Source organism: Bacillus sp. CHD6a, assembly GCF_001293645.1.
Classification (GTDB): Bacteria; Bacillota; Bacilli; order Bacillales; family Bacillaceae_I; genus Sutcliffiella_A.
The window spans coordinates 1-57,671 of sequence record NZ_LBMD01000028.1 but is presented as its reverse complement, the minus strand read 5'-3'; the positions used below and the strand labels follow the sequence as shown (position 1 = coordinate 57,671).

Genomic DNA, 57,671 nt, shown 5'->3' with positions numbered 1-57,671 from the left:
TCATCTCTCTCAAGGCGACTTTATTATCTTACCAAATCAATTGGTTTGTGTCAACAACTTTTTTCAATTCTTTTTTTAGAAGAAACGATGTCGTTTGTGACAACGAATATTAATATACCATCGCCAGACTACAAAGGCAATAGGTTTTTTAAATTATTTTCGTTAATTGATAATGTTGTAATAGTCATATTATTCAGTGCGCTATTTTCTTGTTTTTCTATATTAAAAACGCCGCACTGTTTATTCTACAGTGCGACGTTACTTGTACGAATTAACGATGTCTCATTTGTGGGAATAACAGTACATCTCTAATAGAAGGAGAGTTTGTCAATAACATAACAAGGCGGTCAATTCCAATTCCCAGTCCACCTGTTGGCGGCATACCGTACTCAAGCGCCTCAATGAAGTCGTGATCCATTTCGTGTGCTTCGTCATTACCTTGCTCTTTTTCTTTAAGTTGCGCTTCAAAACGCTCTTTTTGATCGATTGGATCGTTAAGCTCAGTGAAGGCATTAGCATGCTCGCGGCCAACAATGAACAATTCAAAACGATCAGTGAAGCGTGGATCTTCTGCATTTTTCTTGGCTAGTGGAGATATTTCCACTGGATGCCCGTAAATGAATGTAGGTTGAATAAGCGTTTCTTCTACTTTCTGCTCGAAGAATTCGTTCAAGATATGACCGAACTGCATATGTTCTGTAATTTGAATGCCGTGTTCTTTTGCAAGACCACGAGCTTCTTCGTCTGTCATCTGTTGCCAGAAGTCTACGCCTGTTGCTTCTTTGACAGCGTCAACCATGTGCAGTCGCTTCCACTCAGGTGTCAGGTCAATCTCGCTGTCGGCATACTGAACCTTCGTGCTGCCCAATACTTCCTTGGCGATGTGAGCAACAAGGTTTTCTGTAAGGCTCATGATGTCTTTATAGTCTGCGTATGCTTCATATAGTTCAATCATGGTGAATTCCGGGTTATGTCTAGTGGATACACCTTCGTTACGGAATACACGGCCAATTTCATAGACTTTCTCTAAGCCGCCGACAATCAAGCGTTTTAGGTGAAGCTCGATGGCGATACGCATGAATAGAGTCATATCCAATGTGTTGTGATGTGTAATAAACGGACGTGCTGATGCTCCGCCGGCAATAGAGTGCATCATTGGCGTTTCCACTTCCAGATAGCCATGGTCGTCCAGGTAGCGGCGCATTGCTTGGATGATCTTAGAACGTGCAATGAATGTTTCTCTGCTTTCTGGGTTTGTAATTAGGTCAAGATAGCGTTGACGGTAACGTTGTTCCACGTCTTTAAGTCCGTGATATTTCTCAGGCAGCGGGCGCAACGCTTTTGTTAGCAGTTCAAAAGAAGTCGCTTTAATAGAAAGCTCACCTACTTTTGTTTTAAAAACAAAACCTGCTACTCCGACAATGTCACCGATATCTGCTGAATTGAAGATTTCATATGCTTCTTCTCCTACTGCATCTTTACGAACATACAATTGGATTTGGCCAGTAAGGTCCTGGATATGTGCAAAACCCGCTTTTCCTTTACCGCGCTTTGTCATAATACGACCGGCAAGGGTTACAGCAATTTCCTGTTCGTCTAACTGTTCTTTTTCGATTTCGCCGTATTGGGTAATCAATTCTTTAGAATCATTTGTACGCTCAAATCTAGCTCCGAACGGATCTAACCCTTTATCTCGGTGTTTTTGTAATTTTTCTCTCCTAACCAATAATTGATCATTCAAGTTCAATTCTTCTTGACTCATTCTATTCAACTCCAACTAGTAATTTATCTACTCATTTATGTAGCAGCTTTTCTTTTATCTATCATATAGACTTTCCAACTATAAATAAAGCTAAAACTGCCAGTAGCAACTTACTGGCAGTTCGATCGTGTTTTAGGGGTACTGTCGCCTAGCGTAATTTAGATCGCTTGAGAAGTCATTGCTTCTTTTTCCTCAGACTCTTCTACAAGGTTATCAAGCAAACTTACTAGATCCATTCTCGTGTTGCACTCGTTAATAGAGTTACGGACTAATGCATTGCCACGGATGCCTTTTAGGTACCACGCTGCATGTTTACGCATTTCGCGCACTGCTGTATTTTCACCTTTAAGGTCGATGAGACGATCAAGGTGTAGCTTACATACATCCATTTTTTGACGCACAGATGGATCTTCAACAAGCTTTCCTGTTTCTAAGTACTGTACCGTACTGTAGATCATCCAAGGATTCCCGAGTGCCGCGCGTCCAATCATGACACCGTCGACCCCCGTTTCTTCAAGCATTCTTTTAGCATCCTGAGGAGTTTGAACATCTCCATTTCCGATGACGGGAATGTTGACAGACTCTTTTACCTGCTTGATGATGTCCCAGTCTGCATGTCCCTCATACATTTGGACTCTAGTACGACCATGGACCGCTACCGCTTGCCCACCTGCGCGCTCAACGGCACGGGCGTTTTCAATGGCAAAGATATGATCTTCGTCCCAGCCTGTGCGCATTTTAACCGTTACAGGCTTGTCGACTGCATCTACAACAGCTGCCACCATCTCATAAATTTTGTTCGGGTCCAGCAGCCATTTGGCACCTGCATCACATTTAACGATCTTGGGTACCGGGCATCCCATATTTATATCAATGATGTCTGCTGTTGTGTTTTTGTCCACGAATTTCGCCGCTTCGACCAGGGTATCTTTCTCGCCTCCGAAGATTTGAAGGCTCAGTGGTTTTTCACGTTCATCAATATAAAGCATGCCCATCGTTTTGGCATTTTTATAGAGAATCGCTTTATCGCTTACCATCTCGGCACAGACAAGGCCTGCTCCGAATTCCTTCACTGTCAGACGGAATGCAGCATTACATACTCCAGCCATTGGTGCTAAGACCACTTGATTTTTCATGGTGATATTGCCGATCTTTAACATCAGTTTTTGACCTCCTCCCTTGTTAGTTCTGGTGGTTCTAGTTCCTGAACCGAAATATTTAGTTCCTCGGCAATCGACTGAACTAGCTCTTGTGAAGGAACGCGGTTTCCCCGTTCAACTTCTCCTAAAACAGAGACTGATATATGAAGATTTTTTGCAAATGATTCTTGGGTATATCCCTTCAGCTTTCGGTAAGCCCGGATACGTCTTCCCCACTTCTCGGCTTCCATACATGTACCCCTTCTCTATCTTGTTGTGCAAGTAGTTCTTTTCTATCTATCTCTATGGGCAGATCTTTACTATCCGCGATCTCCATTAAAGGAACAAAAACAAAAGCTCTTTCCCACATTCTTGGGTGTGGGATAATAAGCTCTTCTGTTTCAATATTTTCTTGGTTATACAATAAAATGTCAAGGTCTAAAGTACGCGGACCCCAGCGCACTTCTCTTTTTCTACCAAAAAGATGCTCGAATCCTTGTAATACCTTTAATAAATCACCAGATGTCAATTGCGTTTTAACTTTAATTACCATATTTAAAAACTTGTCCTGTTCTGTATAGCCGACAGGATCTGTTTCGTAGATGGATGATTCCTTCTCTACTATTATCTTGTCATGTTGATGGATTTTGTCCACTGCATCTTGAAGGTACCGGGCACGGTTTCCTTGGTTGGAACCCAGGGCAATATAGGCTCTATGCATTAGGTACGTCCTCTCGTAATTTCTACTGCTACAGATTCATAATGTCCAGGGATCGGCGGATCTGGTTTAATGGCTTTGATGGTACAACTATTAATACGTTCAAAGGATGACAAGATCTCCTCTGCGATCCTCTCCGCAACGGTTTCAACTAATTTATGCGTTTCACCCTCGACTACTTTTTTGCAAGTATTATAGAGGTCCGCATAATTGACGGATTGTGTAAGGTCATCAGATTTGCCTGCATGGGATAGATCAAGTTCCACTGTCAAATCAATCATAAACCGTTGGCCTAGTTTTGTTTCTTCCGGAAATACGCCATGGTATCCGTAGAATTGCATCTGATTTACATATATCTTATCGATAGGTCAGCCCTCCTTCATAAAGCATGGCATCCATCATTTTTGCCATACGTGCTATCTCTTTTACATCATGTACACGGACAATGTGGCAGCCTTTTTGTATGCCAAGGCACACCGTGGCCCCGGTCCCTTCCATTCTTTCCTCCGCCGGAAGATCTAACACATGGCCGATAAACCTCTTTCTAGATGTGCCTAGGAGAAGTGGATAACCGAGCGTATGGAAGTGTTCGAGTTTTTGCATCACTTTGATATTATCTTCATATGTTTTAGCAAACCCTATCCCGGGGTCCAAGATAATATTTTCATCCTTTACCCCGGCACGCTTGACCAATGTAATACTCTCAAACAAGTCACTGATCATATCCGGAATCAACTGGTGATAGTCCCGCTCTTTCCGATTTTGCATAAGAATGATCGGTACTTGAAGCTCAGCTGCAACAGCAGGCATATCAGGGTCTCCCTTTGCCCCCCATACGTCATTGATAATATGGGCTCCTGCCTGAATTGCCTGCCTTGCCACTTCAGCTTTATAGGTGTCAATGGAGATGGGCACTTGCACTTCCTTGGATATCGCCTGGATAACTGGAATGACCCGCTCCAGCTCCACTTCCAGACTCACCTGCTCCGCGCCGGGCCTAGTGGATTCCCCCCCAATATCAAGGATGTCGGCCCCTTGTTCGACGAGTTCCTTTGCACGCAATACTGCGCTTTCTACTTCGTTGTATTTGCCTCCATCGGAAAAAGAATCTGGCGTGGCATTCAAGATCCCCATAATTAAAGTTCTTTCACCAAGTGGCAAGTTATATGGTCCACATATCAGCTTCGTTTGATATAAGTTTGTATTTCCCATTTTTCCAATCTACCTTCTTTACCTGTTGATAGGTCATCAATTGCTGTTCTGTACTCTGTTTATATAAATTGTTTAGACAAGTCAACCACGATGTCTTCACCGCTGGAAATACTGTGTCGTCAAGTTTAGAAATGCGGATTATTTCCTGGGTGGAGTTGGTGATGAATACCTCATCCGCTCCTAAAAGGTTTTCTAGGGGGAACTCCCCTTCTTTGACGTCCAGATTGAGAAGGGCGCATAAGTGTAGAATGAACCTTCTCGTCACTCCATCTAAAATCCCTGTCGAAATGCTCGGGGTATAGACGCTATCCCCTTTTATCCAAAAAACATTGGAAACAAGTCCTTCTGCCACAAAGCCTTCCTGTGTGAGAAAGATCCCCTCTGCATTCAGCTTAGTCCCTAATTCCCTTTTTCCTAAAAGATTATTTAAATAGTGGTGAGACTTTAACCTCGTATCACCTTCAGGGGTATTGCGTCTCCGCTTTAAAACTACAGCTTGTTTACTTGTTGCAGTGTGTTCAGGTACAGGCCTTGTAAACAACAACAGGGACGGGGCCCCGTACGTTTCTGTGGGAAGCCCCCAGTTACTGATACCGGCTGTAACATTCAGTCTGATTACACCATCCGTTAAACCGTTTTTCTCCAATGCTTCTGTTACCAATTTATATAACTGCTCATCTGAATGGTGCCACTCTATATATACCGACTCTAACCCGGCCCTTAAACGTTTCAGGTGATCGCAAAACAAGAACGGGATGCCGTTATACGTCCGGAATGTTTCAAAAAGCCCCACTCCGTAAAGAAAACCATGATCCATAACTGAAACGTTTGTCTCTTCTATCGGTTGCCAGCTTCCGTCTTTATAAACAATCATGTTATACCTTTTTGGTAGAGTAGGTTGAAATGAAGTTACGCAATAATTCTTTCCCTACAGAGGTCATGATGGATTCTGGGTGAAATTGAACTCCTTCTATTGGAAGCTCTTTGTGGCGAATGGCCATTATCTCATCCTGATCTGTCCATGCCGTTATTTCAAAGCACTCCGGAAGGGTTTCCTTTTTTACAATCAAAGAATGGTATCTTGTTGCAACAAATGGATTAGCCAAGGTACGGAAAATTGTCTTTCCATCATGATGCATTTCAGATGTCTTGCCATGCATCAATCTTTCCGCCTGTATCACATCTCCGCCAAACACTTGAGCAATCGATTGATGACCAAGGCATACTCCAAAGATTGGTTTTTTACCGGCAAAATGCTTGATTACTTCTAAGCTAATTCCTGCCTCATTGGGCGAACAAGGACCAGGAGATATCATTAAAAACTCAGGATTAAGCGCTTCTATCTCTTCAATAGTAATTTCGTCGTTTCGCTTTACCACTAATTCTTCTCCAAGCTCTCCTAAATATTGCACCAAGTTGTACGTAAATGAATCATAATTATCAATCATTAAAATCATACTCTCACCTCTGCTCGTTTTTTTAACTCTTCTTCACTCAGCTCTTTCGCTTTCCATAAGGCTGCGGCTTTCTTTAAGGATTCCTTATATTCCCGCTTCGGCACAGAATCAATGACTACTCCAGCACCCGCCTGTACATAAGCCATGCCGTCTTTTGCAATCATTGTCCGGATGGAGATATTCAATTCCATTTCTCCATCATAGCCAATCCACCCTATGGAACCAGTATATACAGAACGTCTTACTGGCTCAAGTTCTTCTATGATCTCCATCGTCCTAACCTTGGGCGCACCCGTTATCGTACCTCCTGGGAAGGTAGCCTCGATGATATCGGAAATATCCTTTCCTTCTTTCAATTCACCCTGAACATTGGAGACAATGTGCATGACATGCGAATATTTTTCGATAGCCATGAACTCATTCACTTCTACCGTGCCGTACTCACATACCCGGCCCAGGTCATTCCGCTCTAAGTCCACTAGCATGACATGTTCGGCACGCTCTTTTTCATTATCAATCAGCTCTTGTGCAAGCTTGCGATCATCTTCGTCTGTCTTACCGCGGGATCTGGTGCCTGCGATTGGCCGCGTACTAACCACATTACCTTTTTTCTTGACTAAAAGTTCCGGGGAACCGCTGACTAGCTGAAAACCAGGGAACTGCAAATACCCCATATATGGAGAAGGGTTAATCTTTCTCAAAGAGCTGTAGACTTCCATCGGATGAGTCATTAGTGGCTCTGCCTGTCTAACAGAAAGATTGACCTGAAATACATCACCTTGTGCAATATATGCTTGAACTTTTTTCACAGCTTTTTTGAAATCCTCTTCTGTAAAAGAGACTTCTCTGTTTTCTATAGGTTGTCTTTCTGGTGAATAGGAATAGCTAGCTTCTTCCACAGGCTGTTCCCATTGCTTTTTATATTGCTCGAGTCGGGTTTTGGTGGTGTGTTCTTGACCTTCATTTGAATGTCCAATTAAATAAAGCACGCTTTCTTGCTTGTCATATACGAACACATCATCAAATAACAAAAAGTAAAGATCAGGCAAGGCCAAGTCATCCACCGCTATTTCCGGTATACGCTCAATATATCTGACACAATCATAAGTCAAATACCCAATAGCTCCTCCTGTAAAGTCAGGAAATCCTTGTAGTTTCTTAATAGATCGCTCAGAAATGATAGCTTGTAATAATGATAAAGGATTGCCCATTCGCTTTTCCTTTTTTCCATCCAGATAATCAATGTGCAGCTCTTGTCCTTTCCCTTGAATGGAGGCAATTGGGTCCAATCCGATAATATGATATCTCCCCCCACGTCCACTCTCCAACAAGACATGATAAGGCTTGTCCTTTGCAAGTGCTTTATATTTTTTAAACCATTGATCTTCATTTAACGTTAGCTTAATTCCTACAGGCACCTTTTGCATTCTTGCAGTCACGCTCCTAAATTGCATACTACCCTTATATTACATGAAAATTAGACTCTGATGCACGATAAAAGAAAAGGGAAACAGCTCAACAGACTGTTCCCCTTAAGATAACCTATTCTTCAAATTGATATAATGGAGTACTCAAATATCGTTCCCCGTTACTAGGGATGATTGCCAGGACCTTTTTGCCTTTGCCTAGCTCCTTAGCCACTTGCAGTGCCGCAGAAATGGCAGCTCCAGAAGAAATACCTCCAAGCAAACCTTCACTTTTAGCAGCAAGGCGTGCATATTCAAATGCCTCTTCATTTTTGACTGTAATAATTTGATCATAGATGTTTGTATCTAAAATCGAGGGTACAAATCCTGCACCAATCCCTTGAATTTTGTGAGGCCCTGGTTTTCCACCAGAAAGCACCGGGGAATCCGCAGGCTCGACAGCTACAATCTTAATCCCTGGGAATGCCTCCTTTAAGACCTCCCCCGCACCTGTTATAGTTCCGCCTGTTCCGATACCGGAAACAAACGCATCAAGACCGCCGCTGAATTGTTTTACAATTTCTCTGCCTGTCGTGTTACGGTGAATCTCAGGGTTAGCAGGATTATTAAATTGCTGCGGCATGAATATCCCTTTTTCTTTTGCCAACTCTTCCGCTTTTCTAATCGCTCCACCCATACCTTCCGGACCAGGTGTAAGCACTAGTTCTGCTCCATATGCACGAAGGAGATTTCTTCTCTCCAAACTCATCGTCTCAGGCATGACCAAGATAGCCTTTAAGCCTTTAGCTGCCGCAATCATTGCGAGTCCGATTCCAGTGTTTCCACTTGTTGGCTCGATAATGGTGTCGCCTTCTTTTAACTTACCGTCTTCTATTGCAGCGTTAATCATGGCTAGGGCGATACGATCCTTAACACTGCTGCCAGGATTCATAAATTCAAGCTTCAAATACACATCTGCCATGTCTTCTTCTACCATTCGATTTAGCTTTACGACGGGAGTATTCCCGACTAACTCATCGATAGAATTTGCTACTCGTACCATTTATTTTTCCCCCTGTCTTTAAAACTTAGTGTTTTGGTCGGATTAATCCCATTTAACACCATTAAATCTGAATTGTCAATTTATTTAGTTCGACCTATTGTGCAGAGGGAAGGTTCCACTCCACACCAACCTCGTCCCAGAATATGGAGGCATCTACTGAACCGTCCATGTGTTCCATGGCAAGGTGTCGTCTTATCTGGTCTTTTACTTCTTTAAAGGAATATGTTACTCCGTCCATTTTTTCATGAAGGTAGATGATTGCATACTTTCCGTCAACAGAAATAGGATCGCTCCACGACTTTTCTTTTAGGGTTGCAGCTTCTGTCATATAGACCGTCGGGTAGACTTGCGATTCATGTGTTAAAAATCCAAGGTCTCCTCCTTGATTTGCCGTCAATTCATCCGTTGAGACTTCCATTGCAAGAGATGTAAAATTGGATCCATCTTTTAATTCTTTTACAACGGTGTCCGCCTCGTCCTTGGTTTCTACGAGAATATGGGAGAGATGAAAAGAATCCTCTATTGTATATAGCTGCTTGTTTTCTTGATAATAGCTTTCGAGTTCTGTTTCTGGAATCGAGACATCTTTAACAAGTAATTCTTCGAGCAATAAGCTAGAACGAATCTGTTCCTTCACAAGCTCTTCAGAAGTATTTGTATGCATAGGAGAACGGCTGTACATCGTTTTAATCATTTTCCATTCTCTGTCGACCGACTGTTCTGATACTGTCACCTTGTATTTCTTGGCAATTTGTTTTACCACTTCATTATTGACCATTTTTGTCAGCATTTCCTGGCCATACATGCCTTCTAGTTCCTCTAACATATCTTTCCTCGTAATGACGGTATCTCCAACTGTTGCAACAATATTGGCTTGACCATTTACAAACGCTCCCTCTTTTAACGAGAAGCTCTGTTTTACCACTACAGCTAGTGTGAGACAATTTATAATCACAAGACCAAAGATGATATTCCATACCCACTTTTGTTTTAATCTCCGCTTTTGATTCATATGTGCCCCCTAGCCTTTTACTTGCTCCCTCATTGCCTCTAATTCTTCTTTGCTGAAAAGATACTTCGCATTACAGAAATGACAGTGTGTTTCCGCTTGACCGTCTTCCTCGATAATTTCTGTTATCTCCTTTTCTCCCAAGGAGATAATCGCTTGTTCAAAACGCTCTTTTGAGCATGTACATTTGAATTCAATCGGCATGGTTTCGAGGAACTTAACATTTTCTTCACCAAGAATGTCTGTCAGAAGTTCTTCTGGCGTTAAGCCTCTTTCAATTAACTTAGAAACAGGAGTCATATTGTTGATTTTCTCTTCAATTAATGTAATCGTCTCTTCTGATGTTCCAGGTAAAAGCTGAATGATAAATCCTCCTGATGCAAGAATCGTGTTGTCGGGGTTAACAAGTACACCCACTCCGACTGCAGATGGGACCTGTTCAGAAGAAACAAGGTAATAAGTAAAATCCTCTCCAAGTTCTCCTGATATTAATTCTGTTTGACCAGAGAAATGTTCTCTAAGTCCGAGATCTTTAACAACAGAAAGCGTTCCATTGGTTCCGACCGCACGTGCTACATCCAGCTTACCGTGCTGATTTAAGTCAAAATGCGTTTGCGGGTTTGTAACATAGCCTCGAACTTGCCCCTTTGCATTACTGTCGACTAAAATTACCCCGATTGGACCACCGCCATCAATTTTCACGGTAAGTTTATTTTCTCCCTTTAACATTGCACCCATCATGACGGAAGCAGTCATCGCCCGTCCTAATGCAGCAGAAGCTGTTGGCCATGTCTGATGGCGTTGTTGAGCTTCTCCCACGGTTTCTGTTGTTCTAATTCCATATGCACGTACCTGGCCTTCAAAAGCCAAAGCTTTTACGAGATAGTCTGACATGTTAGTTAGCTCCTTTCGAATTTCAATCCTCTTTAGTATTTTTCATGTAAATCAAATGCAGTCCCTTCAACGTTAAAAAAGGATCTACGATATCAATAACATCTGATTCATTACCAATAAGCGCAGCAAGGCCACCAGTAGCAATAACTTTAGGCGTAACGTCACTTTGTCTCTTCATACGATTTACGATACCCTCAACTTGACCAACATAGCCAAAAAGAATACCAGCTTGCATCGCACTTACGGTGTTTTTACCAATTACTCCATCTGGTCTTGCTATTTCTATTCTAGGAAGCTTGGAAGCACGTGAATAAAGTGCTTCTGTAGAAATGCTGATTCCTGGTGCGATTGCGCCACCCATATATTGCTTGTCCTCGTTTATGTAGCAATACGTGGTTGCAGTCCCAAAGTCCACAATAATTAATGGGCTTCCGTAAAGATGGATCCCTGCGACCGCATTAACAATCCTGTCTGCTCCAACTTCTCTAGGATTTTCATACTTTATGTTTAAACCTGTTTTAATTCCTGGTCCGACAATTAAAGGTTTCAGATGAAAATATTTTTGACACATTCTCTCCAGGGAGAACATGATTGGCGGCACAACGGAAGAAATGATGATTCCTTCAAAGTCTTTAAAACTCAAGCCCACATGTTCAAGGAGGGATTTAAAGATCATCCCAAATTCGTCTTCTGTTTTATTACGGCTTGTTTCGACACGCCAGTGATGCTTTAATTCTTCTCCGTCATATACACCTATTACGGTATTGGTATTACCGACATCTAACACAAATAACATTTATATCCCCACCATGCTTTAAAATTAGTTTCATTATACTATATGGTAACCTAAGTGACCCAATAGAAATGATTATTCCTTGGGAAATCATGATTCGACAATATTCTAGTTTAGGATCTTATCAAACGCAGCTATTAATTTAAGCAAATGGCTTCGCTTTCCTAGGGAAGGTGCTTGAGCCTCCTCGCAAAGCTTGAGGGGTCTCAAGCTAGCTTTATCTCCCTCAGGAGTCTTCGCCTTTTGCTCCAATCAACAGCTAGAAACAGGAGTCTAACCCTGCACTTCAGTCAACAGGGCTAATTCTATTTAACACTTTGGATCACAAAAAAAGGTGCCTGATTTTACTCCAGGCACCTTTTTGTTATTCAGGTTTGTTTGTGTCAGTTGATTCAGTTTTATTTTCATCTTTTTTAGAGTTGATATTCACTTTCACATCTTCGCCACCATCAAGCTTTGTAGGAAGTTCTGGAAGCTTCCCTTTGTCATATAGGTGTTTGATTTGATCTGCATCAAGTGTTTCAACTTCTAATAGTGTTTGTGCTACAAGCTCCAGCTTATCTCGGTTTTCGGTAAGAATTTGCTTCGCTCTTTCATAACACTCTTTGATGAAACGTTGAATCTCCATATCAATTTGGTGTGCAATGGCATCACTGTAGTTTTGCTCATTTTGAATATCACGACCAAGGAAAACTTGCCCTCCTGAAGCCTGACCAAATTGCAGTGGACCAAGCTTTTCGCTCATTCCGTATTCGGTTACCATTTTACGCGCTATTCCTGTTGCACGTTGGAAGTCATTATGGGCACCAGTACTTGCTTCGCCGAATGTGATTTCCTCTGCAACACGACCACCCAATAGACCTGTAATCTTATCTAACAGCTCTGGTTTAGTCATAAAGTAACGATCTTCTTTTGGAAGCATGACCGCATAACCGCCAGCCTGCCCGCGAGGTACGATTGTCACTTTATGTACCGTATCAGCTTCATCCAATACGACACCGATAATAGTATGGCCCGCTTCATGGTATGCAACGATATTTCGCTCTTTTTGAGAGATCACTCTGCTCTTTTTAGCAGGTCCAGCAATTACTCTATCAATTGCCTCATCAATATCCAACATATCGATATGCTTCTTATCTTGTCTTGCAGCAACAAGTGCCGCTTCATTCAACAAGTTTTCAAGATCCGCCCCGGAGAATCCAGGGGTACGCATCGCAATGGTCTTCATATTGATACTTTCATCGATAGGTTTATTTCTTGCATGGACTTTCAGTACCGCTTCACGGCCTTTTAAGTCAGGACGATCTACCGTGATTTGACGGTCAAAGCGACCAGGTCTCAATAATGCCGGGTCAAGAATGTCCGGTCTGTTCGTTGCGGCAACGATAATGATTCCTTCATTCGCTCCGAAACCATCCATTTCAACAAGCAATTGGTTCAAAGTCTGTTCACGCTCATCATGACCTCCACCTAGGCCTGCGCCACGTTGGCGACCTACTGCATCGATCTCGTCGATAAAAATGATACATGGAGCGTTCTTTTTCGCATTTTCAAAAAGGTCACGTACACGGGATGCACCGACCCCGACGAACATTTCCACAAAGTCAGATCCACTGATGGAGAAGAATGGAACGCCAGCTTCTCCCGCAACCGCTCTTGCTAGTAACGTTTTACCTGTACCAGGAGGTCCAACAAGCAGAACCCCTTTAGGGATACGTGCACCAAGCTCGGAGAATTTGCGTGGATCTTTCAAGAATTCCACAACCTCGACAAGCTCTTGCTTTTCCTCATCTGCACCGGCAACGTCTTTAAATTTAACTTTTTTCTTCTCTTCGCTATACAGCTTTGCCTTACTTTTACCAAAGTTCATGACACGACTTCCGCCGCCCTGCGCTTGATTCAGTAAGAAGAAGAATAAGATAAAAATAATGACAAAAGGAATGATGGAAGTAAAGAAGGTTACCCAACCGCTCGTTTCTTCCGCCGGATCTACTGTCATAGGAATCTTCTGCTCTTGAGCGATAGATTCTACACGTTCTAAGGCACTTGCGCTATTAGGAAATACGGATACAAAAGTCTCTCCTTCTTTAGCGCCTTCCAACTTACCACGCGCTTCATACACCGAACGCGTTGGTTGAATGGTGAATTCCTTCACCTTATTTTCTTCAAGATTCTGGATGAATGTATTATAGGTGATCGGTTTTTCGCTCGTGTTAGGGCTATTGAAAAAGCTCACAACACCAATGACCACTAAAAATATTAATAAATAAAAGATGGTATTACGAAATATTCTGTTCATCCCTTACCTCCTCCCACGATAGCCAAACTAAACCAATAGTAACATAGTAAATTAATCCAATTCAAGGAATCTGTATTGGGATAGCTTATTCTTCTACGTTAGAATAAATTTCAGGTTTTAATACTCCGATATACGGAAGGTTGCGATATCTTTCAGCATAATCAAGTCCATAACCTACAACAAATTCATCTGGTACGATGAATCCAACATAGTCAGCTGTGATATCAGCTTTTCTTCCACTTGGTTTGTCTAGTAGTGTAACAATCTTGATGGATTTCGCTTTGCGGTAGCGGAATAATTCCACTAAGTAGCTTAGCGTCAATCCGCTGTCGATGATGTCCTCAATAATCAGGATGTCTCTTCCTTCTACTGAAGTATCTAAGTCTTTTAAGATCTTTACTTCACCAGAGGAAACAGTGGAGTTTCCGTAGCTTGAAACGTCCATGAAATCCATTTCCAAATATGTATCCATACGTTTGATAAGGTCACCCATGAAAGGCATGGCACCTTTTAACACACCAATTGCCAAAGGAAAACGATCACTGTAATCCTCAGTTAATTGTGCACCTAGTTCTCTAACCTTTACTTGAAGCTCTTCTTCACTAAAGAGTACTTTTTCGATATCTTTGTTCATTTCTTTGTTGCCTCCCAGACTTTTTGACTCGTTTTGCAAGTTAATACTAAAACAGGACCCATCGTTTCCTCGTTTGCTTCAAAAGTGGAACGTTTAAGCATGGGTATCCACAAAATCTCATGGTTGGCATCGACAATTAAAGGCCATATTTCTCTTTGTTCAAGAGGTATTTTACCTTCAATGAAGATGCTTTTGATTTTTTTGGAACCGTTTGTCCCCTTCAATTTCATTCGATCGCCGTCGTAACGGGTTCTCACATATAGCGGAAGAGCGACCTTCGATAAATCAATCACAGCTTGATTTTCTTTGACATCTTGAGGTTTTTCTTGTGTCCGAATCTCGCTGGTGATCATAAAATCGGTTGGCAGCACCACATTACCAGGGACTTCAAGCATATGCCTGTAGGCTTTATCACGTTCATCCTTATCAAATGTCATTGTGCATTCATTATAGGATTTGATAACCTGTAAGCCATTTGGGAAATGCAGCCTTCCAGAAGGGTGTTCACTTTCCAATAAGGATAATAAATTATCAATATGTATAGAGGAAAGAGATGGAGGAATTTCATTATTATAGAGATAGTTTAATATTAGTTGAATCCCACGCCTTTGTAAAGGTTTAGCCATTAAAAGCAATGGTTTGGTATCCAATAGTACTCTATCGTTTGCTTTACTCTTAATAACGGGAATCCATTCCTTTTCCATTAACGCCCCTATGTATTGTTCGTTCTCCTGTACTTGGTTGCTGAAAGCTTGAAACTTCTCATGAAGTCCAGGGAATTCCTCCTTCAAAATGGGTAGAATGTGATGCCGCAGCCTGTTTCTTCTGTAGGTATCCTTGTCATTACTGGGGTCATGCCTGAATGGAACGTCATGGACAGTTAGATATTCCATGATTTCATCCTTTGTTACCGTCAAGAGCGGACGAATAATCACTCCATCCCTAAAGGCCCGTTTAGGAAGTATCCCTGCGTAACCAGTCATAGAAGATCCCCTTCCAAGTCTCATCAGAATGGTTTCCACCTGATCGTCTGCATGATGACCGAGCGCAAGGAAGTCAGCATGATATTTCTTCATCACTTTTTCATAAAAAGCATAGCGGCATTCTCTTGCTGCAACTTGTACGGTGAGCTTTTTCTCTTTTTGATAGGCAGACACATTAATTTGTTCTGCTTCAAAAAGAAGACTCCTTTTTTCACAATGTTGCTTTACAAACTTCATATCCTCTTCGGATTCCGCCCCTCGAAACATATGATCGACGTGGGCTACTATTAGCTTCAGACGGTTAGCTTCTTTAATGGAATCTAAATAATGAAGCAAACCCATGGAATCTGCTCCCCCACTGACACCAACCACCACAGTCGAATTGGCTGGCAGCAAGTCATATTTATCTATGAATGTCGAGACAGTCTCCCACATAGTGTGTACCCATTCCTTTAATCTACGCGTATAATTTCTATTTTATCCTACCATTTGACTTCTTCTCCTGCAAAAATAGATGCTTATCCAAAAACATCCATACTGCTTTATACCCCCGTACACAACCGCAAAACGCGTGTACCTACATTATCTGACCGTATAAATAGAAGAAATATGCAAACAGAATGACCGATAAAAGCACGGCAGTTTCCATCCACCCTTTGCTTGTAGCTTTTTGTGGTACAGGCTGACTTTGTGTACTAGCACTTCTTCTAGCTGTTCGACTTGAACTTGGGGCAGTTCGTTGTTTAGCTTTGTTGTTTACTGTTTGCTGTACCGACGCCTTTGGTGAAGCGCTTGGTTTTCGTTGGCTCATGACAGAAAGCATACCGCTCTTCATTTCTTGTGCAGAAGAATACTCACCCGCTAACGCTCTCATCAGGACAACCTTATACCTTTTTAACCAAGCGTTTTTGTCAATTTGCTCTCCTAGTTGTTTTTCTCCCCCCTCTCCGTTCTTTTGGAATTGTTTTGGGTAACAGATGTGAATCATGATCATTGCTACGGCAAATAAATCGTAAGTAGCTTCTGCCTTCCTAGAACCAAGTCCCCAATACCCCCGGTCAAAAAACTCTGTGAATTCTTTAATAGCCCGGCCATGCTGGGTCGTGCCGCCAACATCCACAAGACGTACTTTGGGAGGGGTGGCCATTACAATGAGATTATCGGGTTTCAAATCTCCAAACACCCAACCTTCACGATGAAGCGTTTCAAGATCTGTCAGCAATTGAAGTATTAGAATACCAGCCCATTCCATTCCCCTTTTTTGCACAAAAGAGAAAAGAGGTTCCCCTTCAAGAAACTCCATCACATAAAAGGAAAAAGTCTGTTTTCCTCCAAGGTTTTGCCTCTCCCAATCATCTACATCTAACAAAGAAGGCCCCAGGGAGAACCCTTGGACCTTCGAAAAATGACGCAGGACATTAACCTCAGAAGTGATGGACATGCTGTTTTCACTTATTTTTAATGCAGCTAATCCCTTTGAACTCCTGGTTAGATATACATACCCCGTCGCACCGTACCCGAGTGTTCTGACAATGGTGTATCTCTCTTTATGCCATTTTCCGATAATGGTCGTCCCTTGAGGCAGGTTACCTACCGGATTCTTCAAAGTATTGTTCATCATCGGAAATCAAGCTCCTCAGGTTACGTGTTTCTTTAAAATAAGGAATGGCTTCTTGAATTGCAGGACCTGTTGGCGTGATCCCGCCTGTCGATAGCTTCGGAAAAATACTGGACAGCGATTCCAACTTCGGTGTCCAATCTAAGATCTTCTCCACTTCTTGGCGTTTTCCCGGGAAAACAAAGGCTGAAAACTGGTTATCACCAATTCTTGCATTCAAGCTTAGTGCCAAGTCCAATAGTGCTTCCTTGACGGTTGGAAGCTTAGACTTCATGCTAGCACTAGTATCGACAAGAATCAGCACCTGCAGGGAAACCGTTTCACCCAGTTCATCCACTACTTCCATCACTTCCCCGCGTTTCTCAGGTGGAAGGTCCTCCATGGAAGTTTCGGAACCCAATATTTGTTGAAGCTCCTTATTAATAACCCCCTGTAATGTCTGGGTCATCGCTTTTCTGGTCACCATCTGGACTGTCTGAGATAAGTTCTTGGCATACACAATTTGACTGACTCCGCCACCAGACATTGCGATCCCCTCTATCTCTTGCATTCCTCTTTCATCTATTGTATCCTCATCCATCACCCCAATAACATTTACTGTGATACCCTGTTCTTTCGCAAGGGCTGCCATGGCAATTGGGTCGTCCCCTGAATTTGAGCATCCATCTGTAATTAATAAGATTTGTTTTAACGTTCCTTTATACACGTTTCGTCCCCTCCTAATGCGTATAATATACATTAGCCATCATGGACGAGACGCACTTAATTTATACCTTTATTAGACAATTTACCTTCTAAGAGGTGTTCAGCCCAACCACTTCCTTTTTACTAGAAAGAGATAGTGCAAACTTGTAATCAGCCAGTAAGTTGTTTGGCAGTTTTGAAAGGTGTACTATTCGTTCCTTGACTCCCTTTGCTTTATTCGGCATTACTGCTAGAATCTTTCCTTTTCCATCGGCGCTCGTTGTTTTCATACCCGTTAAGGCAATGATCTCTTTTTCCGTCAAATTTCTTGCAATCACTGCCAGCATGTTTTGCTTTCTCCACATCATGGTTCTGGCATTATCTGACTCATTGGCGGCTCTTCTGAACATGATTTCCGCATTCATTGCCAGTTTCAGAACCTGCCTCCCAAGTAAATTCGTCGGCCTAACCGGCACCACACCAACAGTTAGGCTCTCCGGCACTTCCTCCACAACCTCACGACGGCTACCCATCTCTTTCACAAGACCCGTTACCATTTTAGTTAAAGTTTTCAACATTTAAAGCGCCTCCTTCATTCCTTGGTTTTTGGATAGATAGTGATAGGCAGGAATGGCTGCCCATTTCGGAATATTCCTCTCTATTTTTGCTACCACAACCGTCATATCGTCCTGGATCTGACCTGATCTTGTCCGAATGACTTCCTCCATTATGATATCTGCCATTTCTTGCGGGTCGTCGGTACGGATTTCGGATACTTTTCGCTTCATCCATAAATCATAGTTTTCTACATGTTTTGGTCCTTCAAAAATTCCGTCGCTCATCATAATTAGTAGGTCACCAGCTTTTAACTGGGAACTCACGACGTCCACATCGAATTCTTGAATAATCCCCATTGGTAGATTACTTGCTTCAATTTTAATTACTTTATCTCCCCTCTTCACAAAACTTGGAGTCGAACCAACTTTTAAAAACTTGGCAGATGCATCTTGAAGGTCAATCATTGCTAGATCGAGCGTAGTAAATATCTCATCGGTCGTCCTTAATGATAGGACCGAGTTAACCGATTTGATGGCTACTTTTTCTTTGATTCCAGACTGTAGAATCTCTTGAAGCAACTTTAAAGTTTCTTTACTTTCATAGTGCGCGCGCTCACCATTTCCCATCCCGTCACTAATGGCAATGGCGTATTTTCCGTGACCTAATTCTATGGTGGAATAGCTATCCCCTGATATCAGTCCTCCTCCTTTAGCGGCATGCGCAACGCCTGTGTCGACTACAAACGCTTTTGCAGAGCCGAATGATACATGACAGTACCCATTGTTATCTGAATTACATTCTTCCTTTTTGACAATAATATTCTCTCGCAATATATCTGAAAGCATCGGAGCGATGAGTTTTTCACACTCACCACGCCCTTCGCAGTATGGAACGGTCATTTCAATGTCCACATTCCCCTGCTCGACGCTGTAAATTTCCACTTGTTCAATTTCAATACCGAATGCTTGGAGGGCATCTAATATTTGATCTTCCTGAACATAATGATTCTCCCTCTCTCGCTGAATTTCCCTTGCAAAGTCCTCCATTACTTGTGATACTCCCATCAATTGATCCGCTACCAACCTCCTACTCTCCATTAATTGCTTTTTCAGTTTCTCACTCGCGTGAAACTGGGCTAGCTCGTTTTTGATCACGGTTTTTACCTTTTCCGATTTTACGCAATGGCGATCCCACTCCTTTTGCAATTTGACATTCAGGCTAATGGTGCCTTCCTCTGTATCCTCCATTAAGTGTGTCATATAATCATAGGTTTTCTGGAAATTTTGTGTCCAACACTGCTCTTTTTTAAAGCAATTTTGACACGTTTTCTCTGTAACATTGCTCAAAAAGAGATCCACTTCTTTTTCCGAATTAGGGTGTTCAAATTGAAATTTAGAAAAGCTATTGGATAACGCTTGGAAAACGTGTGAAAATTGTTCCACTCTATTGGCAGTTACATCACGGATCTTCCGCATGTATTGCTGTTGCTCTGCTGTATGTTCAGCTGTTCCTGGAATGGATTTAGCCAAATTAGCGATAGCTCTTTGTGGTGTTAGCAGAAAGAGTGCAACAGCTACCATCGACTCCATAATGGTAGGAACAATCAGCGTCATCCCATCCCCATAAATGCCAATAAGTAATGTGCCTAGAAGCAGTCCCACCGAAACACCAATTTTGTTTCCTTCACGCAGCAACCCTCCTAACAGACCGGCAAAAGCCAGCAGACTCATCTGATATAAATTGGATACAGTAGCTAAGCTTAAAATGAGACCTGTCACCACGCCTACTGTCGAACCAATGGTGGCCCCAGCAACAAATGCAAAAATTAACACAAGATAACGAGATAATATATGTTCAACAGAAAGATCATAGGCTGTCCAACCGATGGTCCCTGTCAGAACGGAAGCGAATAGAATAATGAGGCAGATAATTTCTTCTGTTTTAAACGCCTGTCGCTTTTTCTTCATTGTGATAAGCGGCAAGCTCTGGAAGAAAATAAGTGTGAGGATAAATCCAAGTCCCCCCTCTACTCCAATCATCAGCCAATCATATGTCACAATTCCTGTTGTAAAATAAATCATCGTTGTTTTGGAGAGAAAAGCCGAGAGGAAGACTAGGAACGGCATAGACTTTAGTGGCTCTATCTTTAATGCCTGTGCCCACTTGAAGAGAAGAACAAATAATATCATCCCACCCAACACATAAGCGGCTGTCAACGCCGAGATGGTGGCCGACCCAACCATTAAGGCAATCAACGTGAGTCCAGCCCGTTTCTTTTTCAAGAAATACACAGCTGCGAAAAACGGTAACGCAAAAGGTGTAATTTCATTTAAGATCAAGGCTCGTCCCAACAAAAAACCGATAAAGACTAAAAGAAATCCTTGGTGAAAAAGGATGGTCGTAAGCTTCGTTTTCGCCGAATGCATTGACTTGATTAACGTTTTTTTGATTTTCCCAAACTGAAGATTGGAAACCGGTTCCCCCAAATCTCTTTCTAGTCCCTGCATGATATCCACTCCCATATTTTATCTATTGGGGTCATTATACAAGCTCAAAAGGAAAAGATTTGTCAAAAGAACCGCCCAGAACCAAAGAAGTGTTCGACTTATTACAAGGAAAAGAGGGAAAAGCTGTCACAAAATCATCGCATTTGCTAACCACTCTCATCAGTTTTTGTAAATTATATAGGTAATTGCTAGGATAATGTTCTAATAATTCTTACATTTTTAAAATGTATTGACATATGAATGATAAGTTAGTATGATAATTCTTGTGTCTTGTGAGAGATTTTTAATTTCTTATTGTATTACTTATTAATTTGGCGGTGTAGCGACGAGCGACACTTCTACGAATTTGCTTCGAGTTGTCCCGACGGATTCACTTCCTGGCTTTACTTGCAGAGGAAGGGACACAGGCCAGTAACATTGGCGCCAGTGAATCTAAATGCATTACTTATAAATTTGGCGGTGTAGCTCAGCTGGCTAGAGCGTACGGTTCATACCCGTGAGGTCGTGGGTTCGACTCCCTCCGCCGCTACCAACTTTATAAGGCCCATTGGTCAAGCGGTTAAGACACCGCCCTTTCACGGCGGTAACACGGGTTCGAATCCCGTATGGGTCATAATGATAAAAGCTGCCACAGCTTCAGACAATATCTGAAATTGTGGCAGCTTTTTTGTGTTTGTAGAACTTATTTAAGTGGTTTTGGGTAACTTTCTTTTCATTTTGGGGTAGATCCATCCATATTAACTGTTCCAACTGTTCAGATTCAGGGTGAATATTCGTTTATCCATCGTAAATGGAATATATCCATTGTAGTGTCGATATATCCATTGCAAAAAGGATATATCCATTGTAAAACTGATATTTCCATCATAAAAAAGATATATCCATTATAGCAACTTAAGTTAAGGTAACTGCCCCTTTGCTAAATGCATAACCTAAGTTGATTGCAGTGAAAGGCGCGAAGACGCCCGCGGGAGGAAGGGACAGGGGAGACCCCACAGGCGAAGCGAAGCCGAGGAGGCTCCCGGACCGCCCGCAGGCAAGCGAAGCGCCTGGAACGGAAATCAACTGTTCTACAATTTTCCCCCTGCAAAACAAAAAACACACCCCAAAAATTCAGGGCGTGCTCAAACATTACGTTTATATATATGAGATTTTCAGCAGCAAGTTACTTTCTACTTGCTCCACGACCTCCACGTTTTGATTCCGTGTTGCGCTTCAGGGAAGATAAACGATCTTCACTATCTTTCAAGAATCTTGCCATCTTTTGTTCGAAGTTTTCCTTTGGTTTGAATTCTTCTCTTCTTCCTCGTGGTGGGCGTTGATTTGAGCGTTGTTGATTGTTGTTCGGACGTTGTGATGGTGCAGCAGAACGTGGTTGTGGCTCACGGTAAGTGTCGCTTGCCTTTTTAATGGATAGGCCAATTTTGCCATCCTTCTCCACGTTGATTACTTTCACCTGTACTTCGTCACCAACTTTAAGATGGTCGTTGATATCCTTTACATAGTTGTCTGCAACTTCACTGATGTGGACAAGACCAGTTGTTCCTCCTGGCAATTCAACAAACGCACCAAAATTAGTTATTCCTGTTACCTTTCCCTGTAACTTGCTGCCTACTTCGATTGACATAAAAAAAATGCTCCTCCTTAAAATCATAAAAAATAAATCACTTTACCTACCATTATACCTAGAGCAAAATTGAGGTGTCAATATGACGACTAATCTGACGACGAATCATCCGGCATATTGAAGATGATTTCGTCCTCTTCTGACATGAAATAATCTCTACGTGCGATCTTCGCAATATAATCATCATCGTTCAGTTTTACAATTTCCTCTTCTAAACGCTGTTGTTCTTTTTTCAGTTTTGCCAGCTCTTGTGCGACAACTTCTTTTCTATCTTCTTTTTCTTGAAGAATAGCTCGTTGGTCTAAGAGTGTTTTACCCATTAGTATTCCAAAGACTAATGCTAAACAAAAGAATAATGATAAACGGCGATAAAGCCCACGGCGTTTTTTCTGTTGTTTCAACTGCTGGTCCTGTTTTTGTTTGGAATAATCGGAATGGATTTTTGCTACCTTTTCATCTTTTGCCGCGCTCATCTTATCATTCCTCTCCTAGCGCTTTTTCCAAAAGTTTTTTACTCTATTTATTATACTATGTTTCCTATTCTTTACTAGTGTGAAAAATCCTTCAAGTTTTTTCAAAACAATGTGTAAATATTTTTTCACTACGTTCGGGACCAACTTCCATACTAGCATAAGAATCCACTTAAATGGTAAGGAACAAATTTTAACAATCCGCCATAAAAGCAACAGCAGAAAGCGAATGGTCGAGTAAAGAAACTTCCAAATACCTAATAATAATACGATAAGGGCTTGTACTAATAGTTGAATAGGCTTCACTATCAGCATTTTCACCATTTTTTCCAAGAAACGATACAAGTTGATGACAAGTTGGATGATGGATTCCAGTAAGCTTAAATAAAAATATCTGAATAAGCTTTGATAAGCTGCAAAGCCACACACGAGTGCAATGAGAATATAAAAACGAATTTCTCCTTCATTTACTCTCAGCAATACATAAAAGCCAATAAGGGCTTGCAAGAGCCAAAAGAGGATGTCATGAATAAACACAATCCATTTGGCTCTCTTTTCCCGTTTCAGAAAACGTCCATACGTATCGATGGCCGCTCCAAGCCATGCCCCCATCCCAATCATGGCAAGCATTGTATAAAGCTGGGTGCTAAGTGTCATTTGAACAACTTACTAAAGAACCCTTTAGCTTTCTCCGCCTGTTGGTCATCTAAATAAATAATTTCCATAATCTTTCCTTTGATCGAGACGACGCCACTTTCTACATCCAGGTTTTTCATCTGGAGATTTTGGCCTCTGACAGAGAGAAATCCCATCACTGTTTCTAATAAAAACTCTTCGTTATCAAAACTTTCCACTTGCTTTACACCGGTGATATCCAACATTCTGCGACTTCTCATCACGATGTCTTGCTCTTGGACAGTCTGCTTATTTCCTTGATTTGAATCATAGTATTGGTTCATATTCATCCCTCACCTATCTAGTACTTGAAGATAGTACATGTATATGAGAGGGATAATTTTTTAGAACATGCCTGTCCGTTACTCTTCTGTTTGTTCTACTCTTTCTTCTTTCACGATGGTGTACATCATGGCTGCATCTTCTTTTTTGGCATTTTCCTGAATGTTATCAACGGAAGCAGTCACAATTTTTTGGCCAAAATGGATTTTTAATTCATCTCCTGCTTTTACATTGCTGCTCGCTTTAGCTTGGACATTGTTGATATAGATGCGTCCCTGCTCTGCTACTTCTTTTGCAAGCGTACGACGCTTAATGATCCTTGATACTTTCAAAAATTTATCTAATCGCATTCTGTTACTCCCCCTGAATTAAAAGTCTGTTAAACGCCGCTTTTAATTTCCGCACTAGGCTTCGCTTTCCTTGGGGCACTTGCGGAGCCTCCTCGGCAAACCTTCGGAAATTATAAACCGTTCTTTTTCGCTTCTTCCCAAATGGCATCTAATTGTTCTAAAGATAGATTCTCGAAAGATTGCCCTAATTCCTTTACCTTCTTTTCAATATAAGTAAACCTGCGGTAAAACTTTCGGTTGGTTAGGGCTACGGCTTCTTCTGGATCAATCTTATAGTATCTTGCAATGTTAACGAGAGCAAAAAGTACGTCCCCAAACTCTGCAGCCACAAGATCTGAACTAGCATCCTGTCTCAATTCTTCCTGCAACTCCTGTATTTCCTCATTTACCTTATCCCACATCGGGGCGACATCGTTCCAATCGAACCCTACTTTACCTGCTTTTTTCTGATATTGGTATGCTTTTGTAAGGTTAGGAAGCCCTTTTGCAACCGAATCAAGAATGGACTGCTCGGCTCTTTCTCCTTTTTCTTCTGCTTTGATGGCTTCCCAATTGGTGATGACATCATCTGCATCTTCCACTGAGGTGTCAGCAAATACATGAGGATGTCTGCGGATCATCTTCTCATTAATCCCTTCTATCACATCTTCTATGCTAAAGTAACCTTCATCCTCCCCAATCTGGGCATGAAGCATCACTTGTAAAAGTACATCCCCAAGTTCTTCTATGATTCCATCTGTGTCTTCTTCATCAATGGCGTCGAGCAATTCATATGCTTCTTCGATTAAGTATTTTTTCAATGATTCATGCGTTTGTTTCTGATCCCACGGGCAGCCACCAGGACCTCTAAGGGTCGCGATGGTTTTTCTAAAAGAAGAGAATTGTTTAAAAAGCAGTTCCTCCTCTTTCACAGCTGGGACATAGACACTTGTCAGGTTATTGATTTCTGCCACTCTATCAAGTTCGTATAATGGTACCTCTGTAATTTTTTCCATGGAAGACCCTGCTGCTGTGACAATCGTCACGGGATAGTCGTCCGGCAGCATTTCCATCAAGGTGAGCTTCACTTCTGAAGCAATGAAAGCATCATATACCTGACAAAAAATCATTGCCTGGGTCGGTACAATCGCTTCTTTTACAAGCGCAGTGGCATCATGGAATTGAAAACCATCGATGGGATCGAGTCCCACTGCTGTAAACATCGGATCAAGAAAGCTTTGACCGCCTTTGATATCAAGTTTAATGATTCCTTCTTTTTCTTTTTCAAGTAAAATTTGAACGGTTTTCTCTGCCACAAGTGGATGTCCCGGTACAGCGTACACAATCTCCTTATGTGCACTAAGCTCGACTAATTCTTCCGCAATTCTTTCATACACCGTGCCGAATGTACCTTCCTGTTCATATATGGCATCAAACGACTCGTAGGTGAGCCCTTCCTTTGCAAGCTCTTCGATAACAGGATGTTCTTTCGTCCGAAGAAAAAGATGGTCCGATTGCGTTAATTGCTTGTACACTCCCATTGGAAGCTGTTCGAGGTCACCTGCACCAAGACCTAAAACCTTTATTACATTCATATATGAACACCAACTTTATGATTATTTTAAAAGTTTCACCAGCTTCTTTCCTAGCGGGAGAAGCATGAGTTCTTCTTTGGTAAAAAAGTGATTCTTTATTAAAATTAGTAGGTAGGTAAGTCCGCCTATTATCACTCCCACCATACTTTGGACGGTTGCCAGTGTACGGTTATCGCCTACTAATGAATCCGTAAGAAGCAGATAGACGCCTAAAACGGCAGACATCAACCCTATGCTCACAAGCAAAGGAATCATTGGCATCCTTTCAAAAATAGAAGTGCCAGTCTTCCTTTTTAACGCCAGGACCATCATGAAGGCGACTGCACAGAACGCGACTAATGTGCTGACCGCCGCTCCTAACGTTGATAGAGGGGAAATCAATAAGGCATTCAACAAATATTTCATACCAATACCGACTCCTACAAATAGGGCCGGAAGATACGGATCGCCAAGTCCCTGCAAGATTGCCGCCGCGGTCAAGGCAATACTGCAAAACAGAATAGACAAGCTAAGGACCAATAGAACATTATAGCCACTTTCATTGGAAAAGAGCATGATATTTACTGGTCGAATAAGCCATGCAAGCCCCACAGCCGCTCCTGCTCCTACTCCTATGCTGACACGGATGGAGAGACTTATTTTTTCTTTTATTTCTCCTTCATTGCTCTTGGCGAGAATAATGTATGGGACAAGGGAAAGTGAGAATGCAGTTGCTACTACTGTTCCAAGCTGAATGAGAGGTTGTCCCCTGTCGTATATCCCTTTTAGCTCTTTCGCTTTTTGTTCGTCGACACCTACTTCTAATAGACCCGCATAAATAGTGAACGCATCCACCATTTGAAAAAGGATCAGCAAAAGCGAGCTGATGCAAATGGTAAAGCCTTGAAGCATCAGAATCTTTACAATAGACTTCGAAGACGGAATCATGTTTAAAGGCGCAACGTTATGTTTCTTTTTCGTCTTTTGATAAAAGACCAACAGTACTAATACGGCAGCAAATCCCCCCATAACGGAACCAAATATGGCGCCTGCACCTACTTCATAAAGGGAAAATCCTGCGTTTACGAGCAGGTAGGATAGTACTAAAATAGTCCCGACTCTTATTAATTGTTCAACGACCTGAGAAACGGCCGTGGGCGTCATTTCTCCAAGCCCTTGAAAACTTCCCCTCCATACAGAAACAAGTGGCATTAGTAAAAAGGAGAAGGCGACAATCTTAATTAAAACAGAGAGCTTGAGATCCCCCATAAAAGCTGCTAAGTGAGTCGCTCCGAGGTAAAGCAGCAGGAAAAAGCTCACACCCAAAATCGTTAAGAAACAAAAGGACACCCAGCGAATTTTGCGTGCTGCATGCTCTCTTGTCTTTTCAGGGTGTTCTGCAATGATTTTAGAAATGACAACCGGAAAGCCATATGTAGATAAAATGATAGCCACCCCGTAAAAGGGATATACCTGCTGATAAATATAAAAGCCAACATCTCCTACGATATTTTGGAAAGGAACGCGATAAGCTGCACTGAGAATTTTAATGATGATCCCTGCTATAGTAAGAATCATAGCGCCTTTCCATACCTTTTGATAGGAGTGTGGTGATAATTCATTCATAAAAAAGCCCGCCTTAAAGGTATTCGTACAATTGTATAATTATAGCATATTTTTATTGGAAAGATGGATGCATTACACAAGAAGCATTATTGCTTCTCTTCAAACCACTTACTGTCCAAAAGGAGTGAATTACTGTCCATTCAGACAAAAATACTGTCCAAATTCTTGAAATACAATCCAAACTAACCCATTTACTGTCCAAACTCCCGGAAATACATGCCAAACGACAAATCTCTTAGGATTTCGACAAAAATCTACTTAAAAGAAAAGAAGCAACAGACAATCATGTCTGCTGCTCCCACTAATGATTATTGCTCCATCTGTCTTGCAAGGAATCCTGCAGCTGTTTCCACTGCTTTCTGTTCCACTTCTCCAAGCGACTTATCTTTGGACATAATCACCACTGCTCCAATTGGATCTCCGTTTGCAACGATAGGGCCAATGGTATAAGAAGCAAGTGATTCTACATGCCCATCAACGATTGCCAACTGCTGTTCTTCCGTTTTTAATACGGAATTGCGGTCTTCCATGGATTTCTCCACGACTTCGCTGATGCTTTTGTTGAGGTATTCCTTTTTGGAGCTTCCTGCGACAGCAATAAACGTATCACGGTCACAGATCAACACTGGGTGACCCAAGCTATCATACAGAGCTTCTGCATATTCCTTTGCGAAATCGCTAAGCTCACTAATAGGAGAGTATTTCTTTAAGATAACCTCTCCATCCCGGTCGACAAAGATCTCGAGCGGGTCACCCTCGCGAATACGAAGGGTTCTTCTTATTTCTTTAGGAATTACAACGCGACCGAGGTCATCAATACGACGTACAATACCAGTTGCTTTCATTTCTTAGGTTGCCTCCTTCATCCGATGATAAAAAGAGATGAGTTAAATTGGTGGAATTGATCAATATGTCCTGCTTTTGAAGAATTCACCATTCGTTGAAGTTAGTATCCTACACTCAGGGAGTTATATACATGTTGGAAAAGTTTTTTTCTGATAGTAAATTCCCCCAGTATTTATATAGACGTTTCTTCACAAACTCAAACCTATGAGGAAGCATTCACGCTTTCTTTTTTTACTTTTTCTAGTCCTTTTATCATAGAAATGGCCACCTGTATCCACTCTTCTGTTGCAGAGCGTTTCGTCTGGATGACAATCTTCAGATGCTGTCCTTCCATGCCGAGGCTTACCATCCTGCCAAACTCATTTCCTAACAAGAATAACTTCTGTCCATCCATAACGCTACTTGCTTCTTCAGAAAGAAGAATGACGAGCTCTTGTTTTGTTTGTTTGATGGAATCCACTTTTTCCTTGAGGCCGTAAACTCTCATCTCTGAGACTTGGAATAAGTAATCGACCTCTTTTGGATAGTTACCGAAACGGTCCTTCATTTCATCTTGAAGTTCAACAAGATCTTCTTTTGATTCTAACCCACGGAAACGCTTATACATATCAATCTTTTGCTTACTGTCAGGGATATAAGACTCTGGAATGTAAGCATCAAGCTCCACATCAATGGATATCTCATGTGCCTTTTTGGCATCTGTCGGCCCTTGGCGCTGCTCAATTGCCTCTTTTAGCATCTGAGAATACATATCAAAACCGACAGAATCAATAAATCCGTGTTGTTGGGCACCAAGTAGATTTCCGGCACCACGAATGGAAAGGTCACGCATCGCAATTTTAAAGCCTGATCCAAGTTCTGTGAATTCTTTAATAGATTGCAGGCGTTTCTCCGCCACTTCTGTGAGTACTTTATCTTTTCGATACGTGAAATAGGCATATGCAACACGATTGGATCTTCCAACACGTCCCCTGAGCTGATAAAGTTGGGACAATCCCATTCTATCTGCATCAAAAACAATCAATGTGTTTACGTTTGGAATGTCGACACCTGTTTCAATGATGGTCGTACTGACAAGCACTTCCGCTTCCCCTTCAAGAAACTGAATCATCACCGACTCTAATTCATTTTCGGTCATTTTTCCATGGGCATACGTAACACGTGCTTCAGGGACAAGCATGGAGATCTCCTCTGCTTTTCGCTCGATATCTTCGACCCTGTTATATAAGAAATAAACTTGACCTCCTCGGGCCAGCTCTCTTTCAATTGATTCCTTTACCAAATTTCCGTTATATTCCATCACATACGTTTGTACGGGAAAACGGTTTTCAGGTGGAGTCTCAATGACAGACAAATCACGCACCCCAAGCATAGACATATGAAGGGTACGAGGAATCGGAGTTGCTGTTAAGGTAAGCACATCAATATTCGCTTTTAGCTGTTTGATTTTTTCCTTATGGGTAACTCCAAAGCGCTGTTCTTCATCAATAATTAACAAGCCAAGGTCTTTGTATTTAATATCTTTGGACAACAAGCGATGTGTCCCAACAACAATATCCACTGTTCCGTTTCCAAGCCCTTTCATTGTTTCCGTCTGTTGCTTTCTAGAGCGGAAACGGCTTAACAAACCAATATTGATAGGGTAATCTTGGAACCGTTCTCTAATGGTTTCATAATGTTGCTGAGCCAAAATGGTTGTTGGCACCAAAATGGCTACCTGCTTGCCATCAGTAATGGCTTTGAAAGCAGCCCTTATGGCAACTTCCGTTTTTCCATAGCCCACATCTCCGCAAAGCAAGCGGTCCATCGGGCGGGTCTTTTCCATATCCAATTTAATCTCATGAATAGATCGCAACTGATCTTCTGTTTCTTGATAGGGAAAGGTTGCTTCAAACTCCCTTTGCATTTCCCCGTCTGGAGAAAAGGCATGCCCAACACTTGCTTCCCTTTCTGCATATAACTTGATAAGATCATCGGCAATGTCTTGAACAGACGACTCTACTTTATTTTTGACCTTTTTCCAGTCCGTACCTCCGAGTTTATATACTTTCGGTTCTTTTCCCTCAGAGCCTACATATTTCTGAACTTGATCAATTTGCTCAACAGGAACATAAAGCTTATCAGAGCCTTGGTATTTAATATGAATATAATCTTTATGAAGGCCATTGATATCAAGTGTTTCAATTCCTAGGTATTTACCTATCCCGTGATTAATATGGACAACATAGTCGCCAACATTTAATTCGGTATAATTTTTTATTCGCTCCGCATTGGAAAGCTTTTGTCTGTTTTTAGGCTTTTTGGCTTTCTTTTTGAAAAGCTCTTCCTCTGTGATGACTGCAAGCTTCTGCATCGGTAATTCAAATCCAGAATGCAAGTCACCCTCCACAAGCTGGACCTCTCCATGGGCAAAGGCGGAACCTTTGGAAAGCTTTCTTATGTCCATCTCATAATCAGCAAAAACCGTCTCTAGCTTCTCCATCCGCTCTTGGTTGGAAGCAAGGACTACAATTGCATAATTCGCTTTTCTCCAACGATCGATTTCCGATTTTAACAGATGCATCTGTCCGTGGAAATGCTGCATGCTCTTAGAAGACATATTAATCAAATTTTCGGGATGCGTATGTGGCACCGCCCTTAAGAAAAGAGAAAGATAAAGAAACGGTTGCTTTTTGCTATGTACAATCTGAGCAAATGAATGAGAAAACTTTAGATCGTGCACCGCTTTTCCTTCTGCCAATAGCTCTACAAGCCACTCAGCTTCCTCTTTATCAAGACTCTCTGCCGTTTCATGAATTCTGCTGATTTCATCCATGATAACCAAGCCGCCTGAAGGGATGTAATCTAGTAAACTAGCTGGTGAACTGTAGAAGAATGAAAGATATTTATACAACTCAGAAAACACTTGTCCGTTGCGTATTTGTTCGATCTCATAAGAAATATTTTCTGTTAATAGTTGTTTTACTTTTTCATTTTTTACCTTTTTAATCGTTTTAGCCAGTTCCTTCTCAAGGACTTCCCTACCATTTGTAAGCTCTTGATTTGTGAGCAGCATCTCTGTTGCCGGACCAATCGTCACCTTATCCATATGTTTTTGAGAACGCTGATCCTCTACCGTAAAATATCGGATAGACTCCACTTCATCATCAAAAAGTTCAATCCGGACGGCATATTCTTCCGTAATAGGGTATATGTCAATGATTCCCCCCCTGATACTGAAATCCCCTGGCGTTGCTACCATCCCTACTCGCTGATACCCGAATCTGACGAGACGCTCTGCTAAGTTATCCAGTTCCAACGTCTTTTCTACTTCAATGGTCAACAACGTTTGCTGCCATTTATCTTTAGATGGGAGTATTCTTTTTAACCCTGCGATAGGCGCAATGATAATTCCATTATTTTTGGTAGCCCAATGATTTAGCGCCTCTACACGTTGAGCTTTCAGTTCGGGACTTGCAATTCCAATTTCCGCTGCCAACACATCGTTTACAGGGTACAGATACAGTTCATCCTCCGGCAGAAAGCTTGCTAGGTCATCATATACTTTTTGGGCATGAAATAAATTATGCGTGATTAGCAGAATCGGCGCTTTTCTTTCTTCATACAAGGCTGCAATTAACATGGACCTTGCTGAATTAGATATGCCTGAAATTAACTGTTCTTGCAACCCTTCTTGAAGACCAACCAATACCGACTGAAAATCATCATTTTCGCTTAAGTATGGAATAAAACCTTTCATAACATACACCCTCCCCTCTCTATTATTACTGTTTCCATGTGTTTCTTTTTATCATGACGTTTCTCAGACGCAAAAAGGCTTTGGTATCTCACCAAAGCTAATTTATCTGCTCTATTGTATGAACCGTTCTTGTTCATGCCAGTCAGGATTCCGATCAAGGGCCTCCTGGCAATCCTCACAAATCGTTTTAACATGTACATCACCATTTTGTTGATATGCTATCATTTCCTGTCGTTCTGTATCCGACAGTTGATGAAACCCTAGTTCTTCTGAAAATACTGATTTGGATTCGATGGTGCCGACCTTATAGCCGCAGTGTCTGCAATGATAATGGATAGCCATCCTTTTCCCTCCACTTTTCTACAAGACCTATAAATGGCCCCTTTTACTAATAGTATAAACAGTGGGAAACATTGTTATACAGTGTAGGTTGGGTTAGAAAATACTCAGGAAAGCTACCTTAACATCCTATTATTGATTAAAAGTGTTCATTACTTGTAGGAATTCTTTGGACAAGCTCTCTTCACAGGCTTCTGCCGCTTTCTTCACGCTGTCATCAATCGCAGGGCGCTCATCAGCGTGGAATCTTCCAAGCACATAATCTGAAATGGACGGTCCATTCTTCGGACGGTCAATTCCCATTCGGATACGATCAAAATTCTGGGTCTGAAGGTGCTGGATTAATGACTTAATGCCATTATGCCCACCTGCACTGCCCTTTTGGCGAAGACGCAGCTTCCCAGCCGGCAAATCTAAGTCATCATAAATTACCACCAGATCCTCTACATCTAGCTTATAGAAGTCCAATAACGGGCGAACACATTCTCCCGATAAATTCATATATGTAAGAGGCTTCACTAATAGTACCTTTTCCCCATTTATTGTACCTTGTCCGAAAATTCCTTTGAATTTGGACTGTGTCAAGGGGATGTTCCATTTGTCTGCTAATTCATCAATCACCATAAATCCAATATTGTGCCTTGTTTCTTCATATTGACGGCCTGGATTTCCCAGCCCCACAAATACTTTCATTATTTTTCCTCCTGAAACGTCTTGCTCTTTACCAAATAAGGATTGCAAAAATTTCTTCATGGATACCTCCCACAAACCTATTCGCTATTTTTCATTTTACTTGAACATGTGGTGAAAAGGAAATGAGAAGGAGTAGAAATGATAATATCTCTTGCAGTAGAGATCTGGATTAACTCCCTGTTGATTTCCGCAAATGGCTTCGCTTTCCTAGGGGCTGACGTGAGCCTCCTCGGCTACGTCTGCGGGGTCTCAAGACTACCGCTACCTCCCACAGGAGTCTCATGCCTTGCACTCCAATTAACAGGGAAAATTGGCATGAATGAACATATACCCATTATTCCACTTACTATCTTAAGTAACAACTTTCCTTTAACAAGAGAAAAGACGTAACCTTTATGGTTACGCCTCCTCCTCTGTGCTTTCATTGTTTTCTCTACCTTCAACAAGTTCGGGCTCGCCTGGTTCTTGTTCTTCACCAGGGTCGATTTCCTCTTCTTGTCGTGGAGGTAAGATGGAAGCAATCACTTCATCATCTTCATGATTAAAGCTATATTTTCCTGATGTATTTAGGTCACCGATTGTAATGTTTTCATTCACATCAAGCTCCGTTACATCCACATCAATGGATTCCGGTACGTTGCTTGGAAGTACTTTGATGGAAACTTCATGGAGGACTTGTTGCAAGACTCCGCCATCTTTCACTCCTTTTGCATCGCCTGTAACGTGAACCGTAACATCTACATCGATTTCTGTTTTAAAATTAACTACATGGAAATCCAAGTGGACAAATTCCAGGCTTTTCAGCGGGTTGATTTGATAATCGTAAAGCATAACTTTGCGCTTATCGGAACCAATTTCAAGCGAAATGATGCCGTTTCGTCCAGTTTCACGAATCGTTTTAATAAATTCCTTACTATCGACAGTAATAGATTTATTTTCTGTATCATTCCCGTATACAACCGCTGGAATTAATCCTTCCTCACGGATTTTGGTTATTGAAGATCCTTTGAATTCTGTACGTTCATTTGCATGTAATACTGACATTCTTATCACCTTCCTGGGAAAATAAAATACTTGTCTCTCATTCAATTTCCCCAATTTACGGAAGGTTAAACATGATTCTTACGATTAATCAAATAAAGTACTAACAGATTTCTCTTCATGCACACGAATAATCGCTTCAGCAATCAGCTCTGCAACGGACAATTGTGTGATTTTTTCTATTTTCTTTTCTTCTGGTAAAGAGATCGTGTTGGTAACAACCAACTCTTTAATTTTAGAGTTCTGGATACGTTCAATAGCCGGACCTGACAATACTGGATGTGTACAACAAGCATATACTTCTTTAGCACCATTCTCAATAAGGGCATTAGCCGCTAATGTAATGGTTCCCGCAGTATCGATCATGTCATCGATTAAGATTGCCGTTCTACCTTCAATATGACCAACAATGTTCATCACTTCTGCAACGTTTGGACGAGGTCTGCGTTTGTCGATGATCGCAATCGGCGCTTTCAGGCGGTCAGCAAGCTTTCTTGCTCTTGTTACCCCGCCGTGGTCAGGAGATACAATTACAAGGTCTTCTAATTGCTTGCTATCAAAGTACTCCGCTAAAATAGGAACACCCATTAAGTGGTCAATTAGGATATCAAAGAATCCTTGAATTTGCGGTGCATGGAGATCAAGCGTAATGACGCGGTCTGCCCCAGCAGTTTCTAAAAGATTTGCCACTAACTTCGCTGTGATTGGCTCACGAGCGCGCGCTTTACGGTCTTGTCTTCCGTACCCGTAATATGGCATTACGATATTAATCGTTTTTGCAGAAGCACGTTTTAATGCATCAATCATGATAAGTGTTTCCATGATATGTTCGTTTACTGGTGCGCTGGTAGATTGAATAACATACACGTCACAACCACGGATACTTTCTTCGATATTGATTTGTACTTCTCCATCACTGAAACGAGCAACAGAACATTTTCCGATTGGAACACCTACGTGTTGTGCGATTTCTTCCGCTAAGGCTGTATTGGAATTTAATGTGAAAATCTTTAGATTAGAATCTGCATACTTTGGCATGATAACTTGTACCCTCCGCTAGGTTTTTTTAATAGGCTGTTTACTACTCCGCTGTTGATTTCCGCACCGGGCTTTGCTTTCCTAGGGGCACTGCTGGAGCCTCCTCGGCTACGCCTGCGGGGTCTCCACCTAGCGCTATCTCCCTCAGGAGTATTCGCCCTGTGCTCCAATCAACAGCTGTCAAACTCTCAGAATTAAGTTTGTCTTATTTATTGTGGATCTTGTTAACGTAGTTTTCTTTGTTTACTTGGCGAGCACGTGCGATGGACAGTGCTTCTCCAGGTACATCTTCTGTGATGGTAGATCCTGCTGCAACATATGCGCCTTTGCCAATAGTTACAGGTGCTACCAAATTGGAGTTGCAACCTACAAACACACCATCTTCAATTTTAGTTAAGTATTTCTTTTTCCCATCATAGTTGACAGTAATAGAACCGCAACCGAGGTTTACATCCGCTCCAACTTCCGCATCTCCAATATAGCTAAGATGAGAAGCCTTGCTTCCGTTTCCAAATGTCGCTTTTTTCACTTCTACAAAGTTTCCAAGCTTCACTTCATTGCCAATCTTGGAATCCGGTCTTACGTGAGCAAACGGTCCAATATTTACATCGTTTCCAATTTCACTGTCATGCGCCACAGATTGGCGGATACTTGTACGGTCTCCGATTTGGCAGTCTTTAATCTCAGAGTTTGGACCGATAATGCAATCCTCTCCAATTTTAGAAGCACCCAAGATGACAGTACCAGGGTTGATGACTGTATCTCTGCCAATCTCTGCATCCGCAGAAATATACGTGTTATCTGGGTCAATGATGCTTACTCCATTGATCATATGTTTTTTATTAATTCTTTTCTTCATGGTTTTTTCAGCCTGAGAAAGCGCTACTCTGTCATTGACTCCAAGTGTTTCATCAAAGTCTAATGTCTGGTAGGCAGAAACGATATCGCCTTGTTCTTTCAAAATTTCAATGACATCTGGAAGGTAGTATTCTCCTTGCACATTGTCATTTGAAACATTATTTAGCGCTGTAAAAAGTGCTTCATTGTCGAAGCAGTAAGTACCCGTATTAATTTCTGTCACTTTACGCTCATCTTCACTAGCGTCCTTATGCTCCACAATTTTGCCCACATGCCCTTCGCTGTTACGAATAATGCGTCCATATCCAGTAGGGTCTTCTGCGTAAGCTGTCAGAATAGTAGCCTTTGCTCCCGTGTTTTCGTGCAGATCAAGCAATTCCTGCATCGTTTCCGGTGTAATAAGTGGAGTATCTCCACAAATGACCAGTGTTACGCCTTTTTTATCTTGAAGCATTGGTGCGGCTTGCATAACTGCATGAGCCGTTCCCAGCTGTTCTGCCTGAAGGGCGTATTCGCTTTTGGTTCCAAGATGGCTCTTTACTGTTTCCGCTCCATGTCCAACCACTGTTACAATCTTCTCAAAGTTGAGTGCAGATACGTGATCCACTACATGTTGAACCATTGGTTTGCCACAAACAGGATGTAACACTTTATATAATTTGGATTTCATTCGTGTACCTTGTCCAGCTGCTAATATTACGGCATATCGATTTATCATAACGGCCTCCATTTTCACCTAATTATCCATTACGAATATATCCTAAAACGTTCCCCATTTCAAGGAAGTACACGAAAGTACATTTATTTGTCAAAAAAAAGGCCAAAAGAAAAAACAGGCTGCATAACAGCCTGTTTCACCTTCTATCGTTTAAGAAGCTCCTGCTTCTTCGTATTCTACTTCTAATTCGCCTAAGCGGTGATACTCTGCTAAAACCGCTTCTTGGATTTTTCCACGCGTCCCGGAATTGATCGGGTGTGCAATATCGCGGAATTCTCCATCCGGCGTACGTTTACTTGGCATCGCAACGAACAAGCCGTTGTTTCCATCAATTACACGGATGTCATGAACAACAAATTCATGATCTAATGTAATAGATGCGATAGCTCTCATGCGACCATCGGTATTTACGCGGCGTAATCTTACGTCAGTTACTTCCATTCTGTTCACCACCTTTTGTCCCAATAAAAAACTTAGTATTATAAATTCTCTAAATTTTCTAGAATTCCTTCTTATTTTCAAATTTTTTTTGAAAATTTTGGGCAAATTGGTGTAAAAAGAACAGATTCTATTTTACTAGAGCGATAACCTCAATTTCGACTAGAACATCTTTCGGTAAACGTGCAACCTCCACACATGACCTTGCAGGTTTGTGGGTAGAGAAATACTCCCCATACACTTCATTAATATCTCCAAATTGGTTCATATCTTTGATGAAGACTGTAGCTTTTACTACGGTGTTAAAGGATGCGCCTGCTTCTTCTAAAACCGCTTGCAGGTTTTTAAACACTTGATGAGTTTGCTCTTTTACATCCCCTTCTAGTAAATCTCCATTAGGCAACAATGCTATTTGACCTGAACTGTAAAAAAGATTGTTGACAATGATTCCCTGGGAATAAGGACCTATCGCCTTTGGAGCGGCATCTGTATGAACAACTTTCATAAACTTACACACCCTTTAGTTTAATGTAATATTTTCTTTCACATGTTGAAGATAGTTTCCTTGCTGCACTTCTATGTGTCGGTCTCTTTCACTTACCTTTTCAAGCTTGGCCAAGGAAACATAGTCATCAACCAAACGTTCTTCAATGTTTTCAGACTCCACTAGAATTCCAATACCTGCTACGGTCGCTTGAAATTCAGCCAGTAGATTAACCATTCCGCTTACTGTCCCGCCAGCCTTCATGAAATCATCAATGATCAAAACGTTAGAACCTGTTTCCAAGCTTCTTTTTGCCAATACCATTGTTTGAATTCTTTTGGATGAACCTGAAACATAGTTGATGCTTACGGTAGAACCTTCTGTAACCCTGCTGTCACGTCTTACAATGACAACCGGTACATTTAAATAACTTGCCACTGCATGTGCAAGTGGAATTCCCTTTGTCGCCATCGTCATGACAACATCTACTTTTTTATGGCTAAATGCTGTTGCGAACATTTTCCCCACTTTATTTAACACTTTGGGGTTACCAAGGATGTCGGTCATATATAGATAACCGCCTGGCAGTAATCTTTCCGGCTTTGCAATCATTTCACACAGTTCCTCAAGGTAGGCAGATGCCTCTTCATGGTTTACATATGGGATATACCTAACACCGCCAGCAGCACCAGGTACTGTGACAAGCGTTCCTATTCCTTGCTCTTCGAAAGTTTGTTTGATGATCCCAAGATCTTCACTAATAGAAGACTTTGCAGACCCATAACGGTCAGCAAAGAAGGAAAGCGGAACTAACCCCTGTGGATGCTGCAACAAATAATGCGTCATGTCCACAAGACGACCACTTCGACGTAATTTCATGCTACTTCCTCCTAAAATCCGAATATTCTAATGTAAATATAACATTAATATCCGGATTTAATCAAGACTGTTCCGCTCGCCAAGGATTCTGACGGCAAACACTTGATCACAGAACCCTCTCAAGCCATTGCAAATTCGATGCATTCTTGAATCATATTGAACGATACCGAAGACTGTCGGTCCACTCCCGCTCATTAATACGGCATCCGCTCCGAATTTCTTCATCTGGTCCTTGATATGTGCCACTTCCGGATAGAGCTTTAAGGTAACACTTTCCAACACGTTGCCAACAAGCCCAATCATCTTTTCATAATCATTTTCATGAATGGCATCAAGCATACCTTCAACATCGGGATGCTCTACCTTACTAAGGTCAAGGTTATTGTACACTTCGGCAGTAGATACACCGATCGTGGGCTTCGCAAGCACAATCCAACTATGAGGTGGTGCTGGGATATGTTGAACAATCTCCCCTCTACCAGTTGCAAGAGCAGTTCCGCCATAGACACAGAACGATACATCAGAACCTATTTCCGCGCCAATCTCAGCAAGCTCATCCAAGGTTAACCCAAGGTTCCAAAGCCTGTTCAAACCTCGTAACGTTGCAGCTGCATCACTGCTTCCGCCAGCTAATCCTGCAGCAACAGGAATCACCTTTGTTATACCGATGGAAACCCCTTTCTTCACGTTAAACCGTTCTTTTAACAGGGCAGCTGCTTGGTAGGCTAAATTTCGATTGTCGTCCGGAACATACCGATTATGAGATAGAATGGTGATTTGACCATCTTTTCGCTCTGACAGTTCAATACGGTCAGCTAGATCAATCGTGGTCATAATCATTTTCACTTCATGGAATCCATCTGGACGCTTATGTAGCACATCTAGCGACAAGTTTATTTTCGCTGGTGCTTTTTCTAACAGTCTCACTTTCTTCACCTTCTTCATTCGTCTCCAATTATCTATGTATTGTACCATATTCCTTGACAGAAATATCTCCATGAATGGGAATTATTATGTTTTCAAAAAAGGGCTGCTTTTTTGTTGCTAAAAAACCGAAGTGACTTACACTCCGGTTTTTCTTTAATCTATTTTTGTTGTTGAACAAGTTGTCGCTCTGCCAATTCTATGGCACGTTTTACCATGTTGCCGGCATCCATAGCTTTTATCCCGCCCCAGCCTTCGTGTTGGACGACATCATAGAAACCAAGTTCTTTTGCCAGTTCTTCTTTAAGCTGATGAGACATAATGCTTCGTCTTCTGCTCATGATAAAAGCCCTCCTCGTTGATCGTTGAACGCGACAATATTAGTATTGGAGGGGTGTTGTGTTTTTATAAGCGGTTATATATGTATTTTTGGGGAGGAAGATTGCTCTAAACGTCGCTGTTGATTTTTGCAATGGCTTCGCTTTCCACGGGACGGCGCTTGAGCTTCCTCACTACGTTGGAAGCCACTGAAAAAGACCTTAATTTTAAAATTTTTCTAAACACCGCTGTTGATTTCCGCAAAAGGCTTCGCTTTCCTAGGGGCTGACGTGAGCCTCCTTCGGCTACGCCTGCGGGGTCTCCACCTAGCGCTATCTCCCTCAGGAGTCTTCGCCTTTTGCTCCAATCACCAGTTAGGAATCATAAAAAACTTTACGTTATCAGTTTTTCAATGGCTTCCCTCAACCAACCGTTAATCCCCCGCTGCAGTCTCCGCCTTTTGCTCCAATCAACAGCTTAGGTGTTTTTTAGGCAAAATAAAAAGCAGCAAACAAATTTGTCTACTGCCCACTTATAGCCATATTTCCTTCTTCAAAAAATGTAAGTTGTACCGTCTCTGTGAGGACATCTGCATAGCTGTAGGATACACGTTCAAAAGCATTTTCGTCTTGATCTAGTTCTATTACAAATACTGATGGATAAGTTTCTGCTAATATCCCTATGCGCTCAATTGTCTTTCTACGACCACCGTTAGCACGAAGAGTTAACTTTTTACCTAAATTAGAATCTAACGTCCTTTTGATATCTACTAACGTTTTTCCCATTTTACTCCACCTCACTATACTATAGTTAGTGTAACATAATTTTAATAAAAAATCAAATAAAACTTAAAATTATAACAACCCCAAAAGCAACCTGTCAATATATTTCTGTCTACAATTATCTTCATATGTCTACATTTACTATGCTCATATAGTAGAATTAATATGTATAAAATGTAAAATAACCTTTTAAGCCTTGCCAAGAAAAGGTTTTAGAATAAAGATTGACATGTGAAAATACGACAAAAAACCCTTAACTTCCACCGTTAAGAGTCTTCATCTTCCTCATCGTTATCTTTGTAAGGCCTAAAAGGCATTCCAGTTCGTAACACCCCTCTTGTCTCAATACCACCCAGGCCCTTATCACCTGTTAATGTATTCCGCAGTAAATCCCAAACATTTACCCGTTCCATAAATGGAGTAAAACAAATTCTACCCACAATATAAACTGGATCAAGAGCATGAATATTTACACGAGAAGGAGAGCTTGCAAAATTTGCTCCTGCCTGTATTAATGATTCAAAGTGGGACTGGCACGCTCCTGCAAAAATGACTAACTGATCAAGGTTTGGTTGAATCCGGCGGGCTTCTTTTACTGTTTGCACAAAATGCCATGAGTGGCGATATGCTTTAAGGTCAGACACTTTCCCTTTGCTTTTGGAGTATGCATCATGGCCGGTGATAACCAAAATATCCGGTCGATACCTTTCCATCAACTCCGTTATTTTCAAAGGCATTTCTTTCTCATTTGCATGTACGCCATGTACTGGTACACCAATTCTCTCATAAAGCTCCAGGCATTTTTTTAAATACAAAGGATCTCCATCCAAATGCAACACTTTACCCGGCACTTGAAAAAAGTTTTGCTCGGTACTATAGCCACCTGTTGCCTCGTATTCATTCTTCTCCCGAATGAGCTGGTAATCCTGTTGCAGTAGCTGGAACGATCTGTTGACTTTGGATTCTGCTCGTTGCTTTCTGGTCATCTGTTCTTTACCATCTACTACTTTCAGATCCTCGTAGAGGGCGTCTGCCATCAGCCTGACATCTTCCCCATATAATAAAACAACACGCTGTTTTAATTCATTTTCATGTATATCCATCACACGAAATAACAGGTCATAATTATAGGATTTTCGTGCAACGATGTCTCCAATTTTCAGCATCATTTTTCCCTCCAACTTGGAGAAGGCATTTACCCCAACGGTGTATCTAACCTAGAGTATGCACGGGACTTTATGTGTGTGAGCACTTTCCTTGGTGTAATAAAGGTTACGAGCGCATTGGCCCGTGTTCCATTTCAGGGCATACTAAAAGCTGCCACATCTTTAGGAAATACATGATGCTGTGGCAGCTTTTTTGTGTTTGTGGTTTTACTTAAAAGTGTTTTGTAGTAACTTTCTTCTTAATTTGGCACAAACCCCTTCATATTGGTTGGCTTTGACACTAGAATAGCGGGTGAATTATCGTTTATCCATCCTAAAATGGTTTTATCCATTGTAAAGACGCTTATATCCATCGTAAAACCGATTTATCCATTATAAAAGTGATTTATCCTTTGTAAAACCGATTTATCCATTTTTGACTAGTGAATACTGTGAGTTGATTAGAGTGGCAGGGACAGGTGAGACCCCACATGCGCTAGGGAATCACCTGGAACCGAAATAAACTTGATCCAAAAAAACGACCTTAATCAGGTCGTTTCCGTTTTAAACAATGGGAACAATTCATCACTTAGAGCACCAAACTCCTCAATGGAGAGGGTTTCTCCACGCCTTTTCGGATCAATAGAAGTAGTGGCAAGTGCCGCTTCAATCCCTTGCTTCTTTGCCTTTCCATCAGGCAGGTTGCTTGTCAGGTTATTTAAAATCGTCTTCCTTCTTTGTCCAAAGCTCGCACGAACCACTTCAAAGAAGAAGTCCTCATCTTTCACACGAACAGGTGGCTCCTCACGGACTACGAGTCGAATGACCGCAGAATCCACATTAGGTTGTGGAACAAAAACTGTTTTCGGGACGATCATGACGGTTTCTGCCTGCGTATAATACTGCACTGCAATGGAAAGCGAGCCGTATTCTTTGGAACCAGGCTTAGCCGCCATGCGCTCTGCCACTTCCTTTTGCAGCATGACCGTAATGCTTTTTAGGGGTAATCCTTCCTGCAACAGCTTCATGATAATAGGAGTTGTGACATAGTACGGTAGGTTGGCAACCACTCTCACTTCCTCAAACGCCTTTAACTCTTCACCAATCAGTTCTGTTACATCCGCTTTCAGAATATCCTTATGAATAACTGTAACATTATCATAAGGAGATAAGGTGTCTTCCAAGATTGGCAACAATCTTTGATCGATTTCAAAAGCGAAAACCTTGCCGGCTCTTTTGGCAACCTGTTCCGTTAATGCCCCAATTCCTGGTCCAATTTCAATGGCTGCTGTCTTTTCCGATACTTCCCCATATTCCACAATATTCCTTAAGATGTTGGTGTCGATTAGGAAGTTTTGTCCTAGACTCTTTTTAAAAGAAAATCCGTACTTATCCAATATTTCTTTCGTTCTTTTCGGTGTGGCAATATCTTTATGCATTTATTGCTCCTCCTGGTCCATTTTCATTACTGCTTGTTTTAATCTATCTAAAGAGATATGGAACATTTGCAGGCGCTTTTGCAACTGCTTGCCGTTCGTATAGCCAATGTTTAGTTCCAAGCCAAGCCGTTCTCTTCTATTTTTGGCTGTAGGACCCGCAACAAGCCCATAATAGACAAGCGCTTCAAAAGGAATCTCTTCGGTTTCCTGTTCATACTCTTGGTGCAACCCGTTCAGCGCTTGTTGAATATCACTCACTGTGGCATGCTCTACTCCTATCCCTTTGCCGTTTTTGCCGCGCGCTTTATCTTTAGGCAAAAAAGCGTGTTTACAGCCAGGAACAGCCTCTCTGATGGTATGGCGTATCTTTTCTCCAGGATAGTCAGGGTCTGTGAATACAATGACGCCTCTTGTCTCCTGAGCATGCTTAATACGGTTTAGTATCTCCTCATTTATGGCCGATCCGCCTGTTTCAATCGTATCAGCATCAACAGCCCGTTTAATGGCTACCGTATCATCTTTTCCTTCCACCACAATAATTTCTTTTATTTTCATTTTTTCCTCCAAAAGAGTGAAACTTTTCTTCTATGATAAACGTCTAATGATATGAAAAGCAAAAACAAACAATAGTATGTATTCTACTTTATTTTGTCTTTCATGACTAATATTTATTTTAACAGAAAGGCTCTTTTCTTAAAGTTTAATATTAATTACTTGTAAAAAGTCGGCATTTGTACTTTTTACTGCTGACAAACTTTAGGAATTACACGTAGTAGCTAAAATATAACATGTAGAAAAGAGCCGAACAGAAAAAAGCAGAGGCTAGAAAAAACCCCTGCTAGAACTAATATCACCATTCATTAATCAAGAATCTTGATTTTCACTTTTTTCCTTCCCCAACGATAAGCAGCATCTTTATCAGAGAAGAACACATCAATTTTGTGGCCTTTAATGGCACCGCCGGTATCTCCAGCAACAGCATAACCATAGCCTTCCACATACACTTTTGTCCCTAAAGGAATGACACTTGGATCTACTGCAATTACTTTTGCTCCTGGATTTGAACGCAAGTTAATGCCCGTACTCGTCACTCCACTGCATCCATTACAGAATGCTGTATACGCCGTAGAAGAAACATAAAACTCTTTAGAGCTTGACTCTGTACTACGTGACACAACCTGTTGCGGTTTAGGTTGTGGTGGGGCTTTCGTTCCAACAGCAACGATGCGGTCTAAGGATTCTTTCACCGTTTCTGTTTTCACCAATTCACGGGAAACTTCTTTGCCATTCTCTAATATGACTTCATAATGATTGGCAACGGTCCCATTTTCCCCTTGCTGGACCACTTGTTCTTTCCCCTTATCAAGGGAACTATCATTTTGTGTTACAACACCAAACTCAATAGGCTCTTCCACTACATCGGTGACTTTTTCAACTCTAGTAATATTAACTACAGTATCTTTTGCTACCAATTCTTCTAGACTAGGCTCCACTCGGTCAAGATCATTTACTGTGATATCGTGCTGTTCTAAAAAGTCAGCGACCGTAGTCGAAGTAGACCATACTTGTTGTTTTTCCCCCCCGACATTCAACGCAACTTCAAATGCCTTTTCGATGGCAATGACTAGATTGTCTTTAAGTGGGGTATTTAACTGTTGACTTACTTTATCGTGCTCTTTTATATCTATATCTCTCTCTGTTAAGAAATCTTGTACTGTCTCTGCTGTCGTATAAATAGTGTGTTCCTTATCATCAATGACAAGTTTCACTTCTTTCGCAGGATCCCAGACAATCTGCATGGAATCGCTGACAACGGTATCCTTAGATGGCTCCAACCGGTCCTGTGGCTGGACCTCTATGTCCAACTCTTTTAGAATATCCGCTACAGTTTTTGCGTGCGTGCGAACCGTGACTTCCTCACCGTCCACATTCACTGTTACAGCAGCCTTTGTGCCATGAAAGACACCAAAGCCAAGTATGGTTGAGAAGACTATGAAACTAGTTAAAGTAATGGCCAGTTTCGTCCTGCTCAACTTACCAGAAAACAGTTTTTTCATGCTATTTAACATGTAAAAAAACGCCTCCTTCTCCTCGAATGGATTATATAGACAGTTATGTAACTTGTCAACCCTTTCCATTGGCTCGACCGTAATGTCTATTATGCAGAAAATTCTCACAAAAAGGAAGTGAAAACTATCGACACGTTTATCCTATGAGGAGAAGTAGAGAGGTAGAACTTATATGTTTTTTCCCGAATTGGACAAGTATCCGCCATTTTTGACAAGATTTTTTGTCATTTTATGCCGAATAATTTCTTAGCATTTGCTGTTGTTTTTTCTGCTACTTCCTCTATCGTTAATTCTTTTAACTCTGCAATCTGTTCTGCAACCAGTCTTACATAACCAGGCTCATTTCTTTTTCCTCTGTACGGATGTGGTGTCAGATATGGGCAGTCTGTTTCAATCAAAAGTTTTTCCATCGGAATTTCTTTTACCACTTCTTTTGGTTTTTTTGCATTTTTAAATGTGACAGGTCCGCCAAATGAAATATAGAAATTCATTTCCATACATTCTTTCGCTACTTCCAAACTACCTGTAAAGCAATGCATGATTCCTCCCACTTCTTTGGCATCCTCTTCTTTTAAAATTTGCACTACATCTGCTGTTGCATCCCGATTATGAATGACGATAGGTAATTTCACTTTTTTCGCCAATTGAATTTGTTTGCGAAACACTTCTTTTTGTACATCTTTGGGCGATTTATCCCAATGATAATCAAGACCCATCTCTCCGATTGCTACTACTTTTTCATGGGATGCGAGTTCTTCTATCCATGCTAGGTCCTCTTCTGTCATATCTATCGCATCGACTGGATGCCAACCTACAGCTGCATAAAGAAAATCATATTTCTCCACAAGCTCCATCGCCCTGATGATGGTTTTTCTGTCAAACCCCACCACCACCATATTCGTTACATTTTCAGCTTGGGCACGATCAATTACTTCTTGTAAATCTTCCTCATATTGATCTGCATTTAAATGCACATGTGTATCAAATAACATCAAAAACACTCCCGTAACATATTGGTTGAAATGAGAATTAAATCCTTTTATCAAAATAATATAAACAAATAGTATTCAAAGAAAGAAATAAAGAGGTGCAGCCCGTTGTTACACGTGAAACACCTCTTTCATCCTGAAATTATTTTATCCAAATACTAATTATTTTACTTTTGCACCTAATGGAAGGGACGCATCCACAGAAGCTAAGGATAAGACCCCATCCTTTTCCCCTGCTAATATCATTCCTTCTGATAACTCTCCGCGTAGTTTAACAGGCTTTAAGTTTGTAACGCATATAACTCGCTTTCCAATAAGCTCTTCTGGTTTGTAGAATTTTGCGATACCGGAAACTACCTGTCTTTTTTCATACCCAAGATCCAATTGAAGCTTTAATAACTTGTCGGCCTTTTTCACAGGCTCACAGTGAGTCACTTCTGCTACACGCAAATCGATCTTCATAAAATCATCAAACGTGATTTCTTCAGAAGCTGGTGGTGCTTCTACCACTTTTTCTTCCGCCTTTTCTGCTGGTGTTGAAGGCTGCATGACTTGTTTAATGTGCTCTACTTCCTCCTTCACATCAAGGCGAGGGAAAATAGGGTCTGCTTTCACTGTTTTTGTACCTGCAGGAATCTCTCCGAATGCGGTTAAGCTTCCCCAAGTTGTTAATGATTCTTCCACTCCTAGTTGAGCGAATATTTTACCAGGTGTTCTAGTCAAGAACGGCTTTAAAAGGATTCCAATAAATCGCAATGATTCTGCAAGGTGAGCCATGGCAGACGCAAGCTGATCTTTTGTCTCTTCATTTTTTGCTAGGACCCATGGCTGTGTTTCATCAATATATTTGTTCGTTCTGCTAACAAGCTGCCAAATAGAAGATAGCGCTACAGAGAATTCCATGTTTTCCATTGCATGTTCGTACTGTTGAACAGTGTGAACCGCGAGTTCGCTTAACGTCTCGTCAAATTCCGTTACATTGCCGCTGTAAACAGGAACTTCTCCATCAAAATACTTGTCAATCATGGCAACCGTTCTGTTCAATAGGTTGCCAAGGTCGTTTGCTAAGTCAAAGTTTACTCTTTCCACGAAGCCTTCAGGTGTGAAGACACCATCCGCTCCAAACGGAACTTCCCTTAATAGATAATATCTCAATGCATCCAGACCATAACGATCAATTAAAGTGACAGGATCTACAACATTCCCTTTTGATTTGGACATCTTTCCATCTTTCATTAAAAGCCATCCATGTGCAAAAACTTTCTTCGGAAGTGGCAGATCTAATGCCATCAACATGATTGGCCAGTAAATGGTGTGAAAGCGGACAATTTCCTTCCCTACAAGATGTACATCTGCAGGCCAATACTTCATATATTTCTCATCATTGTCCGTACCATAACCAAGCGCAGTGATATAGTTGGACAATGCATCAATCCATACATAAATAACATGTTTCGGGTCTCCAGGGACCTTTACTCCCCAATCAAAGGACGTTCTAGAAACAGCAAGGTCTTCAAGTCCAGGTTTAATGAAATTGTTGACCATTTCATTTTTTCTGGATTCTGGTTGGATGAATTCTGGATTTTCATCGTAATATTGAAGCAGACGGTCCACATATTTACCCATGCGGAAGAAGTAAGACTGCTCTCTCACCAATTCCACGGGATGGCCGCTGTCAGGGCTCTTCCCTCCTACTACTTTCCCATTCTCATGAATCGGATCCACTAACTGATGTTCTCTGTAGTATGTTTCATCCGGAACTGAATACCAACCCTCATATTCATCTAAATAGATGTCGCCCTGGTCTAGTAGTTGTTTAAAGATTTTTTCTACTACCTCTTTATGGCGGCTTTCCGTTGTACGAATAAAGTCATCATAGGAGATATCAAGCTTTTCCCAAAGCTCTTTAATTCCTGACACAATATCGTCTACGTATTGTTGAGAAGTGACACCTTTTTCTTCAGCTTTTCGCTGAATCTTCTGTCCGTGCTCGTCTGTACCAGTTAAGTACATCACATCAAAGCCTTTCAAACGTTTATAACGGGCCATCGCATCACCCGCCACTGTCGTATATGCATGACCAATATGTAAATTACCACTCGGGTAATAGATAGGTGTTGTAATGTAAAAAGTTTTTTTATCGGCTACCATCAAAAATTACCTCCCTATAATCGAAACATATAAAAGTAGAAAACTCCCGCCCAATGGACGAGAGCGATGAGCGTTTTCGACTTCCTATATATATCAACATCATAACCTATTTTTTATAACTATTATACATGGTTTACGCCAGTATTGTTAAGGATTGAGCAAAAACTTTTTCTATCCCCTTTCATTTCCACAACACATTACGATGTGTTTCCTACCACTTCCACATTTGTCGAAAAATTTGTCGAAAAAACTAGTTGAAATTTGTCGAATGATGATTATAATTAAGTTAGTATTCTATTGAAAATTAGTAAGTAATTGTAAATGTTAACCAAGAATAGATTCCAGTAAACCCTTATTACAAAGCTATTTTTCCGCTTTTTGAATACAATTTTTAAAAGAAATACAAATATTTTCAAACATAATTGTTGACGAATTTTGTAAATATTGTTATGATGAAAACACGTTAGATTTGTCGAATAATGACGAAAATGATAGATTAATATTATTCATCATAAATTATAATTTTGAGAGGGGTATTTTTCTTATGAAATCTACTGGTATTGTACGTAAAGTTGACGAGTTAGGCCGCGTGGTTATTCCTATCGAGCTTCGCAGAACGTTAGGAATTGCAGAGAAAGATGCTTTAGAAATCTACGTTGATGATGAAAAGATCATCTTGAAAAAATACAAGCCAAACATGACTTGTCAAGTTACTGGTGAAGTTTCTGACAACAACCTTACTCTTGCAGATGGAAAAATCATCTTAAGCCGTGAAGGTGCAGAGAAAATTATCCAAGAGATCCAAAACAACTTGCAAGCTAAATAATGATATGACATAAAAAGAGGGTGCTGCGGCACCCTCTTTTTTATATGCAAATTAATTTTTAAGTCTCGCCTAACACCTTCCGATTTCCGTTCCAGGTATTCGCTTTCCGCGGGACGGTGCATGAGCCTCCTCGGCTTCGCCGAAGCCACTGAAAAAGACTTTGATTTTGAAATTTCACTAAACACCGCTGTGGATTTCCGCAAATGGCTTCGCTTTCCTAGGGACGGTGCTTGAGCCTCCTCGCAACGCTTGAGGGGTCTCAAGCTACCGCTATCTCCCTCAGGAGTCTCCGCCTTTTGCTCCAATCCACAGCTAGGAATCGTAAAAAACATTACGTCATCATTTTTTCAGTGGCTTGGCTTCACCTGCGGGGTCTCAATCAACCGTTACTCCCCCGCTGGTGTCTCATACCTTGCACTACACTCTTTAGGGAGAATCTTATTACTATTCAACATGATATGCTTGGTATACTTCTCTTTTTGGTAAGTTACGCTCTTTGGAGACTTGTTTGATGGCTTCTTTGGATGAATAACCTTCTGTCTCCATCACTTGTTGGACATGCTCTAAAATGGAGAGGTTCTGCCACCAGGATTCTGTGTCATCCTGAACTTCTTCCCTACTTCCTTCTATTATAATGCAACACTCACCCTTAATCCCTTGCTCTTCATAAAGAGCCAATACCTCAGAGATACTCCCTCGTGTGAACTCTTCAAATTTTTTCGTAAGTTCGCGGCTCACGACGATGGAACGATTCCCTAGTATCTCATGCATCACGCTGAGTGTTTCTTTTAAACGATGTGGAGATTCGTAGAGAATAAATGTATCTGTGAACTTTTTTAAACGCTCCAGTTCCTTTTTCTTTTCCTTCTTCTGACGGTCGAGGAATCCATAGAAGTAAAAAGGCTGTGACACTAATCCTGATGCAATTAAAGCTGTTAACGCTGCGTTTGCTCCCGGCAAAGGAACCACGTATAGCTTTTCTTCTAGGGCTTCCACCACTATTTCATAACCTGGGTCTGAGATCGAAGGCATGCCAGCATCACTGACAAGTCCAATGTTCTTTCCATCTTTTAGAAGGTCCATTATTTTTCTGCCGCTTTGTTCTTTGTTGTGTTCGTGATAACTGATTAAAGGAGTGGTTATTTCGAAATAGTTACATAGTTTTTTGGTGTTACGTGTGTCTTCTGCTGCGATATAGTCTACTTCCTTTAACATCCTTAGGGAACGGTAGGTAATGTCTTCTAGGTTCCCGATGGGGGTTGGGATGAGATAAAGTCTGCCTTGAGTATATGATTCAGAAAAGCTATTTTGTTGCCATAATTCCATATTGTATCCCTCTTTTATGATTAAACTTGTTCTTTCCCAAAGAGCATCTTTCTCACTTCCAGTGTGTATTCGCCGTTTTCATCGTACACTAATAATGGTGGAAGGATTTTTAAGTCAGGGTTACCGTCCTTTATTCCCTCTATTAGAAGTGTATTGGCGGGTTTTCCTAGTTTGGAATGAACAAATTGAAGACGCTTTGGTTCAATGCGGTATTTCCTCATCAAGGAAATGATATCTAATAGCCTGCCTGGACGATGTACAAATGCGACTTTTCCGCCTTGTTTCGTAATCTGACTACTAACCCGTACGACATCCTCAAGCGTACATTCTAATTCATGCCTTGCAATAGCATAGTGGATATTGCTGTTTATCTTTTCTTCCTGCGCTGTTAATGGAAAATAAGGTGGGTTGCACGTTACCACATCATATTTTCTATTCTCTAACATAGCTGGAAGTTCCTTAAGATCCATGTTGATTACTTTTAGCTGATCCTCTAAACCGTTATAAGAAAAGCTCCGCTCAGCCATCCCAGCAAGTCGCTCCTGAATCTCTATTCCAGTGATATTTCCCTTTGTCCGTTTACTTAATAAAAGTGGAATAATGCCGTTTCCTGTGCATAGATCCATCACATTTCCTTTTTGGATGGGAACATACACAAATTGAGCCAACAGAACTGCATCTAACGAAAATGAAAATACGGATGGACTCTGTATAATCCATAAATTCTCCGCCAACAAATAATCCAGGCGCTCATCGCCTATAAGCTCTACCATCTAACAAAACCCTCTCGTACCATAATCTTTCTCTATTATAACGCAATCCCAACAAAAAACATAAGAGACAGTAGAAGAAAGTACTGCATATTATGTCATAACAATTTACCTGTGGATTGGAGTACAAGGTGTGAGACTCCGCAACGGAGGAGGACACTGAAAACTGATAACGTAAAGTGTTTAATGGTTCCTAGCTGGTGATTGGAGCAAAAGGCGAAGACTCCTGAGGGAGCTAGCGCTAGGTGGAGACCTAGCAGGCGTAGACGAGGAAGCTCAAGTACTGTCCCGCGTCATCGACACAAACAAAAAGCCGCTACCCCGTTACGGAGAAGCGACTCTTTACTTCTTATTAAGAAAAGACAAGCAAAACATACAATCCCCTTCTTTGCGTGGACTGCCGAAATTCAAGTTGCAAATATGAAACCCTTCCTGGTAGAGCCTGGCCAAATTATCATAACCTTCCCCTACATCTGTCTGTTTTTGCTGGTCCTGCTGCTTTTTCTGGCGTTTTTGTTCCGGTAAAGGAGTCTCATCCTCCACAGCCGTCATTTGCTCTAGACGTTTGCGGAGGTGACTGTTTTCCACCAGCACACTGTTGTTTTCTTCAATAATCAGGGCAAGGTGTTCTTTTAATTCTCCAAGCTGTTTATATAAATGTCCGATCTGTTCTTCCATGTTGCTGACAGAATCAAAAATTTCCTTCTTGTCCAAGTTTTCCACCTCTTAATCTGTGGCTTGCGTTGAAACGGCTCCCTCTTGAAGTAATTCGTCTAGAGAAAATTCGACCACACGGTCCTTCCCGGACAACTCCACTTGAAGCACGCGTTCGAGTATATTCAATCCTACAACCCGGCCTACCCCATTTGGTGTTTTAATTACTTCATCCAAATCCGGTAATTGTTCTTTAGCGGACTCGTATTCGTCATTTTCATATTTCAGACAGCACATTAGACGACCACATAGTCCGGAAATCTTAGAAGGATTCAACGACAGGTTTTGATCCTTCGCCATTTTGATGGATACCGGTTCAAAGTCTCCTAAAAATGTGGAACAGCAGAGCATACGTCCACAAGGGCCGATACCACCCAAAAGTTTGGCTTCATCACGAACACCAATTTGTCTTAGTTCGATTCTGGTACGGAAAATGGAAGCAAGATCTTTCACAAGTTCCCTAAAGTCCACTCGTCCATCTGCAGTGAAATAGAAGATGATCTTATTGCGATCAAATGTGTATTCCACATCGACTAGTTTCATATCCAGCCCATGGTCATTTACTTTACCGAAACATACATCAAACGCTTCGTTAGCAGCCTTTTTATTTTCTTCTACAATAAGTCTGTCTTTTTGATCAGCAATGCGAAGTACTTTTTTCAATGGCAGAACGACATCGTTTTCATCGACTTTCTTTTGACCGATGACAGCCTTTCCGAACTCCACACCTCTTACCGTTTCCACAATAACAAACTCATTATCTTTTATATCAAGCCCATTTGGGTCAAAATAGTATATTTTCCCTGCTTTTTTAAAACGAACTCCTACTACTTCATACAAACTAATATCCCTCCTGCAAGTTTAACGCTAATTGTTCCATGAGAAGGTGCGGATTCACATTCGATGCTAACCGAGACTTGCTCTGTAATATATAGGACAGTTGCTCGGTCACTCGCTGTTGAGTCGTCTGGAGTGCCAACTTTTGAATCAATTCTTTCTCGTCGACAAACACCAGTTGCTCCTCTTTGGATAACTGAGCATACAGCATATCTTTATAAATAAACAGCAGTAAATCTAAACCTATCTCCAGCTGCTTTCTATCGGAAAAATGGGGTATCCATTTTTCTTGTATAAATAGCAAAGATGCCTGAGGACGATTAAATATTGCTTCATACAATTTTATCACTAAGTTTCTAGCCAGCGCAAACCAATCATCTCGACATAATTCTACTGCTTCCTCTAGGCTGTTCGTTAGGGATGCCGCTGACTTGGCTAATGGCAGTGGAATATCTTCCGCTGTAAGCTTCGCTATCAGTCCTTCAGATGTTAATGCGCGGAACGATAGTGGCTGACACCTTGAAATAATTGTATTTAATATTTGATTAACATTTTCAGTCAATAAAAAAGCGAACGTTTCTTGGTTCGGTTCCTCCAAAAATTTTAATAAACTATTGGCTGCATTTGTCGTCATCTTATCCGCATGCTCAATAATATATATTTTCCTCTTAGATTCCAAGCCCGTTTTCGTAAACTCTTCTTGCAAGAATTGAATTTGTTGCTTCTTGATGGAGTTACCGTCCGGCTCCACGACATGGACATCCGGATGATTTCTTGAATCTATCCGCTTACAATTTGAACAGCTCTGACAGGGATTAACTCCTTTTAGGTCTTTACACAACAAGCTCTTTGCAAATAGGTAGCTGACTTCTTTTTTTCCTGTGCCCTTCATCCCATCTAGCAAATAAGCATGAGCGATTCTATTTCGCTCTAAACTGTTTATGACGATCCTTGCAACGGTAGGCTGGTTTTGTAGATCCGACCAACTTTTAATCACTTTTTATCACTCACTAACCTACATATATAAATTGATGAGCAAGCCCTTAATCTCACCAATACTGCTTAATATGTTTATTCTTGATTCCTCTTGGCTCATGACCTTTTCAGTCAGGCCGAGAAGTGCTTCGTCTACTTGCTTGACCACTTGCAGATGTCTAGATTGTCCATCATTTGTCCAATGATGCGACTGATTCAGTTCCATTCCAAATTCAACCGCCTCTTCCATAAAACGTTTAACAAGTGTCTTATACTTGGCTAAGTCTTGGAAAGAACGAGAATTTCCTAAGCGGTCACCTACCAATTCAATATCCTTCATTAATAACTGCAACTGTTGGGTATGCAGTTTACTGGAGTGTCTTTGCATGATTTCACCAAAGGCAGTCGTGGCAGCAGAAGCGCTTCTCGTATCCATCCTTGCATTATCTACGTTTGTTCTAAGGTCGGTTGATATTTTCATGACAGTATGTCCCTTTCCCATAACTTCATTTCATAGAACCTTTATCTGAAAAAAAGCAGCCTTTCAGCCGCTTTACGTTAAAATTGATGAAAATGCTCAATAGGCAAGACAAAGACCGTCGCACCGCCCACTTCCACCTCTACCGGGTACGGAACATAGGAATCTGCATTCCCACCCATAGGTGAAACAGGTGCAACCAATTGCTGTCGATGCTGGCAATTGTCTTTAATGATATCCAATGCCTTTTGTACACGAACGTCTTCCGTACCAATCATAAACGTAGTGTTTCCAGACTTCAAAAAGCCGCCTGTACTCGCAAGTTTCGTTGCACGGAAATTATGTTCTACTAAAGCATTCATTAATCGATTGCTATCTTTATCTTGAATAACAGCCATAATCATTTTCATTTAAAGCGCCTCCTTTATTTTACCATTAATCATCTTCCACTTCATTACTTCGTATTTGGTAATTTATTTTTATGATAAGAATTAGAATCCGTGTCTAGAAATATAAGAGATTAATACCTCTCTTACTTGGTTGCACACGGACTCAAAGTCCATAGACGCATCCACTACTGTGATTCTATCTCCATACTTCTCTTTTACAAGATCATATCCTTCTTTTACCTTATAATGAAAATCTAGTTTTTCTTGATCTAAACGGTTTATTTCTCGTTTATTATTCGCTTCAATTCGTTTAAGTCCTGCTTCTGGTTCTATATCAAAAAAGATAGTAAGGGAGGGCATCATTTTTTCCGTTGCAAACTCATTGATGCTAAGCACGTCTTCTACCCCAATTCCCCTCGCATGACCTTGATAGGCAAGAGAACTATCAATAAACCGGTCACACAGCACAATCTTATTTTCTTCTAATGCAGGTATCACACGCTCCACTAAGTGCTGACGGCGAGCAGCCGCATAAAGCAATGCTTCTGTTCTTGCATCCATTTCTGTATTGTCACAATCTAATATAACTTTTCGGATTTGCTCAGCTATTCTAATGCCTCCGGGTTCTCTTGTCAGTAAAATAGGATAATCCCGTTCTGTCAATTCCGCTGCCAACTTTTGAATGACAGACGTCTTTCCTGCACCCTCAGGCCCTTCAAATGTAATAAATAATCCTTTCACAATCCTTTTACTCCTTTATCTTCTTATATATATAAATATAATTACTTTTAAATGCTTCGCTAGCTTGGAACCTTCCACCAATTTGTTGGAGAGCCTTTATGTATTCCACGGTAGAGCTTGTAATCTCTTCTCCATTAAATAAAAGTGGGATTCCAGGAGGATATGGTACAATCCCTTCGGCAGCGACTTCACCGATTGCTTCCTCTATCAGGCATTTCACCTTTTGATATTCCGCTTGTTTGCTATAAGGAATGGCAAGATCACTAATTTCAGCTGGAAAGGGCGGAAGCGTGATCTGTTCCTTTTTTTGGCCTCCATCTGTTTCTTTGGATACGGCCCGGACTATCCTCTCTATCATATCATGTTTTTTCTCATTCACCGCTAGTGGCAAGATAATTAATACATTCTTAGGGTCTGCCAGTTCCACATAAAGGCCTTCCGTTTCAAGAAGGTTGGAAAATTGAAACCCACTCATTCCTTTAGTGGAGCGCAATGTAAGCTTTAAAGGGTCGACAAGTAAACGACTGTCACTAGGAGTAACCACTTCTATCTCCTTTACCTCCTTCAGCTGTTGATGAACACTTACAATATTATCTACAATAGCTTGTCTCTCCAGTTGAGACATACTCGCAAGATAATATCTCGCAAGATCCAGGGATGCCATTATCGGATAGGAAGGGCTGCTCGACTGTAACATCTTAAGGTAATGAGTGATTCTTTCCTTCTTCACCCTATTCCCCTGAATATGCAGCCATGATCCCATTGTCATTGCAGGCAAGGTCTTATGGGCAGAATGTACGACCACATCCGCTCCACTAGCGAGCGCCGATTTAGGAAAGGGGCTCCCAAGCAGAAAGTGGGCCCCGTGAGCTTCATCCACTAAAACGGGAATGTCATAACAATGTATAGCTCTTATAATATCCTCCAAATCTACTGCTACTCCATAATAATTCGGATTGGTTAACACAACAGCAGTTATCCCGTCTACCGTTTCCAGTGCCTTATATAGATTGGGTAAGTCGACAGATACAGCAACACCCAAATTCTCGTCCACTTCACACGGTAAAAAAACGGGATCTACCCCTGCAAGCTCTAATCCATTTAATATGGACTTATGGCAATTCCTTTGCACCAGCACCTTGCTACCCCGGTTACACGTGGCCAATATCATTGCGAGGTTTCCAACAGTTGATCCATTCACCAGAAAAAATGTCTCATCAGAACCGTATAAGTCACTCGCTAAACGCTGCGCCTCATCAATCATGCCTTCTGGATCATGCAAATCATCCAATCCCGAAATCTCCGTCGCATCTATTTTCAATATATCGTTATAATAATCCCTTGCTTCCTCAGGCAAAACAGTACCATACTTATGGCCAGGAACATGCCCGGACAATGGTGCACCTTCCCAGTGACGTCTTAAACCTGAAAACAATGGAGTTTTAGTTTGATCTAGCATTTGCACACCCTCTAATGATTCATTTCCCATACTCCTATTATAACGGATAGAGCTTTAGACATATAGTTACCTACCAATTAAGAGATACTAAAAAAATAAAAGCCCTATACAGGACTTTAATTGTAGCAGACTATTTTTTTGTTTTTAGGGTTTTGTTAAAAGGTAAAAGACACTAAGAATAGATTTTTGGAATAGTGATTTTCCTCAACTGTTGCAAGTAAAACTTATATTTCGGATCTTCCACATCAGTCTGAAGCATTGTTCCTTCACATTCCGTACAGATAAACGACGTGTATAAATGAATTCCTTTTTCTTTTTTCTCTTCACAAACGATACACGTTTCCCCAAATGATGAATGAATGGCTGACTTCATGTCTCTTTCTCCACCTCCATCCACTATTCTAACCAAATCAAAGAATTGTATACTACTTTAGTAAAATCCCAGCCTACCAATCTCCTACATCTAGTGTATGTAAAGCCTACTAGTCTGTGTTTGTCTTTGGATAAAAAAAGATTGGGGTTACTTGGTTGAGAATTCATTTTGGAGGAATTGTTCGGTAGGTATTCTTGCTATCATTGACAATTAAAGACGTCTACGATGGGGACCCCTTCGTTATGTGGTCTTTATAGCGGGGGGCAAGACCTCTGGGGGGGGTTTCTGCTTCTGATGGGCTTTATAACAGTGATTAAGACTTCTCGGGGAGGGATTGCTGGTTGTGAAGGGCTTTATAACAGTGATTAAGACCTCTTTGGGGAGGGATTGCTGTTTTTGAAGGGCTTGATTACAGTGGTTAAGACCTCTATTACAAAATTCTCTCCTCCTACATGTCCTTAAATCCTCCATGAAGACACTCTGCATGAAAATATCTCCTCCAAAGTGTCTTCATCCCCACGATGAAAACACTCTCACCAACTTCCCCCCTCCCAAATTGTCTTCATCCACCAAA

General features: G+C 41.3%; 57 protein-coding genes and 2 tRNA genes. 3 read left to right on the top strand and 56 right to left on the bottom strand.

The genetic code is table 11. The features are described 5' to 3' along the window. Nucleotides 1-271: 271 nt before the first annotated feature. The 20 genes from lysS to spoIIE all read right to left on the bottom strand — a co-directional run bounded on the left by lysS (nt 272) and on the right by spoIIE (nt 20,736). Nucleotides 272-1,762: a lysine--tRNA ligase gene (gene lysS / locus AAV98_RS17060; protein WP_060666739.1), complete on the bottom strand. Its 1,491-nt coding sequence runs from the start codon at nt 1,760-1,762 to the stop codon at nt 272-274. Between the two features lie 158 nt (nt 1,763-1,920). Continuing rightward, the gene (gene dusB, locus AAV98_RS17055) at nt 1,921-2,922 is read right to left on the bottom strand and encodes a tRNA dihydrouridine synthase DusB (RefSeq protein ID WP_060666738.1); all 1,002 of its coding nucleotides are present in this window, start codon (nt 2,920-2,922) and stop codon (nt 1,921-1,923) included. Continuing rightward, the gene (locus AAV98_RS17050) at nt 2,922-3,152 is read right to left on the bottom strand and encodes a helix-turn-helix domain-containing protein (RefSeq protein ID WP_060666737.1); all 231 of its coding nucleotides are present in this window, start codon (nt 3,150-3,152) and stop codon (nt 2,922-2,924) included. Before AAV98_RS17050 ends, dusB begins: the two co-directional genes overlap by 1 nt. Then, nucleotides 3,104-3,622, bottom strand: a complete 519-nt coding sequence (folK, locus tag AAV98_RS17045) for a 2-amino-4-hydroxy-6-hydroxymethyldihydropteridine diphosphokinase (RefSeq protein ID WP_060666736.1) — start codon at nt 3,620-3,622, stop codon at nt 3,104-3,106. Before folK ends, AAV98_RS17050 begins: the two co-directional genes overlap by 49 nt. Continuing rightward, a complete protein-coding gene (gene folB, locus AAV98_RS17040) occupies nt 3,622-3,984 on the bottom strand; it encodes a dihydroneopterin aldolase (RefSeq protein ID WP_060666735.1) in 363 nt (120 codons plus the stop codon). Before folB ends, folK begins: the two co-directional genes overlap by 1 nt. Beyond that, nucleotides 3,977-4,831, bottom strand: a complete 855-nt coding sequence (gene folP, locus AAV98_RS17035) for a dihydropteroate synthase (protein ID WP_060666734.1) — start codon at nt 4,829-4,831, stop codon at nt 3,977-3,979. Before folP ends, folB begins: the two co-directional genes overlap by 8 nt. Then, a complete protein-coding gene (pabC, locus tag AAV98_RS17030) occupies nt 4,782-5,705 on the bottom strand; it encodes an aminodeoxychorismate lyase (RefSeq protein ID WP_060666733.1) in 924 nt (307 codons plus the stop codon). The genes folP and pabC overlap by 50 nt, the downstream gene beginning before the upstream one ends. 1 nt (nt 5,706) lies before the next feature. Next, complete coding sequence (pabA, locus tag AAV98_RS17025; RefSeq protein WP_060666732.1) at nt 5,707-6,288, bottom strand: aminodeoxychorismate/anthranilate synthase component II; 582 nt, start codon at nt 6,286-6,288, stop codon at nt 5,707-5,709. Then, on the bottom strand, nt 6,285-7,715 hold the full coding sequence (pabB, locus tag AAV98_RS17020) for an aminodeoxychorismate synthase, component I (protein ID WP_060666731.1): 1,431 nt from the start codon (nt 7,713-7,715) through the stop codon (nt 6,285-6,287). The genes pabA and pabB overlap by 4 nt, the downstream gene beginning before the upstream one ends. Nucleotides 7,716-7,830: 115 nt before the next feature. Further along, nucleotides 7,831-8,757, bottom strand: coding sequence for a cysteine synthase A (gene cysK / locus AAV98_RS17015; RefSeq protein WP_060666730.1), 927 nt, complete (start codon nt 8,755-8,757; stop codon nt 7,831-7,833). Between the two features lie 94 nt (nt 8,758-8,851). Then, complete coding sequence (locus AAV98_RS17010; RefSeq protein ID WP_060666729.1) at nt 8,852-9,769, bottom strand: peptidyl-prolyl cis-trans isomerase; 918 nt, start codon at nt 9,767-9,769, stop codon at nt 8,852-8,854. A gap of 9 nt (nt 9,770-9,778) precedes the next feature. After that, nucleotides 9,779-10,660, bottom strand: a complete 882-nt coding sequence (hslO, locus tag AAV98_RS17005) for an Hsp33 family molecular chaperone HslO (protein WP_060666728.1) — start codon at nt 10,658-10,660, stop codon at nt 9,779-9,781. 22 nt (nt 10,661-10,682) lie between these two features. Beyond that, entirely contained in the window at nt 10,683-11,456 is a 774-nt protein-coding gene (locus AAV98_RS17000; RefSeq protein ID WP_060666727.1) for a type III pantothenate kinase, read from the bottom strand. 361 nt (nt 11,457-11,817) lie between these two features. After that, complete coding sequence (ftsH, locus tag AAV98_RS16995; RefSeq protein WP_060666726.1) at nt 11,818-13,752, bottom strand: ATP-dependent zinc metalloprotease FtsH; 1,935 nt, start codon at nt 13,750-13,752, stop codon at nt 11,818-11,820. Between the two features lie 85 nt (nt 13,753-13,837). Next, complete coding sequence (gene hpt / locus AAV98_RS16990) at nt 13,838-14,386, bottom strand: hypoxanthine phosphoribosyltransferase (RefSeq protein ID WP_060666725.1); 549 nt, start codon at nt 14,384-14,386, stop codon at nt 13,838-13,840. Beyond that, the gene (tilS, locus tag AAV98_RS16985) at nt 14,383-15,804 is read right to left on the bottom strand and encodes a tRNA lysidine(34) synthetase TilS (protein WP_060666724.1); all 1,422 of its coding nucleotides are present in this window, start codon (nt 15,802-15,804) and stop codon (nt 14,383-14,385) included. Before tilS ends, hpt begins: the two co-directional genes overlap by 4 nt. 142 nt (nt 15,805-15,946) lie before the next feature. Then, nucleotides 15,947-16,990 carry a protein kinase domain-containing protein gene (locus AAV98_RS16980; RefSeq protein WP_060666723.1) on the bottom strand — a complete coding sequence of 348 codons (1,044 nt, stop codon included), beginning with the start codon at nt 16,988-16,990 and terminating at the stop codon, nt 15,947-15,949. Further along, the gene (locus tag AAV98_RS16975) at nt 16,956-17,726 is read right to left on the bottom strand and encodes a vWA domain-containing protein (RefSeq protein ID WP_060666722.1); all 771 of its coding nucleotides are present in this window, start codon (nt 17,724-17,726) and stop codon (nt 16,956-16,958) included. Before AAV98_RS16975 ends, AAV98_RS16980 begins: the two co-directional genes overlap by 35 nt. A gap of 55 nt (nt 17,727-17,781) precedes the next feature. Continuing rightward, nucleotides 17,782-18,249 (bottom strand): hypothetical protein, encoded by a 468-nt coding sequence (locus AAV98_RS16970; RefSeq protein WP_060666721.1) that lies wholly within the window; start codon nt 18,247-18,249, stop codon nt 17,782-17,784. Continuing rightward, nucleotides 18,250-20,736, bottom strand: a complete 2,487-nt coding sequence (spoIIE, locus tag AAV98_RS16965; protein WP_060666720.1) for a stage II sporulation protein E — start codon at nt 20,734-20,736, stop codon at nt 18,250-18,252. 455 nt (nt 20,737-21,191) lie between these two features. Here spoIIE and AAV98_RS16960 point away from each other — a divergent pair. Then, nucleotides 21,192-21,268 (top strand) — tRNA-Met (locus AAV98_RS16960). 9 nt (nt 21,269-21,277) lie between these two features. After that, nucleotides 21,278-21,349: transfer RNA gene (locus tag AAV98_RS16955), tRNA-Glu, on the top strand. A 552-nt stretch (nt 21,350-21,901) separates the two neighbouring features. Here the strand turns inward: AAV98_RS16955 and AAV98_RS16950 are convergent. The 26 genes from AAV98_RS16950 to metG form a co-directional block, all read right to left on the bottom strand. Continuing rightward, a complete protein-coding gene (locus AAV98_RS16950; RefSeq protein WP_060666719.1) occupies nt 21,902-22,363 on the bottom strand; it encodes a S1 domain-containing RNA-binding protein in 462 nt (153 codons plus the stop codon). Nucleotides 22,364-22,452: 89 nt separating this feature from the next. Next, on the bottom strand, nt 22,453-22,836 hold the full coding sequence (locus AAV98_RS16945) for an FtsB family cell division protein (protein ID WP_060666718.1): 384 nt from the start codon (nt 22,834-22,836) through the stop codon (nt 22,453-22,455). 15 nt (nt 22,837-22,851) lie between these two features. Next, nucleotides 22,852-23,490 carry a spore cortex biosynthesis protein YabQ gene (gene yabQ / locus AAV98_RS16940; RefSeq protein WP_060666717.1) on the bottom strand — a complete coding sequence of 213 codons (639 nt, stop codon included), beginning with the start codon at nt 23,488-23,490 and terminating at the stop codon, nt 22,852-22,854. Next, nucleotides 23,487-23,792 (bottom strand): sporulation protein YabP, encoded by a 306-nt coding sequence (yabP, locus tag AAV98_RS16935; RefSeq protein WP_060666716.1) that lies wholly within the window; start codon nt 23,790-23,792, stop codon nt 23,487-23,489. The genes yabQ and yabP overlap by 4 nt, the downstream gene beginning before the upstream one ends. A gap of 78 nt (nt 23,793-23,870) precedes the next feature. Then, entirely contained in the window at nt 23,871-24,140 is a 270-nt protein-coding gene (locus AAV98_RS16930) for an RNA-binding S4 domain-containing protein (protein WP_060666715.1), read from the bottom strand. A 110-nt stretch (nt 24,141-24,250) separates the two neighbouring features. Continuing rightward, entirely contained in the window at nt 24,251-25,714 is a 1,464-nt protein-coding gene (gene mazG / locus AAV98_RS16925) for a nucleoside triphosphate pyrophosphohydrolase (protein WP_060666714.1), read from the bottom strand. A 21-nt stretch (nt 25,715-25,735) separates the two neighbouring features. After that, nucleotides 25,736-27,319 carry a putative polysaccharide biosynthesis protein gene (locus AAV98_RS16920; protein WP_060666713.1) on the bottom strand — a complete coding sequence of 528 codons (1,584 nt, stop codon included), beginning with the start codon at nt 27,317-27,319 and terminating at the stop codon, nt 25,736-25,738. Nucleotides 27,320-27,627: 308 nt separating this feature from the next. Continuing rightward, a complete protein-coding gene (gene spoVT / locus AAV98_RS16915; protein ID WP_060666712.1) occupies nt 27,628-28,164 on the bottom strand; it encodes a stage V sporulation protein T in 537 nt (178 codons plus the stop codon). A 203-nt stretch (nt 28,165-28,367) separates the two neighbouring features. Further along, nucleotides 28,368-31,904, bottom strand: a complete 3,537-nt coding sequence (gene mfd, locus AAV98_RS16910; RefSeq protein WP_060666711.1) for a transcription-repair coupling factor — start codon at nt 31,902-31,904, stop codon at nt 28,368-28,370. Between the two features lie 111 nt (nt 31,905-32,015). Continuing rightward, the gene (locus AAV98_RS16905; RefSeq protein WP_060666710.1) at nt 32,016-32,246 is read right to left on the bottom strand and encodes an anti-sigma-F factor Fin family protein; all 231 of its coding nucleotides are present in this window, start codon (nt 32,244-32,246) and stop codon (nt 32,016-32,018) included. 129 nt (nt 32,247-32,375) lie between these two features. After that, nucleotides 32,376-32,936, bottom strand: a complete 561-nt coding sequence (gene pth / locus AAV98_RS16900) for an aminoacyl-tRNA hydrolase (protein WP_331456875.1) — start codon at nt 32,934-32,936, stop codon at nt 32,376-32,378. A 399-nt stretch (nt 32,937-33,335) separates the two neighbouring features. Continuing rightward, on the bottom strand, nt 33,336-33,980 hold the full coding sequence (locus AAV98_RS16890) for a 50S ribosomal protein L25/general stress protein Ctc (protein WP_060666707.1): 645 nt from the start codon (nt 33,978-33,980) through the stop codon (nt 33,336-33,338). An 84-nt stretch (nt 33,981-34,064) separates the two neighbouring features. Further along, nucleotides 34,065-35,015, bottom strand: coding sequence for a ribose-phosphate diphosphokinase (locus tag AAV98_RS16885; protein ID WP_060666706.1), 951 nt, complete (start codon nt 35,013-35,015; stop codon nt 34,065-34,067). Between the two features lie 205 nt (nt 35,016-35,220). Further along, a complete protein-coding gene (glmU, locus tag AAV98_RS16880; RefSeq protein ID WP_060666705.1) occupies nt 35,221-36,591 on the bottom strand; it encodes a bifunctional UDP-N-acetylglucosamine diphosphorylase/glucosamine-1-phosphate N-acetyltransferase GlmU in 1,371 nt (456 codons plus the stop codon). Between the two features lie 150 nt (nt 36,592-36,741). Beyond that, nucleotides 36,742-37,032, bottom strand: coding sequence for a septation regulator SpoVG (gene spoVG / locus AAV98_RS16875; RefSeq protein WP_010191385.1), 291 nt, complete (start codon nt 37,030-37,032; stop codon nt 36,742-36,744). A gap of 127 nt (nt 37,033-37,159) precedes the next feature. After that, nucleotides 37,160-37,534, bottom strand: coding sequence for a 2-iminobutanoate/2-iminopropanoate deaminase (gene ridA / locus AAV98_RS16870; RefSeq protein ID WP_060666704.1), 375 nt, complete (start codon nt 37,532-37,534; stop codon nt 37,160-37,162). Between the two features lie 15 nt (nt 37,535-37,549). Continuing rightward, nucleotides 37,550-38,392: a pur operon repressor gene (gene purR / locus AAV98_RS16865; RefSeq protein WP_060666703.1), complete on the bottom strand. Its 843-nt coding sequence runs from the start codon at nt 38,390-38,392 to the stop codon at nt 37,550-37,552. A gap of 57 nt (nt 38,393-38,449) precedes the next feature. Next, a complete protein-coding gene (gene ispE, locus AAV98_RS16860; protein WP_060666741.1) occupies nt 38,450-39,319 on the bottom strand; it encodes a 4-(cytidine 5'-diphospho)-2-C-methyl-D-erythritol kinase in 870 nt (289 codons plus the stop codon). A gap of 158 nt (nt 39,320-39,477) precedes the next feature. Beyond that, complete coding sequence (locus AAV98_RS16855; RefSeq protein WP_060666702.1) at nt 39,478-39,657, bottom strand: small, acid-soluble spore protein, alpha/beta type; 180 nt, start codon at nt 39,655-39,657, stop codon at nt 39,478-39,480. Nucleotides 39,658-40,155: 498 nt separating this feature from the next. Then, complete coding sequence (gene veg / locus AAV98_RS16850; protein ID WP_010191377.1) at nt 40,156-40,419, bottom strand: biofilm formation stimulator Veg; 264 nt, start codon at nt 40,417-40,419, stop codon at nt 40,156-40,158. Between the two features lie 263 nt (nt 40,420-40,682). Then, complete coding sequence (gene yabG / locus AAV98_RS16845) at nt 40,683-41,585, bottom strand: sporulation peptidase YabG (protein ID WP_060666701.1); 903 nt, start codon at nt 41,583-41,585, stop codon at nt 40,683-40,685. A gap of 524 nt (nt 41,586-42,109) precedes the next feature. Then, a complete protein-coding gene (gene rsmA, locus AAV98_RS16840; protein ID WP_060666700.1) occupies nt 42,110-43,000 on the bottom strand; it encodes a 16S rRNA (adenine(1518)-N(6)/adenine(1519)-N(6))-dimethyltransferase RsmA in 891 nt (296 codons plus the stop codon). Continuing rightward, complete coding sequence (rnmV, locus tag AAV98_RS16835; RefSeq protein ID WP_082380941.1) at nt 43,001-43,555, bottom strand: ribonuclease M5; 555 nt, start codon at nt 43,553-43,555, stop codon at nt 43,001-43,003. 305 nt (nt 43,556-43,860) lie between these two features. Next, nucleotides 43,861-45,069 carry a G5 and 3D domain-containing protein gene (locus AAV98_RS16830; RefSeq protein WP_060666698.1) on the bottom strand — a complete coding sequence of 403 codons (1,209 nt, stop codon included), beginning with the start codon at nt 45,067-45,069 and terminating at the stop codon, nt 43,861-43,863. Between the two features lie 224 nt (nt 45,070-45,293). Next, nucleotides 45,294-46,061 carry a TatD family hydrolase gene (locus AAV98_RS16825; protein WP_060666697.1) on the bottom strand — a complete coding sequence of 256 codons (768 nt, stop codon included), beginning with the start codon at nt 46,059-46,061 and terminating at the stop codon, nt 45,294-45,296. Nucleotides 46,062-46,220: 159 nt separating this feature from the next. Then, the gene (metG, locus tag AAV98_RS16820; RefSeq protein WP_060666696.1) at nt 46,221-48,209 is read right to left on the bottom strand and encodes a methionine--tRNA ligase; all 1,989 of its coding nucleotides are present in this window, start codon (nt 48,207-48,209) and stop codon (nt 46,221-46,223) included. A 544-nt stretch (nt 48,210-48,753) separates the two neighbouring features. Here metG and AAV98_RS16815 point away from each other — a divergent pair. Beyond that, the gene (locus AAV98_RS16815; RefSeq protein WP_010191364.1) at nt 48,754-49,035 is read left to right on the top strand and encodes an AbrB/MazE/SpoVT family DNA-binding domain-containing protein; all 282 of its coding nucleotides are present in this window, start codon (nt 48,754-48,756) and stop codon (nt 49,033-49,035) included. A 444-nt stretch (nt 49,036-49,479) separates the two neighbouring features. Here the strand turns inward: AAV98_RS16815 and rsmI are convergent, their stop codons facing one another. The 10 genes from rsmI to AAV98_RS16765 form a co-directional block, all read right to left on the bottom strand. Continuing rightward, nucleotides 49,480-50,361: a 16S rRNA (cytidine(1402)-2'-O)-methyltransferase gene (gene rsmI / locus AAV98_RS16810; RefSeq protein WP_060666695.1), complete on the bottom strand. Its 882-nt coding sequence runs from the start codon at nt 50,359-50,361 to the stop codon at nt 49,480-49,482. A gap of 20 nt (nt 50,362-50,381) precedes the next feature. Continuing rightward, entirely contained in the window at nt 50,382-51,134 is a 753-nt protein-coding gene (locus AAV98_RS16805; RefSeq protein WP_060666694.1) for a tRNA1(Val) (adenine(37)-N6)-methyltransferase, read from the bottom strand. A gap of 339 nt (nt 51,135-51,473) precedes the next feature. Next, on the bottom strand, nt 51,474-51,845 hold the full coding sequence (gene yabA / locus AAV98_RS16800) for a DNA replication initiation control protein YabA (protein WP_060666693.1): 372 nt from the start codon (nt 51,843-51,845) through the stop codon (nt 51,474-51,476). Nucleotides 51,846-51,857: 12 nt separating this feature from the next. Beyond that, on the bottom strand, nt 51,858-52,685 hold the full coding sequence (locus AAV98_RS16795) for a PSP1 domain-containing protein (RefSeq protein WP_060666692.1): 828 nt from the start codon (nt 52,683-52,685) through the stop codon (nt 51,858-51,860). Between the two features lies 1 nt (nt 52,686). Next, on the bottom strand, nt 52,687-53,679 hold the full coding sequence (holB, locus tag AAV98_RS16790; RefSeq protein ID WP_060666691.1) for a DNA polymerase III subunit delta': 993 nt from the start codon (nt 53,677-53,679) through the stop codon (nt 52,687-52,689). Between the two features lie 18 nt (nt 53,680-53,697). After that, entirely contained in the window at nt 53,698-54,138 is a 441-nt protein-coding gene (locus tag AAV98_RS16785) for a YaaR family protein (RefSeq protein ID WP_060666690.1), read from the bottom strand. 77 nt (nt 54,139-54,215) lie between these two features. Further along, nucleotides 54,216-54,545: a cyclic-di-AMP receptor gene (locus tag AAV98_RS16780; RefSeq protein WP_010191354.1), complete on the bottom strand. Its 330-nt coding sequence runs from the start codon at nt 54,543-54,545 to the stop codon at nt 54,216-54,218. 81 nt (nt 54,546-54,626) lie between these two features. After that, nucleotides 54,627-55,265, bottom strand: coding sequence for a dTMP kinase (gene tmk, locus AAV98_RS16775; RefSeq protein ID WP_060666689.1), 639 nt, complete (start codon nt 55,263-55,265; stop codon nt 54,627-54,629). A gap of 7 nt (nt 55,266-55,272) precedes the next feature. Continuing rightward, a complete protein-coding gene (locus AAV98_RS16770; RefSeq protein ID WP_442853689.1) occupies nt 55,273-56,754 on the bottom strand; it encodes an aminotransferase class I/II-fold pyridoxal phosphate-dependent enzyme in 1,482 nt (493 codons plus the stop codon). 142 nt (nt 56,755-56,896) lie between these two features. Next, nucleotides 56,897-57,097: a sigma factor G inhibitor Gin gene (locus AAV98_RS16765; protein ID WP_060666688.1), complete on the bottom strand. Its 201-nt coding sequence runs from the start codon at nt 57,095-57,097 to the stop codon at nt 56,897-56,899. Between the last annotated feature and the right edge of the window lie 574 nt (nt 57,098-57,671).

Bases quoted from the DNA above. Each gene is read 5' to 3' on its own strand.
- lysS (WP_060666739.1), bottom strand. From the start codon at position 1,762: ATGAGTCAAGAAGAATTGAACTTGAATGATCAATTATTGGTTAGGAGA.
- dusB (WP_060666738.1), bottom strand. From the start codon at position 2,922: ATGTTAAAGATCGGCAATATCACCATGAAAAATCAAGTGGTCTTAGCA.
- AAV98_RS17050 (WP_060666737.1), bottom strand. From the start codon at position 3,152: ATGGAAGCCGAGAAGTGGGGAAGACGTATCCGGGCTTACCGAAAGCTG.
- folK (WP_060666736.1), bottom strand. From the start codon at position 3,622: ATGCATAGAGCCTATATTGCCCTGGGTTCCAACCAAGGAAACCGTGCC.
- folP (WP_060666734.1), bottom strand. From the start codon at position 4,831: ATGGGAAATACAAACTTATATCAAACGAAGCTGATATGTGGACCATAT.
- pabC (WP_060666733.1), bottom strand. From the start codon at position 5,705: ATGATTGTTTATAAAGACGGAAGCTGGCAACCGATAGAAGAGACAAAC.
- pabA (WP_060666732.1), bottom strand. From the start codon at position 6,288: ATGATTTTAATGATTGATAATTATGATTCATTTACGTACAACTTGGTG.
- pabB (WP_060666731.1), bottom strand. From the start codon at position 7,715: ATGCAAAAGGTGCCTGTAGGAATTAAGCTAACGTTAAATGAAGATCAA.
- cysK (WP_060666730.1), bottom strand. From the start codon at position 8,757: ATGGTACGAGTAGCAAATTCTATCGATGAGTTAGTCGGGAATACTCCC.
- AAV98_RS17010 (WP_060666729.1), bottom strand. From the start codon at position 9,769: ATGAATCAAAAGCGGAGATTAAAACAAAAGTGGGTATGGAATATCATC.
- hslO (WP_060666728.1), bottom strand. From the start codon at position 10,660: ATGTCAGACTATCTCGTAAAAGCTTTGGCTTTTGAAGGCCAGGTACGT.
- AAV98_RS17000 (WP_060666727.1), bottom strand. From the start codon at position 11,456: ATGTTATTTGTGTTAGATGTCGGTAATACCAATACCGTAATAGGTGTA.
- ftsH (WP_060666726.1), bottom strand. From the start codon at position 13,752: ATGAACAGAATATTTCGTAATACCATCTTTTATTTATTAATATTTTTA.
- hpt (WP_060666725.1), bottom strand. From the start codon at position 14,386: ATGAACAAAGATATCGAAAAAGTACTCTTTAGTGAAGAAGAGCTTCAA.
- tilS (WP_060666724.1), bottom strand. From the start codon at position 15,804: ATGTGGGAGACTGTCTCGACATTCATAGATAAATATGACTTGCTGCCA.
- AAV98_RS16980 (WP_060666723.1), bottom strand. From the start codon at position 16,990: ATGATGAACAATACTTTGAAGAATCCGGTAGGTAACCTGCCTCAAGGG.
- AAV98_RS16975 (WP_060666722.1), bottom strand. From the start codon at position 17,726: ATGTATATTATACGCATTAGGAGGGGACGAAACGTGTATAAAGGAACG.
- AAV98_RS16970 (WP_060666721.1), bottom strand. From the start codon at position 18,249: ATGTTGAAAACTTTAACTAAAATGGTAACGGGTCTTGTGAAAGAGATG.
- spoIIE (WP_060666720.1), bottom strand. From the start codon at position 20,736: ATGCAGGGACTAGAAAGAGATTTGGGGGAACCGGTTTCCAATCTTCAG.
- AAV98_RS16950 (WP_060666719.1), bottom strand. From the start codon at position 22,363: ATGTCAATCGAAGTAGGCAGCAAGTTACAGGGAAAGGTAACAGGAATA.
- AAV98_RS16945 (WP_060666718.1), bottom strand. From the start codon at position 22,836: ATGAGCGCGGCAAAAGATGAAAAGGTAGCAAAAATCCATTCCGATTAT.
- yabQ (WP_060666717.1), bottom strand. From the start codon at position 23,490: ATGACACTTAGCACCCAGCTTTATACAATGCTTGCCATGATTGGGATG.
- yabP (WP_060666716.1), bottom strand. From the start codon at position 23,792: ATGAACCAATACTATGATTCAAATCAAGGAAATAAGCAGACTGTCCAA.
- AAV98_RS16930 (WP_060666715.1), bottom strand. From the start codon at position 24,140: ATGCGATTAGATAAATTTTTGAAAGTATCAAGGATCATTAAGCGTCGT.
- mazG (WP_060666714.1), bottom strand. From the start codon at position 25,714: ATGAATGTAATAAAGGTTTTAGGTCTTGGTGCAGGTGACCTCGAACAG.
- AAV98_RS16920 (WP_060666713.1), bottom strand. From the start codon at position 27,319: ATGAATGAATTATCACCACACTCCTATCAAAAGGTATGGAAAGGCGCT.
- spoVT (WP_060666712.1), bottom strand. From the start codon at position 28,164: ATGAAAGCAACTGGTATTGTACGTCGTATTGATGACCTCGGTCGCGTT.
- mfd (WP_060666711.1), bottom strand. From the start codon at position 31,904: ATGAAAGGTTTTATTCCATACTTAAGCGAAAATGATGATTTTCAGTCG.
- AAV98_RS16905 (WP_060666710.1), bottom strand. From the start codon at position 32,246: ATGGCTATCCATTATCATTGCAGACACTGCGGCTATAAGGTCGGCACC.
- pth (WP_331456875.1), bottom strand. From the start codon at position 32,936: ATGAAAGTATTTGTGGGGCTGGGAAATCCAGGCCGTCAATATGAAGAA.
- AAV98_RS16890 (WP_060666707.1), bottom strand. From the start codon at position 33,980: ATGTCAGTATTACATGCAAATGAACGTACAGAATTCAAAGGATCTTCA.
- AAV98_RS16885 (WP_060666706.1), bottom strand. From the start codon at position 35,015: ATGCCAAAGTATGCAGATTCTAATCTAAAGATTTTCACATTAAATTCC.
- glmU (WP_060666705.1), bottom strand. From the start codon at position 36,591: ATGATAAATCGATATGCCGTAATATTAGCAGCTGGACAAGGTACACGA.
- spoVG (WP_010191385.1), bottom strand. From the start codon at position 37,032: ATGGAAGTAACTGACGTAAGATTACGCCGCGTAAATACCGATGGTCGC.
- ridA (WP_060666704.1), bottom strand. From the start codon at position 37,534: ATGAAAGTTGTTCATACAGATGCCGCTCCAAAGGCGATAGGTCCTTAT.
- purR (WP_060666703.1), bottom strand. From the start codon at position 38,392: ATGAAATTACGTCGAAGTGGTCGTCTTGTGGACATGACGCATTATTTG.
- AAV98_RS16855 (WP_060666702.1), bottom strand. From the start codon at position 39,657: ATGAGCAGAAGACGAAGCATTATGTCTCATCAGCTTAAAGAAGAACTG.
- veg (WP_010191377.1), bottom strand. From the start codon at position 40,419: ATGGGAAAAACGTTAGTAGATATCAAAAGGACGTTAGATTCTAATTTA.
- yabG (WP_060666701.1), bottom strand. From the start codon at position 41,585: ATGATGCTGAAAATTGGAGACATCGTTGCACGAAAATCCTATAATTAT.
- rsmA (WP_060666700.1), bottom strand. From the start codon at position 43,000: ATGCATAAAGATATTGCCACACCGAAAAGAACGAAAGAAATATTGGAT.
- rnmV (WP_082380941.1), bottom strand. From the start codon at position 43,555: ATGAAAATAAAAGAAATTATTGTGGTGGAAGGAAAAGATGATACGGTA.
- AAV98_RS16830 (WP_060666698.1), bottom strand. From the start codon at position 45,069: ATGTTAAATAGCATGAAAAAACTGTTTTCTGGTAAGTTGAGCAGGACG.
- AAV98_RS16825 (WP_060666697.1), bottom strand. From the start codon at position 46,061: ATGTTATTTGATACACATGTGCATTTAAATGCAGATCAATATGAGGAA.
- metG (WP_060666696.1), bottom strand. From the start codon at position 48,209: ATGGTAGCCGATAAAAAAACTTTTTACATTACAACACCTATCTATTAC.
- AAV98_RS16815 (WP_010191364.1), top strand. From the start codon at position 48,754: ATGAAATCTACTGGTATTGTACGTAAAGTTGACGAGTTAGGCCGCGTG.
- rsmI (WP_060666695.1), bottom strand. From the start codon at position 50,361: ATGGAATTATGGCAACAAAATAGCTTTTCTGAATCATATACTCAAGGC.
- AAV98_RS16805 (WP_060666694.1), bottom strand. From the start codon at position 51,134: ATGGTAGAGCTTATAGGCGATGAGCGCCTGGATTATTTGTTGGCGGAG.
- AAV98_RS16785 (WP_060666690.1), bottom strand. From the start codon at position 54,138: ATGAAAATATCAACCGACCTTAGAACAAACGTAGATAATGCAAGGATG.
- AAV98_RS16780 (WP_010191354.1), bottom strand. From the start codon at position 54,545: ATGAAAATGATTATGGCTGTTATTCAAGATAAAGATAGCAATCGATTA.
- AAV98_RS16770 (WP_442853689.1), bottom strand. From the start codon at position 56,754: ATGGGAAATGAATCATTAGAGGGTGTGCAAATGCTAGATCAAACTAAA.
- AAV98_RS16765 (WP_060666688.1), bottom strand. From the start codon at position 57,097: ATGAAGTCAGCCATTCATTCATCATTTGGGGAAACGTGTATCGTTTGT.